This window comes from Streptomyces sp. NPDC002817 (assembly GCF_053592055.1).
Genome location: NZ_JBSFUY010000035.1, coordinates 1 through 56,555, shown reverse-complemented (window position 1 = coordinate 56,555; position 56,555 = coordinate 1). Strand labels below are relative to the sequence as shown.

50 protein-coding genes and 8 pseudogenes (1 of these 58 running past the window's edge) are annotated in these 56,555 nt (G+C 68.9%); 33 read left to right on the top strand and 25 right to left on the bottom strand.

All coding sequences use genetic code 11. The annotated features are described in order from the left end of the window. Positions 1-663: the 3' end of a sialidase family protein gene (locus ACWD3I_RS40770; protein WP_365400001.1), read on the top strand. Its footprint begins 699 nt before the window's first position; 663 of the gene's 1,362 nt are visible here — the last part of the coding sequence; its start codon lies off the left edge, out of view; the stop codon is at positions 661-663. A gap of 87 nt (positions 664-750) precedes the next feature. On the opposite strand, the gene ACWD3I_RS40765 is transcribed toward ACWD3I_RS40770, so the two are convergent. From ACWD3I_RS40765 to ACWD3I_RS40745, 5 genes and pseudogenes are all read right to left on the bottom strand, one after another. Next, on the bottom strand, positions 751-1,443 hold the full coding sequence (locus ACWD3I_RS40765) for a response regulator transcription factor (RefSeq protein WP_365400004.1): 693 nt from the start codon (positions 1,441-1,443) through the stop codon (positions 751-753). A gap of 22 nt (positions 1,444-1,465) precedes the next feature. Then, entirely contained in the window at positions 1,466-2,644 is a 1,179-nt protein-coding gene (locus tag ACWD3I_RS40760) for a sensor histidine kinase (RefSeq protein ID WP_365400007.1), read from the bottom strand. Positions 2,645-2,760: 116 nt separating this feature from the next. Continuing rightward, a complete protein-coding gene (locus tag ACWD3I_RS40755) occupies positions 2,761-4,971 on the bottom strand; it encodes an MMPL family transporter (RefSeq protein WP_365400111.1) in 2,211 nt (736 codons plus the stop codon). 543 nt (positions 4,972-5,514) lie between these two features. Further along, positions 5,515-6,537 (bottom strand): LLM class flavin-dependent oxidoreductase, encoded by a 1,023-nt coding sequence (locus ACWD3I_RS40750; RefSeq protein WP_365400010.1) that lies wholly within the window; start codon positions 6,535-6,537, stop codon positions 5,515-5,517. A 285-nt stretch (positions 6,538-6,822) separates the two neighbouring features. Then, positions 6,823-7,035, bottom strand: a pseudogene (locus ACWD3I_RS40745) (DUF7677 family protein); the annotation flags it as partial. A gap of 222 nt (positions 7,036-7,257) precedes the next feature. On the opposite strand from ACWD3I_RS40745, the pseudogene ACWD3I_RS40740 reads away from it, so the two are divergent. The 5 genes and pseudogenes from ACWD3I_RS40740 to ACWD3I_RS40720 form a co-directional block, all read left to right on the top strand. After that, a pseudogene (locus tag ACWD3I_RS40740) lies at positions 7,258-7,448 on the top strand (IS1380 family transposase); the annotation flags it as partial. A 355-nt stretch (positions 7,449-7,803) separates the two neighbouring features. Further along, complete coding sequence (locus ACWD3I_RS40735) at positions 7,804-9,510, top strand: PHP domain-containing protein (protein WP_365400013.1); 1,707 nt, start codon at positions 7,804-7,806, stop codon at positions 9,508-9,510. Then, a complete protein-coding gene (locus tag ACWD3I_RS40730) occupies positions 9,507-10,019 on the top strand; it encodes a hypothetical protein (RefSeq protein ID WP_365400016.1) in 513 nt (170 codons plus the stop codon). The genes ACWD3I_RS40735 and ACWD3I_RS40730 overlap by 4 nt, the downstream gene beginning before the upstream one ends. Positions 10,020-10,186: 167 nt before the next feature. Continuing rightward, positions 10,187-10,624 carry a glutaredoxin domain-containing protein gene (locus ACWD3I_RS40725; RefSeq protein WP_365400018.1) on the top strand — a complete coding sequence of 146 codons (438 nt, stop codon included), beginning with the start codon at positions 10,187-10,189 and terminating at the stop codon, positions 10,622-10,624. Between the two features lie 154 nt (positions 10,625-10,778). Beyond that, positions 10,779-11,339, top strand: coding sequence for an SUKH-4 family immunity protein (locus ACWD3I_RS40720; protein ID WP_365400021.1), 561 nt, complete (start codon positions 10,779-10,781; stop codon positions 11,337-11,339). Positions 11,340-11,418: 79 nt separating this feature from the next. On the opposite strand, the gene ACWD3I_RS40715 is transcribed toward ACWD3I_RS40720, so the two are convergent. Next, entirely contained in the window at positions 11,419-11,841 is a 423-nt protein-coding gene (locus ACWD3I_RS40715; RefSeq protein ID WP_365400024.1) for a VOC family protein, read from the bottom strand. A 537-nt stretch (positions 11,842-12,378) separates the two neighbouring features. On the opposite strand from ACWD3I_RS40715, the gene ACWD3I_RS40710 reads away from it, so the two are divergent. Further along, complete coding sequence (locus tag ACWD3I_RS40710) at positions 12,379-13,089, top strand: helix-turn-helix domain-containing protein (protein WP_365400027.1); 711 nt, start codon at positions 12,379-12,381, stop codon at positions 13,087-13,089. Here ACWD3I_RS40710 and ACWD3I_RS40705 read toward each other — a convergent pair. The 3 genes from ACWD3I_RS40705 to ACWD3I_RS40695 form a co-directional block, all read right to left on the bottom strand. After that, on the bottom strand, positions 13,071-13,646 hold the full coding sequence (locus ACWD3I_RS40705; RefSeq protein ID WP_365400030.1) for a dihydrofolate reductase family protein: 576 nt from the start codon (positions 13,644-13,646) through the stop codon (positions 13,071-13,073). The two genes, ACWD3I_RS40710 and ACWD3I_RS40705, sit on opposite strands and share 19 nt — an antisense overlap. Positions 13,647-14,513: 867 nt before the next feature. Further along, the gene (locus ACWD3I_RS40700; RefSeq protein ID WP_365400033.1) at positions 14,514-15,431 is read right to left on the bottom strand and encodes an NADP-dependent oxidoreductase; all 918 of its coding nucleotides are present in this window, start codon (positions 15,429-15,431) and stop codon (positions 14,514-14,516) included. Positions 15,432-15,878: 447 nt separating this feature from the next. Continuing rightward, positions 15,879-17,360, bottom strand: coding sequence for an aldehyde dehydrogenase (locus ACWD3I_RS40695; RefSeq protein ID WP_365400036.1), 1,482 nt, complete (start codon positions 17,358-17,360; stop codon positions 15,879-15,881). A gap of 105 nt (positions 17,361-17,465) precedes the next feature. Here ACWD3I_RS40695 and ACWD3I_RS40690 point away from each other — a divergent pair, with 105 nt between their 5' ends. Together ACWD3I_RS40690 and ACWD3I_RS40685 are read left to right on the top strand one after the other, a co-directional pair. Then, entirely contained in the window at positions 17,466-18,086 is a 621-nt protein-coding gene (locus ACWD3I_RS40690; protein ID WP_365400039.1) for a TetR/AcrR family transcriptional regulator, read from the top strand. A gap of 84 nt (positions 18,087-18,170) precedes the next feature. Further along, positions 18,171-18,332 (top strand): annotated as a pseudogene (locus ACWD3I_RS40685) (SDR family oxidoreductase); the annotation flags it as partial. A gap of 98 nt (positions 18,333-18,430) precedes the next feature. On the opposite strand, the gene ACWD3I_RS40680 reads toward ACWD3I_RS40685, so the two are convergent. Both ACWD3I_RS40680 and ACWD3I_RS40675 read right to left on the bottom strand, forming a co-directional pair. Next, the gene (locus tag ACWD3I_RS40680; protein ID WP_365400045.1) at positions 18,431-18,994 is read right to left on the bottom strand and encodes a hypothetical protein; all 564 of its coding nucleotides are present in this window, start codon (positions 18,992-18,994) and stop codon (positions 18,431-18,433) included. A 1,081-nt stretch (positions 18,995-20,075) separates the two neighbouring features. Beyond that, positions 20,076-20,426 carry a DoxX family protein gene (locus tag ACWD3I_RS40675; RefSeq protein WP_365400047.1) on the bottom strand — a complete coding sequence of 117 codons (351 nt, stop codon included), beginning with the start codon at positions 20,424-20,426 and terminating at the stop codon, positions 20,076-20,078. Between the two features lie 138 nt (positions 20,427-20,564). On the opposite strand from ACWD3I_RS40675, the gene ACWD3I_RS40670 reads away from it, so the two are divergent. The 8 genes and pseudogenes from ACWD3I_RS40670 to ACWD3I_RS40635 form a co-directional block, all read left to right on the top strand. Then, positions 20,565-21,098: a MarR family winged helix-turn-helix transcriptional regulator gene (locus ACWD3I_RS40670; protein ID WP_365400050.1), complete on the top strand. Its 534-nt coding sequence runs from the start codon at positions 20,565-20,567 to the stop codon at positions 21,096-21,098. Positions 21,099-22,097: 999 nt separating this feature from the next. Continuing rightward, positions 22,098-22,262 (top strand): 50S ribosomal protein L33, encoded by a 165-nt coding sequence (gene rpmG / locus ACWD3I_RS40665; protein ID WP_365400053.1) that lies wholly within the window; start codon positions 22,098-22,100, stop codon positions 22,260-22,262. Between the two features lie 47 nt (positions 22,263-22,309). Beyond that, positions 22,310-22,570: a type B 50S ribosomal protein L31 gene (locus ACWD3I_RS40660; RefSeq protein ID WP_365400056.1), complete on the top strand. Its 261-nt coding sequence runs from the start codon at positions 22,310-22,312 to the stop codon at positions 22,568-22,570. 37 nt (positions 22,571-22,607) lie between these two features. Beyond that, positions 22,608-22,730 carry a type B 50S ribosomal protein L36 gene (gene ykgO, locus ACWD3I_RS40655; protein WP_046258531.1) on the top strand — a complete coding sequence of 41 codons (123 nt, stop codon included), beginning with the start codon at positions 22,608-22,610 and terminating at the stop codon, positions 22,728-22,730. Between the two features lie 389 nt (positions 22,731-23,119). Further along, positions 23,120-24,334 (top strand): NAD(P)/FAD-dependent oxidoreductase, encoded by a 1,215-nt coding sequence (locus tag ACWD3I_RS40650; protein WP_365400059.1) that lies wholly within the window; start codon positions 23,120-23,122, stop codon positions 24,332-24,334. 10 nt (positions 24,335-24,344) lie between these two features. Further along, the gene (locus ACWD3I_RS40645) at positions 24,345-25,283 is read left to right on the top strand and encodes a sigma-70 family RNA polymerase sigma factor (RefSeq protein WP_365400062.1); all 939 of its coding nucleotides are present in this window, start codon (positions 24,345-24,347) and stop codon (positions 25,281-25,283) included. Between the two features lie 798 nt (positions 25,284-26,081). Then, positions 26,082-28,733 carry a SpoIIE family protein phosphatase gene (locus ACWD3I_RS40640; protein ID WP_365400065.1) on the top strand — a complete coding sequence of 884 codons (2,652 nt, stop codon included), beginning with the start codon at positions 26,082-26,084 and terminating at the stop codon, positions 28,731-28,733. Between the two features lie 100 nt (positions 28,734-28,833). Beyond that, positions 28,834-29,155 (top strand): annotated as a pseudogene (locus tag ACWD3I_RS40635) (NF041680 family putative transposase); the annotation flags it as partial. Here the strand turns inward: ACWD3I_RS40635 and ACWD3I_RS40630 are convergent. Further along, the gene (locus tag ACWD3I_RS40630) at positions 29,081-29,236 is read right to left on the bottom strand and encodes a hypothetical protein (protein ID WP_365400067.1); all 156 of its coding nucleotides are present in this window, start codon (positions 29,234-29,236) and stop codon (positions 29,081-29,083) included. The pseudogene ACWD3I_RS40635 and the gene ACWD3I_RS40630 overlap by 75 nt on opposite strands. Here ACWD3I_RS40630 and ACWD3I_RS40625 point away from each other — a divergent pair. Beyond that, on the top strand, positions 29,235-29,552 hold the full coding sequence (locus tag ACWD3I_RS40625; protein ID WP_365400070.1) for a hypothetical protein: 318 nt from the start codon (positions 29,235-29,237) through the stop codon (positions 29,550-29,552). The genes ACWD3I_RS40630 and ACWD3I_RS40625 overlap by 2 nt on opposite strands. 81 nt (positions 29,553-29,633) lie before the next feature. Next, positions 29,634-30,296 carry an HAD family hydrolase gene (locus tag ACWD3I_RS40620; RefSeq protein WP_365400072.1) on the top strand — a complete coding sequence of 221 codons (663 nt, stop codon included), beginning with the start codon at positions 29,634-29,636 and terminating at the stop codon, positions 30,294-30,296. Here the strand turns inward: ACWD3I_RS40620 and ACWD3I_RS40615 are convergent. Beyond that, positions 30,280-30,465 (bottom strand): annotated as a pseudogene (locus ACWD3I_RS40615) (IS5 family transposase); the annotation flags it as partial. The gene ACWD3I_RS40620 and the pseudogene ACWD3I_RS40615 sit on opposite strands and share 17 nt — an antisense overlap. Positions 30,466-31,343: 878 nt before the next feature. Here ACWD3I_RS40615 and ACWD3I_RS40610 point away from each other — a divergent pair. The 6 genes from ACWD3I_RS40610 to ACWD3I_RS40585 all read left to right on the top strand — a co-directional run bounded on the left by ACWD3I_RS40610 (position 31,344) and on the right by ACWD3I_RS40585 (position 38,258). Next, entirely contained in the window at positions 31,344-33,221 is a 1,878-nt protein-coding gene (locus ACWD3I_RS40610) for an alpha-galactosidase (RefSeq protein WP_365400078.1), read from the top strand. Continuing rightward, complete coding sequence (locus ACWD3I_RS40605) at positions 33,221-34,531, top strand: sulfotransferase (protein ID WP_365400081.1); 1,311 nt, start codon at positions 33,221-33,223, stop codon at positions 34,529-34,531. Before ACWD3I_RS40610 ends, ACWD3I_RS40605 begins: the two co-directional genes overlap by 1 nt. After that, on the top strand, positions 34,522-35,493 hold the full coding sequence (locus ACWD3I_RS40600) for a dimethylarginine dimethylaminohydrolase family protein (RefSeq protein ID WP_365400084.1): 972 nt from the start codon (positions 34,522-34,524) through the stop codon (positions 35,491-35,493). Before ACWD3I_RS40605 ends, ACWD3I_RS40600 begins: the two co-directional genes overlap by 10 nt. A 10-nt stretch (positions 35,494-35,503) precedes the next feature. After that, the gene (locus ACWD3I_RS40595) at positions 35,504-36,478 is read left to right on the top strand and encodes a glycosyltransferase family 2 protein (protein ID WP_365400087.1); all 975 of its coding nucleotides are present in this window, start codon (positions 35,504-35,506) and stop codon (positions 36,476-36,478) included. Then, complete coding sequence (locus tag ACWD3I_RS40590) at positions 36,462-37,742, top strand: MFS transporter (RefSeq protein WP_365400090.1); 1,281 nt, start codon at positions 36,462-36,464, stop codon at positions 37,740-37,742. The genes ACWD3I_RS40595 and ACWD3I_RS40590 overlap by 17 nt, the downstream gene beginning before the upstream one ends. Positions 37,743-37,826: 84 nt before the next feature. After that, on the top strand, positions 37,827-38,258 hold the full coding sequence (locus tag ACWD3I_RS40585) for a hypothetical protein (RefSeq protein ID WP_365400093.1): 432 nt from the start codon (positions 37,827-37,829) through the stop codon (positions 38,256-38,258). Positions 38,259-39,046: 788 nt separating this feature from the next. Here the strand turns inward: ACWD3I_RS40585 and ACWD3I_RS40580 are convergent. Continuing rightward, the gene (locus tag ACWD3I_RS40580; RefSeq protein ID WP_365400096.1) at positions 39,047-39,508 is read right to left on the bottom strand and encodes a hypothetical protein; all 462 of its coding nucleotides are present in this window, start codon (positions 39,506-39,508) and stop codon (positions 39,047-39,049) included. 843 nt (positions 39,509-40,351) lie between these two features. Between ACWD3I_RS40580 and ACWD3I_RS40575 the strand changes: the two genes are divergently transcribed. Both ACWD3I_RS40575 and ACWD3I_RS40570 read left to right on the top strand, forming a co-directional pair. Beyond that, positions 40,352-40,753, top strand: a complete 402-nt coding sequence (locus tag ACWD3I_RS40575; protein WP_365400099.1) for a hypothetical protein — start codon at positions 40,352-40,354, stop codon at positions 40,751-40,753. 694 nt (positions 40,754-41,447) lie between these two features. Beyond that, on the top strand, positions 41,448-42,104 hold the full coding sequence (locus tag ACWD3I_RS40570) for a restriction endonuclease (protein WP_365400102.1): 657 nt from the start codon (positions 41,448-41,450) through the stop codon (positions 42,102-42,104). 12 nt (positions 42,105-42,116) lie between these two features. Here the strand turns inward: ACWD3I_RS40570 and ACWD3I_RS40565 are convergent, their stop codons facing one another. The 3 genes from ACWD3I_RS40565 to ACWD3I_RS40555 all read right to left on the bottom strand — a co-directional run bounded on the left by ACWD3I_RS40565 (position 42,117) and on the right by ACWD3I_RS40555 (position 47,864). After that, a complete protein-coding gene (locus ACWD3I_RS40565; RefSeq protein ID WP_451084319.1) occupies positions 42,117-46,151 on the bottom strand; it encodes an nSTAND1 domain-containing NTPase in 4,035 nt (1,344 codons plus the stop codon). After that, positions 46,138-46,470: a CU044_2847 family protein gene (locus ACWD3I_RS40560; RefSeq protein ID WP_365412948.1), complete on the bottom strand. Its 333-nt coding sequence runs from the start codon at positions 46,468-46,470 to the stop codon at positions 46,138-46,140. The genes ACWD3I_RS40565 and ACWD3I_RS40560 overlap by 14 nt, the downstream gene beginning before the upstream one ends. Positions 46,471-47,213: 743 nt before the next feature. Further along, positions 47,214-47,864, bottom strand: coding sequence for a helix-turn-helix domain-containing protein (locus tag ACWD3I_RS40555; RefSeq protein ID WP_365412950.1), 651 nt, complete (start codon positions 47,862-47,864; stop codon positions 47,214-47,216). Positions 47,865-48,005: 141 nt separating this feature from the next. On the opposite strand from ACWD3I_RS40555, the gene ACWD3I_RS40550 reads away from it, so the two are divergent. From ACWD3I_RS40550 to ACWD3I_RS40540, 3 genes are all read left to right on the top strand, one after another. Beyond that, on the top strand, positions 48,006-48,995 hold the full coding sequence (locus tag ACWD3I_RS40550; RefSeq protein WP_365412952.1) for an alpha/beta fold hydrolase: 990 nt from the start codon (positions 48,006-48,008) through the stop codon (positions 48,993-48,995). 458 nt (positions 48,996-49,453) lie between these two features. Then, positions 49,454-49,996: a hypothetical protein gene (locus tag ACWD3I_RS40545; protein WP_365412954.1), complete on the top strand. Its 543-nt coding sequence runs from the start codon at positions 49,454-49,456 to the stop codon at positions 49,994-49,996. Positions 49,997-50,145: 149 nt separating this feature from the next. Beyond that, positions 50,146-51,030 (top strand): alpha/beta hydrolase, encoded by an 885-nt coding sequence (locus ACWD3I_RS40540; protein WP_365412956.1) that lies wholly within the window; start codon positions 50,146-50,148, stop codon positions 51,028-51,030. Here ACWD3I_RS40540 and ACWD3I_RS40535 read toward each other — a convergent pair. Further along, positions 51,012-51,152: pseudogene (locus tag ACWD3I_RS40535) on the bottom strand (IS110 family transposase); the annotation flags it as partial. The gene ACWD3I_RS40540 and the pseudogene ACWD3I_RS40535 overlap by 19 nt on opposite strands. A gap of 8 nt (positions 51,153-51,160) precedes the next feature. On the opposite strand from ACWD3I_RS40535, the pseudogene ACWD3I_RS40530 reads away from it, so the two are divergent. Beyond that, a pseudogene (locus ACWD3I_RS40530) lies at positions 51,161-51,271 on the top strand (IS21-like element helper ATPase IstB); the annotation flags it as partial. Between the two features lie 193 nt (positions 51,272-51,464). Continuing rightward, positions 51,465-52,697, top strand: coding sequence for an MFS transporter (locus ACWD3I_RS40525; RefSeq protein ID WP_451084318.1), 1,233 nt, complete (start codon positions 51,465-51,467; stop codon positions 52,695-52,697). Positions 52,698-52,848: 151 nt separating this feature from the next. On the opposite strand, the pseudogene ACWD3I_RS40520 reads toward ACWD3I_RS40525, so the two are convergent. From ACWD3I_RS40520 to ACWD3I_RS40500, 5 genes and pseudogenes are all read right to left on the bottom strand, one after another. After that, positions 52,849-53,041 (bottom strand): annotated as a pseudogene (locus ACWD3I_RS40520) (transposase); the annotation flags it as partial. A 79-nt stretch (positions 53,042-53,120) separates the two neighbouring features. Beyond that, on the bottom strand, positions 53,121-53,669 hold the full coding sequence (locus ACWD3I_RS40515; protein WP_365412960.1) for an MOSC domain-containing protein: 549 nt from the start codon (positions 53,667-53,669) through the stop codon (positions 53,121-53,123). Continuing rightward, entirely contained in the window at positions 53,666-54,211 is a 546-nt protein-coding gene (locus tag ACWD3I_RS40510; RefSeq protein WP_365412962.1) for a Clp protease N-terminal domain-containing protein, read from the bottom strand. Before ACWD3I_RS40510 ends, ACWD3I_RS40515 begins: the two co-directional genes overlap by 4 nt. Positions 54,212-54,213: 2 nt before the next feature. Beyond that, positions 54,214-54,456 carry a hypothetical protein gene (locus ACWD3I_RS40505; RefSeq protein ID WP_365412964.1) on the bottom strand — a complete coding sequence of 81 codons (243 nt, stop codon included), beginning with the start codon at positions 54,454-54,456 and terminating at the stop codon, positions 54,214-54,216. Between the two features lie 186 nt (positions 54,457-54,642). Then, entirely contained in the window at positions 54,643-54,843 is a 201-nt protein-coding gene (locus ACWD3I_RS40500; protein WP_365412966.1) for a DUF4259 domain-containing protein, read from the bottom strand. Between the two features lie 92 nt (positions 54,844-54,935). Here ACWD3I_RS40500 and ACWD3I_RS40495 point away from each other — a divergent pair, with 92 nt between their 5' ends. Beyond that, positions 54,936-55,430, top strand: a complete 495-nt coding sequence (locus ACWD3I_RS40495) for a hypothetical protein (protein ID WP_365412968.1) — start codon at positions 54,936-54,938, stop codon at positions 55,428-55,430. Positions 55,431-55,781: 351 nt separating this feature from the next. On the opposite strand, the gene ACWD3I_RS40490 is transcribed toward ACWD3I_RS40495, so the two are convergent. Further along, entirely contained in the window at positions 55,782-56,267 is a 486-nt protein-coding gene (locus ACWD3I_RS40490; protein WP_365412970.1) for a DNA ligase-like domain-containing protein, read from the bottom strand. An 82-nt stretch (positions 56,268-56,349) separates the two neighbouring features. Next, positions 56,350-56,555, bottom strand: a 206-nt coding sequence (locus tag ACWD3I_RS40485) for a hypothetical protein (RefSeq protein WP_451084317.1), incomplete at its 5' end; no start/stop codon positions are given.

Sequence of the window (56,555 nt, the reverse complement as noted above, 5' to 3'; positions counted from 1 at the left end):
TATCCGGGGCGTGCGATCGCTGTGTACGGCGGGATCCTCGCGTCCGCCTCCCAGGAAGCGGGCGAGCCGGTGAATTTCCACGTCAGCCACGACGACGGCAGGACGTGGACGAACACAACGGTGGACGACGGCCAGGGAACACCGGTTGCTGCGGGTACCGGGTCCCTGGTGCCGACTCCGGGCCTGGGCGCGGCCGCTGACCCTGTCCCCTGGGTGGCAGCCGACCCGTCTCACCGCGGCCGGTTCGCCGCCATGGTGCCCCGGGACTCCAACACCCTGGAGGTCTACATCACTCCGGACGCCGGCCGGACCTGGACCGGGCCTTCCGTGATCTCCACGCCGAACGCCCAGCGGCCGGCGATCGACTTCGGCGCCAATGGCGATCTGGGCGTCATGTGGCGTACCACCACCGGCGACGCGTTCTCGGTCGCCTCCTTCGACCACGGACGCTCGTTCAGCGTCCGGGTGCAGGTCAACCAGGTGACCGAGCCGGTCGGTGAGACGGGTCCTCCCGGTGACCGCTGGTCAGGGATCACCCTCGCCGACGGGTACGCGTACGTCACCTGGGCCGACGGGCGCAACAACTCCTCTCTCGACTCCGTCATCAGCCGGGTGCCGCTCACGCTGTACAAGAAGCGCTCCGCGGCCAAGGCGACGAACTGACAGCCGTCGGAATGTCGTGCCAGGCCGAAACCGGCCTGGCCTGCGGTGCCTGCGCGCTTCTAGTGGTGGCGTCGGGAGCTGTCGCTGTTATCGGTCGTCAGTGGCGCCGTTGGTCCGGGGCCGGGGGTGTACGAGGCCGCTCTGGTAGGCGATGACAACGAGTTGCGCGCGGTCGCGGGCGCCGAGTTTGTTCATCGCCCGCTGGATGTGGGTGCGGACGGTCAGGGGGCTGAGGACGAGGTCGTCGGCGATCTCCGCATTCGCCTTGCCTTCCGCGGCCAGGGCCATCACTTCGCGTTCCCGTGCGGTGAGTGCGGTCAGTTCCGGAGGCGGGTCCGACTGGGGGTCGGTGGTGGTGAGGAAGCGGGTGATCAGGGTCCGGGTGGCGGCGGGGGACAGGAGGGCCTCGCCGGAGGCGACCGTGCGGATGCCGTCGAGAAGGGTGTACGCGGAGACGTCCTTGCCGAGGAATCCGCTGGCCCCGGCACGCAGGGCTCGGGCGACATATTCGTCGGTCTCGAAGGTGGTGAGGATGAGCACGCGGGTGGCGGCGAGGTTGGGGTCCCGGCAGATGGCGGTGGTGGCGGCGAGGCCGTCGGTGCCGGGCATGCGGATGTCCATCAGGACGATGTCGGGACGGTGGGCACGGGTGAGGACGACGGCCTGCGCGCCGTCGGACGCTTCACCGACCACCTCCATGTCGGGATTCTCCTCGATGAGGATCCGGAACGTGGTGCGCAGGAGTTCTTGATCGTCGGCGAGCAAGATGCGGATGGTCATGGACGGGTGTCTTTTCCAGGAGTCAGTGGAGGATCGGCAGTTCGGTGGTCACGGTGAAGCCGCCGTCGGCCCGTCTTCCGGCGTCGAATCGGCCGCCGGCGGAGTGAGCGCGTTCCCGCATGCCGATCAGGCCGAACCCGTCGCCGGGACCGGCCGGACTCGGCTCGCGGACGGAGGGCTCGTTGGTGATGGTGACGGTCAGCCTGTCGCGGCCGTAGGACAGCCTGACCTGCGTGGTGCTTTTCGGCGCGTGCTTGGTGACATTGGTGAGGGCCTCCTGGACGATCCGGTACGCGGTCAGGTCCACGCCCGGTGACAGCTGCTGTGGTTCACCGTCGACGACGACCTCGACACCGAGACCGGCCGCGGTGAAGGAGTCGACGAGGCTTGCCAGTTGGCCCAGACCGGGGGTCGGTTCCGTGGGCGAGTCGGGGTCGTCCGGCCGGCGCAGGAGTCCGACGGTGGCCTTGAGCTCGCGCAGTGCCGAGGAGGTGGTGGAGGCGAGCTGGGCGACCATGGGGGCGACTTTGTGCGGGCTGGTCTGCGCGAGGAAGGTGGCGGTGCCGGCCTGCGCGTTGGCGAGCGCCAAGTGGTGGGCGACGACGTCGTGCAGCTCGCGGGCGATCCGTACGCGCTCTTCGGCGACGCGGTGACGGGCTTCCTCCTCACGGCTGTGTTCGGCGTACGCGGCCCGCGCCTTGACCGCTTCCAGATAGGCACGCCGAGTCTGCGCCGCCGTCCCCAGCGCCACCGGGAGCAGCAGACACAGGATCGGATTGATGATCGCCAAGGGCCAGGGATGTCCGTAGCGGTCGCCGAAGACCACCGGCAGCACGATCACTGCCGTCATGGCCAGACACCACCCGTAGGCGATTCTGCGTGGCATCTGCACGGCCAGCTCGTACAGAGCCGCGATGACCGGCGCCAGCAGCATCGGAGTGAGCAGATAGCCGACTGCGCCGGCCGCGCCGGCACACACCGCCGTCACCATGAGTACGGTCCGGGGACGCGTGCGGCGCCACAGCAGGGCGAAGGAGGCCACGACGGCCGGCGGCAGGGCGGACCACCAGCCCAGTCCGTCGGCATAGCTGTCACTGCTGTAGAGGGCCACCGGCCCGGACAGCAGGCACAGCACAGCGATGAGCAGCGTGTCGACGGCGTGCGGATGGTTCTGTGCGTAGTGCTGCCAGCGGGTGGTCATCAGGTGCTCCGGTCGGGGGGTGTCTCATCCATGATCGGTCACAGAGCGCGGCGACACCCGCAGGGCTTCCCAAGAAGACACGGGAAGCCCTGCGGACCACACACGGACATGCCGGTTCAGTTCAGCGCCGGTGCCCTGTCGGCGGCCGGCTTTGCGACGTCGGCCCTCCCGTCGGAGAGAGCCTCACCTTCGATGTCCACGTGTGGCAGGCGTCGGTCGAGCCAGTGCGGCAGCCACCAGGCCTTCTGCCCGAGCAGGGCCAACACTGCCGGAACGAAGACCATCCGGACGAGGAAGGCATCGAACAGCACGGCCACGGCCAGGCTGAAACCGATCATCTTGATCATGGCCAGTCCGGCCCCGACGAACCCGGAGAAGACAGCGATCATGATCAGTGCGGCGGCCACCACGACACGGGCGCTGTGCCTGAACCCGCTGACCACGGAATCGGCGGGCCGCTCCCCGTGGACATACGCCTCCCGCATCCGGGAGACCAGGAACACCTCGTAGTCCATGGCCAGACCGAAGACGATGCCCACCATCATGATCGGCATGGTGCTCATGATCGGCCCGGTCTGCCGCAGGCCGATCAGATCGGCCGCCCAGCCCCACTGGAAGACGGCGACGACCGCGCCGAGGGCGGCGAGCACGGACATCAGGAACCCGACGGCGGCCTTGAGCGGCACGAGCACCGAACGGAAGATCACGAGCAGCAGCAGGAAGGCCAGCCCCACCACGACCGCGAGATAGGGGACGAGCGCGTTCTGCATCTTCTGCGCGACGTCGATGTTGACCGCCGTGGTGCCCGAGACCAGGAACGTCGCACCGGTCGCCGAGCGCAGGCTGTCGCGCTCGCCGCGGATCGCCCTTACCAGGTCCTTGGTCTTCTCACTGGTGGGTGCAGTGGACGGAGTCGCAGTGAACAGGGCGGTATCACCGGCCGGGTTGAAGCTCGCGGCCGAGACGGACACGACCCCCGTGGTGTCGGCGATCTTCCCCCTGATCGTGGCGAGCGCCGTCTTCGGATCCTTCACACCCTTCGCGTCCACAACAACGCTCAGCGGACCGTTGAAGCCGGGACCGAACCCCTGAGCGAGCTCGTCGTAGGCCCGCCGTTCCGTGGTCGCAGTCGACTTCGACTCGTCCCCGGGCATCCCCAGCCGCAGGTCCGTCACCGGCAGCGCCAGGGCCCCCAGCACCGCGGCAGAGGCGAGCAGCACCGGCACCGGGCGGCGCAACACGAACTGAGCCCACCGGGTTCCGGCATTCTTCGCCGTGCCGCGGCTCTTCTCCTTGCCCTTGCGGATCCGGCGGGCAAGAACGGCGTTCGGGAACAAGCCCAGCAGCGCGGGTACGAGGGTCAGTGCGATCAGGACGGCGATCACAACGGCTCCGGCCGCCGCCAGACCCATCTTCGTCAGCGTCGGAACGCCGACGACCGCGAGCCCCGCCAGCGCGATCACCACCGTGAGCCCGGCGAACACAACCGCCGAGCCTGCCGTTCCCACGGCCACGCCGGCGGCCTCCTGCGGGGTACGGTCCTTGGCCCGTTCCTCGCGATACCGGGACACGACGAACAGCGCATAGTCGATACCGACCGCCAGGCCCAGCATCGACGCCAAGCTGCTGCTCGTCGTGGACAGCCCGAACGTGCTGCCGAGCGCCATGATCGACACCATGCTGATGCCGACCCCCAGAACGGCCGTCAGCAGCGGCAGTCCGGCAGCCGTCATGGAACCGAAGGTCACCAGCAGCACCAGCGCGGCGATGGCGATACCGATCGCCTCACTCGAACCGCCGGCCGCGGGCTGACTGGCAAGCACCGGGCCGCCGACATCCACCGTCAGGCCCGCCTTACGGGCCTCGTCCACGGCCGTCCGCAGGTGCTGCTTGGTGGAGTCGGTGATGTCCTTGGACTTCGCCTTGTAGGTGACGATCGCGTAGGCGGTGGAACCGCTCTTGCTGACCGCACCCGCCTGGAAGGGGCTGACCACGGCCTCGACCTGACTGCCCTCGCCGGCCTCATCGACCAGCTTCTCGATCGTGGCGCGGTTGTCGGAGGCAGTGACTTTCTGCCCCTGGGCAGCGACGAAGACAATCTTGGCCGATGCCGTGTCGGCATTGTCGGAGGTTCCGGGAAATCGCTCCTGCAGCAGGTCATAGGCACTCTGCGCTTCGATGCCGTTCATCGAAGCCGTGTCATCGGGAGGCGCGGGCGCCTTGGCCGAGGTAAACCCGACGGCGCCCAGCACGACCACCCACAGGGCAGTCACAAGCCAGCGTCGTCGAAAGGCCATGCGGCCCAGTCGGTAGAGAAGAGCAGCCACGGGACGGAGGTCTCCACATCTGATTCGGGTACCTCCCCAGGCTCTCCGCCGCAATCGCTCCCGTCTGCCTGCTCCCGCCGACACTTCGGCTACTGAAACGGCAGTACCGCCCTCCTGAACCGGCAGTACCAAACAACCGTGCGGGCGGAAGGCAGCCACAAGCGTCTTCGCCCACGTCACAGACGCCATCGACATCCGCCACCGCTGGAATCGGCGACGCCAGCGTCCACGTGAAAGACCGATCCCGTTCGTCGGAAGATGCGCTGAGCTCGCGGAGCGGCCCGCGCCGCCAGGACATGAAGGGCAGCGCGTCCCTGGCCGCTGGTGCCCGCTGGCCAGCGCGCTTCACGGAACGTGCCGAGGAGCCGGTTCCTGATGAGCGTTGACAGAAGCGGGCCTCTGGTCACCGAAGTGGCCGCCGTGCAGGTCTTCAGGGAGGGCAGGCGGCGAGGCCGGTGAACGAGCCGTACAGGCGTGTAGTGCATGAGCCCGTACGGTGCACCGGCCGGTCACGTCGTTGCGTGGCGCGCCCTGCCCTTGTGTTCAGCGCCAGCCCAGTGCGGGAGCGACATGGGTGAGGATGCTTTCGATCACGTGGGCGTTGTAGGCGACTCCGAGCTGGTTGGGCACGGTGAGGAGCAGCGTGTCGGCGGCGGCGACCGCTTCGTCCTCGGCGAGCTGCTTGATCAGCATGTCGGGCTCGGCGGCGTAGGAGCGGCCGAAGATTGCACGGGTGTTGGCGTCGATGTAGCCGATCTGATCCTTCGAGTTGGACTCGCGGCCGAAGTAGGCGCGGTCGCGGTCGTCGACCAGGGCGAAGATGCTGCGGCTGACCGACACCCGCGGCTGGCGGGTGTGACCCGTCTTGTGCCAGGCCTCGCGGTAGGCCTCGATCTGCTTGCGCTGCTGGACGTGCAGCGGTTCGCCGCTCTCGTCGTCCTTGAGGGTCGAGCTCTGCAGGTTCATCCCGAGCGTGGCCGCCCACGCCGCGGTGGCGTTCGAGCTCGAACCCCACCAGATCCGGTCCCTGAGGCCCTCGGAGTGCGGCTCGATGCGTAGCAGTCCCGGCGGGTTGGAGAACATCGGATTGGGGTTGGGCTGCGCGAACCCCTCGCCCTTGAGCGCGTCGAGGAGGCGCTCGGTGTGGGCGCGTGCCATGTCGGCGTCGGTCATGCCCTCGGAGGGCACATGCCCGAAGTGACGCCAGCCGTCGATGACCTGCTCCGGGGATCCCCGGCTGAGGCCGAGCTGGAGCCGGCCTCCGGAGATCAGGTCCGCGGCGCCCGCGTCCTCGGCCATGTACAGGGGGTTCTCGTAGCGCATGTCGATCACGCCGGTGCCGATCTCGATCTGGCTGGTCCGCGCGCCGATGGCCGCGAGCAGCGGGAACGGCGAGGCGTACTGTCGCGCGAAGTGATGGACCCGGAAGTACGCGCCATCGGCGCCCAGCTCTTCCGCGGCGACCGCGAGGTCGATCGCCTGGAGAAGGGAATCCGCCGCGGAGCGCGTCTGCGACTGTGGCGACGGCGTCCAGTGTCCGAAGGACAGGAACCCGATCTTTTTCATATCCCTTTCAACAATCAAGGTCGGCGTTGATTCCCTGCCACCCCTGCGGCGGCACCACGGACCAGGAACGCCGTCGGATGACGGACGTTCTGCCGGGAGCCCCCGTCTGGAGCGCCTGCCTGCGCAATTCCACCTGGCACCTACAGCACCCCTGCGGTGAGGCCGGAGCCCGAGCCGGGCCGGTCTGCGGTCAATGGAGCCGGCATTCCCACGGCTCGATGTCCGACTTTCCCGGGGCAGCTTCCCGGTGCAGTACCGGAAGAGCCAGGCTGCAGCCCGGCGCTCCGCGTACTTCTCGTTCACCGGTTCTCCCCGCTCATCCAGTTCGAGGACGTCGGCGAAGACGGCGAGGCAGATCTCCATCTGGGAGGGCGACTCACGCAACTCCTCCCAGTAATCGATCCCTTCCAGCATCGGGTGGCCCACCGTCCCCCGGGCGAGCCATCCAGCAAAGCGTCGGAGGGCTCCGGAAGCACCATGGCTGAGATGCGAAGGCATGCGAAGAATCCAGCCTCCCCAGGTTGATCGTCGGCCTCCCGCCGCAGGAGGCGACGGACTCTCATGAGGCGGTGCCGATGGTTTACGGGGCGCCGATTTGGCCTCGGGCTGTCACGAAGGGGCCTGTCCGAGGCTTGATCACACTCGCGAGAAGTGCTCCGGATCCGGAACGACAGGACGTGTCGAGGGTCCAACTCGCGCCGTGGAAGAAGTGCCTCTCAGGTGAAGAAGCGTTTCGGGTGGCACCCGCGTATCCGCGTTGAGGGCGGCGGTCGTGGAGTGGTCTCGCAGGCCCGGAGCGTGCTGCTGGGGGAGCAGGCCGAACGACGGGCCTGGACACGGAGATGTCCGTGGCCCAGGCACCGTGGCGCAAACCGCGGGGGGTGCACGATCCCGGCAAGAACCTGCTGGATGAGGATCGACCTGGTCGGCGATCGCGAGCTTGGCGGGTGTCTCTTTTGGCGATCGCGCCTCGATTGCCACGCGCACCAACCGCTCAAGATCGTCTTCTTTCGAGCCTCATGCGCGGATCTCTGCTGCCTGGGTACGGGCTCGCAGGTGTCGCGGCAGACTCGGCATACGGCGGTCAACCAGCCTTACGTACAAGGCCGTTGGGCGGGGGTCGAAGTGGCGATCTGCCGCGTGCGGGGCGCCCGTCGGTCATTCCCCGCTCGTCCACCGTTCATCTGTCGCCTTGATCCTCCACATACGCGGCGCGGTTGCGCGGCGGAAGGCAGCCGCAGAAGGCAGCGGCAACCAGGAGGCGTCATGGGGCACGGACATCACCACCACAGACACGATGACGATCACGGTCACGCGCACCAGGCGGCCTCCGCCCTGCCCGCGACCTTCGACCCCTCCGTGCCCGACGAGGCCCTCACACCCGAGGAGCAGTCCCGCCGCACCCTGCTGCGCCGGGCCGGCCTGCTCGGCGCGGGACTGGCCGCCGGCAACGTCCTCGCCGGTACCACGCCGGCCGCCGCCGCGCCCACCGCAGCCTCCGGCCGCCGGCGGTCCCACGGCATGCTGTGGCTGGCCGGCGACCACCACATCCACACCCAGTACAGCAGCGATGGCAAGTACCGCGTCGTCGACCAGGTCCGCCAGGGTGCCCGGCACGGCTTGGACTGGATGGTCATCACCGACCACGGCAGTACCACGCACGCCAAGATCGGCGTCGACAAGGTGAACCCGGACATCAAGGAGGCCCGCGCCGTCTACGAGGACACGCTGGTCTTCCAGGGCCTGGAGTGGAACATCCCGGCCGCCGAGCACGGCACCGTCTTCGTGCACCCCGGCAAGAACGAGGTCGCCGTCCTCAAGCAGTTCGAGACCGACTACGACGGCAGCGTGAAGGGCGCGAGCGACTCCACGCCCGCCAACGAGGCGCTGGCCGTCGCGGGCCTCAACTTCCTTGCCGAGCAGGTGCAGCGCCGCAAGGTGAAGGACGCGCTGATGCTCGCCAACCACCCGGCTCGGCGCGGTGTGGACTCCCCGCACGAGATCCGGGGCTGGCGGGACGCGACCGGCTCGGGCCGCCAGATAGCTGTCGGCTTCGAGGGTGCCCCCGGCCACCAGGCCGCCGGCCTGCCCGCGCCCCTCGGCATGGCTCGCGCCCGCGGCATCTACGACAACAGCCCCAGCGCCGGCTCCTTCGCCGGCTACCCGCTGGAGAGCTACCGCACCTGGGGTGGCTTCGACTGGATGACCGCCACGGTCGGCGGACTGTGGGACAGCCTCCTCGCCGAGGGCAAGCCGTGGTGGATCACCGCCAACAGCGACAGCCACCAGGTCTACGGTGACACCGCCGTGCGGGGGCCCGGTGGGGACTTCAACGCCAACGGGCGGTACGAGGACCCCGTCTACGGCGGCAAGATCGACATCACCCAGGGCGACTACTGGCCCGGCCAGTACAGCCGTACACATGTCGGCGCCGACGGCTTCTCCTACGCCGCGGTCATGGACGGCATCCGTGCCGGCCGGATCTGGGTCGACCACGGACAGCTCCTCAGCGGCCTGGACGCCCGGGTGTCGGGCGGCGGCCGCTGGGCCACGCTGGGCGGCGCCCTGCACGTGAAGAAGGGCGCGAACGTCACGCTCACGGTCGACGTGGCCCTCGCCGACGGCCCCAACTGGGCCGGATACGTGCCCAAGCTGGCGCGCGTGGACGTCATCCAGGGCGATGTCACGGGACCGGTCGCGGACAAGGACACGTTCACCGCCCCGACGGCGAAGGTGATCCGCTCGTACGAGGTGGACGAGTCCTCCGGCGTCGTCCGGCTCACCTACCAGCTCGGCCGCGTGGACCGCCCGCTGTACGTCCGTCTGCGCGGCAGCGACGGCAACCGGACCGCCGTCGGAGCGATGGGCGCGGCGGTCGACCCGGCGGGTCCCGCGATCGACGTCGTGGGCGACGCCGACCCGTGGCTCGACCTGTGGTTCTACTCCAACCCGATCTGGGTCCTGCCGTCGTGACGCAGTACGCCCTCACGGTGGACCCCGGGATCCGCGATCTGCGTGCGGCCGATCACCTGCTCCAGGAGCTGGCCGCCGAACTCACCCTTGCTGAAGGCGTGTTCGGCTGCACACACCTGGTACGGGGAGACCGCCCGCGCGTCGCCCTCTCTCTCGCCGTGCCGTCCGAGCCGCTCCTGCGCACCGTCCAGGAGCGGCTCACGGCCCGGGGCCACGAGGTGCAGGACGGTCTGCCCGACCCGGTGGGCCGTGCGGTGCTCTACCCGGGGGCCGCCGCCCTCACCAGCACGCTGACGGTCACGGAGCTGCTCGCGCGCTCCGCGATCGACCGCGTGACGGTACTGGGCGCCCACGGCACGCCCGCCCCCGGCACGTTGCTGGTGACGCGCGACCACGTGCGCCCGCAATGGCAGGACGGCGAGCTCGTACTGACGGCCATGCCGGCGGCTGGGGGAGCCCTCGTCCCGTTCGAGGTGCCGGAGCCGACCCCGTGCTGCGCGGACCACTGACACCCCGCGCCACGGCGGCCGTTTGCCCTCGGATGGCCTTCGTCGTGGTCACGTGTGTCCTTGGTCGGAGTACATGATCTGACGAAGGCCGCCTCAGCGTCCGGCGAACATCGAGGTGAGCGGCCTGGTTCGAGGAGCATTTCGGCTCATCGATAGCCTGCGTCACCATGATGCGCGCTTGGATCTTGCCGATGCTGCTTGTGCTCTGCGGCTCAGCCGTCGCGACTGAGCTGATCTCCGAGGGGAGCCTCGGCACAGCCGCAGCCGTCCTGTTGGCGTTTCTCGTGCTCGCCGCCGTCAACTCGCCCCTGATCTTCCCGAGGTCGATCGGTGCCCGGGAGGCACAACGCCGCAGCGCGGTCGACGGCCGGCCTGTCGTCTTCTGGCGGCCGGGTTGCACGTACTGCATGCGACTGCGCATCCGGCTGGGCCGCAGAGCCCGTCAGTTGCACTGGGTCAACATCTGGCGCGACCCGGCAGGAGCCGCAGCAGTGAGGGCAGCCAACAACGGCAACGAGACCGTGCCGACCGTCGTCGTGGCGGGCCAGCCACACACCAACCCCGATCCCGAATGGGTACGCGAACAGCTCTCACCTCCCGCGTGAACAGAATGAACCGTGCCCTACCGGAAAGACGCCCGCCGACCCAAGTGGACACAGGCTGTAGACAAGGCACGAGCTGCCCCGGAGTGCGGCCGTGTTCTGATCTGAGGCCGGCTCGATACGGTCAGGACCGCAGCCGACGGAAGAGGACCGTTCGATGGCGACGTACGACCAGCTCACCGGGTGGGCCGGTCCTGGCCATGTCACGCGAGCCAGACGGGACGTGGTGGCCAGCTGGCAGATCCCGGACTCCATGAAGGCACAGCTCGTCGAGGTGGGTATTCCAGTAGCTCCGCGGCTCATCGACCGAGTCGTGATGCAGATCGAGGCTGATCCGGTCCTGCTCACGTCCCGGGGCCCGCTCTACCGCCTCACCGAGCAGGCGGACCCCGATGAGCCAGCTGAGCAGTCATCGTTCGGCATTGAGCCGCAGACCGGGGCCGTCTACTTCGTCATGCCGGGCGGGGAGGCATGGTTCGCCAACTCCAGTGTCGACGCGTGGCTCGACGTCCTGCACCGTTACGGTCGCTGCGTCGGCGCCTCAGAGCTTCTCAGCGAGCCGGACGGCCCTGAGGAGTACCTCTCCGAAGAGGAAGAAGAGCAGGCTTGCGCCGAGCTGAGCCGGCTGACCGAAGAGCTGAAGGACATCGACGCCGCGGCCTTCAATGGCTACGAGGGGTTTCTCTGGCCAGGGCTCCTGGATCGATGGCTCTACTGACCTCGGCCCGGCAGAGCCACGGCCCGTATGTCTGGAGCGAGCAGGGATGCCGGGCGTGTTTTGAACGTCGAGGTAGCCGCTAGCCGGTGGTTGGTGACGTCCGTGCGGCGCGTGGACGATGAGCTCGAACGTCCACAGGGCGTCCATCGGGATCGCGAGCTGTCATCGTCCACTGCGTGGGCAGTGTCTCGATCTGTCCGACCGGCCACCCGGCGCCCAGGATTTGTTCGCGAACCTCACACAGTTGCGCGTGTGTTCCCACGCGCAGCCCCCATCCAGCCTTGCCGAGGGGATCAGGATCAGTGGTGGGGGCGGTAGCGGTTTCGACGATCATCAAGTGGTCGTCGCCGCCGACATCGATGACAGCGATCCGAGGATCAGAAGGGGTTGCAGCGCGCTCGAATGCAAGCGACGCTCCGAGCAACTCCGTGTAGTACGTCACGAGCTGGTCGATGTCGTTCGTGGACAGAGTCAGATGGTTGATTCCGAAGAGATCGGGCATGGTGAATCAACTCTAGTGCAGCCACTGAATGGCACTTGGGTCGCGATGGAGATGTGGTCACAACGCCTGGCGTATCAAGGCGAGTTGGATGGTGGCCTCATAGGGGACGGCGAGCTTCTCGTAGTTGCATAGTCGACGGTTCACTGCAGAGGTGGGGCGGGCGATGCGGCGGTCCGCGAGGGCATCGCTTGTGCGGCCGGGCGCTGTGCATGGGGGTGGTTGGGAGGGTGCGCACTGTGCGGGTGGGGTTGCGCAGCCGCGACTCAGGTCGCGGGCCAGAACTGGGCGAGAGTGAGCGGATCCTGTACGTGGCGGGCGAGCGGTGCGCCTGCGGCGCGAGGGCGGGGATGGATGCCCTCGCCAGGGCCGGGCCGCGCTCGTACGCTGGCGGTCCTGGAGCTGCGTCGGCGCAGGCGAGCGGTGCCCCGCACGGTGGGGGCGGCTGCCGTCTGACCGCGAGTTCGCAAGGGGAAAGGGCCTGCCAGCAAGCATGTCGCCGACCGGTGCCCACAGCACCGCGCGGCGTATTCTGCGCTCGTGGAGCTGCGCTTCGAGATACGTCGGTCCAACTCGCCGTGGGTCGACAGCGTATGGACCTGCACCAGCGAGCAGGTCACGGCGATGACGTCCGTTGCGGGGGTGCGTTGGGGTCTGGTGTTCTGGGAGCAGGCCGGCCGGTGCTACACGGCCGTCACCGGCCCCGAGACCCGGACGAGTACGGCACCGGTCCCGGAGGGCGCCGCCTTCACCGGCATCGACTTCGCCGTGGGCACTTCGCTGCGGGCCCTGCCCACGCCGGAGCTGGTCGACGGCGGTGTCGAGCTCCCCGACACCACACGCCGGACGTTCCGGCTGGACGGTGCGCGCTGGGAGACCCCGGGCGCCGATGACGCCGAGGCCTTGGTGGAGCGACTGATCAAGGCCGGGATCGTGGTGCGTGACCCGCTCGTCGCCGAGGTCCTGAGAGGCCACGACCCGGCCGTGTCGGGACGGACCGTCGAACGCCGTTTCCGAGCGGCCACCGGCCTGACGCGTGGCGCTGTCCGGCAGATCGAGCGGGCCCGTACGGCGGCGGAGCTGCTGGCGGCCGGCGACACGGCCGTCGACGTCGTCGCCAAGCTCGAGTACTTCGACGAGCCGCACCTCGCCCGGGCGCTGCGTACCTATGTGGGACGCACCGTCGGACAACTGCGGGACGGCATCGGCGGCGCGATCGCGCTCGACCTGGATCAGCGCTTGACGTCGTAGATCAGCTTCAGGATCCCGTTGGAGTAGCTCTCCGACTCCCGCAGCGACAGCATCTGCTTTTCACGGTCGGCCCGGTGGAACAGGCTCTTGCCGGCACCGAGCAGGACAGGGAAGACGAGCAGGTTGAACTGGTCGATCAGGCCCGCCTCCGACAGCCGCCGCGCCAGCTCCGCGCTTCCGTGGATGTAGATGGGGCCGCCCTCGCTCTCCTTGAGCTTCGCGATGTCCTCCGTCGTGCGCAGGATCGTCGTCGCCCCCCACCCATCGACGAGGGCGTCGTCCGACAGTGTGCTCGACACCACGTACTTGGGCAGCTCCTTGTAGGAGGCGTGGTCCTCCGAGGCGGGCCAGACCGACGCGAAGGCCTCGTAACTGCGGCGGCCGAACATCAGCGCCGTCGTGTCGGAAAGCTCCTCGCCCTTCAGCGCCCAGGCCTCCGGAACGAACTCCAGGTCGTTCACCACCCAGCCACCGCTGCGGTGCCCTTCCTCGGTCCCGCCGGGCGAGTCCAGAACGCCGTCGAGCGACATGAATCCGGTGTAGACCAAGGTACGCATCTGCTGTCTCCTCATCATGGGCCGAGCTCCTTGGATGAGGCTAGATCGCGGCCGGGACGGGCGTCTTGGACGGAAACGACATCGAGTGAGAGACGGGTCCGGGACGCCGTGTGCGACCTGTGGCGGTGCAGCGGCTTTGGTAATACGCGATGGCCGCCCGGCCGGCGGGCGGTAAAACTGCCCGGATCGTGAGTGAGGGACGCGCGCAGCATGCGGCATGCGCTCAGGTCCGTGAGCCTGCGGACGGCGTTTCACACAGCGAGCGTTGACCAGGTGGCCGCTGATCGGGTGACGGTCCGGTGTCCCGAACGCACAACACTCGGTGCCGTTGGTGGAGGAGGCCGCCGGGAGCAGGGGCGGAGCCTGCTTTCGGAGATGGTGGCTCAGCACGACTGGGCGTTCGGCTCGTCTCAACCGGACGCCCTCGTGGACCGCCGGCTCTACGAAGATCACCTGGGGCCTCGTACCGGAATGCGTAACGCTTGATCCCCTACGCCACGACGTGGGACACGACCCGTCAGGCTGATCGGGCCGACCGCGAGAGGTGCAGCCGGTGTGGACGCATCGCTCTGAGCTATCGCCTTTGCGACGACCGGTCGAGCTGTCGGAGCTGCTTCCGGGCGCCGGACCGCCGGGTGCTCGAGCTCCGGCAACGTGAAGCCCTGGCTGTTCCTCTACCGGTCGGCCACGCTGCGAGAGCTGTTCAGGACCCGCCCTTCTCGTACCCGTCTGAGCGACGGGATTTCTCGTGGCACTGGTAGTCCGCCGCCGTCGGGGGTCCGCCGTCGGGTGACTCCGCGACGTCCCCCGCCTGGCATGACGAGTCTGTGGACGCCGCGGACCCCTCCGGGCCGGTTGTACCGCGTCTTACCGCACTTTCAGGACGATCTTGCCCAGCGAGTGGCCGGCCTCGACCGCGGCGAGAGCCGTCGCTGCCTTGGCGAGGGGTACGACCTGTGTGACGTGGGGGTCGAGGGCGCCGGATGCGACCAGTTCGGCGAGAGGGGAGAGCGCTTGCCCGTTCTGCTCCACCTGGAAGTAGCCACCGCCGAGTTCGGACGCTGCTGTCGGATCCACAGCGGTGATGATCCTGGACTTGTCCGCGGCGAGATGCGCGACGGCGTACAGGGCATCGCCGCCGACCAGGTCGAGGATGGCGTCCACGCCGTTCGGGGCGATTGCGGCAACCCGGTCGGCCACGCCTTCGCCGTAGGTGACGTGGGTGGCTCCGAGGGAGGAGACGAGCTCCGCCTTGCCCGCACTGGCGGTGCCGATCACGGTGGCGCCCAGGTTATGGGCGATCTGCACGGAGGCAACGCCGACACCACCGCCGGCCCCGTTCACCAGGACGGTGGCATCGGGCTTGAGGTTCAGCAGGCCTATGCCCTGGTGGGCGGTGGCCGCTGAGACCGACAGGGTCGCGGCGTCGGTGAAGGACACGGCGGCCGGTTTGTGCGCCGCGGTCTGGACCGGCAGTAGCGCGTACTCGGCGTAGCCGCCGGCCCACGGCAGGGCTCCGTAGACCTCGTCTCCGATGCCGAACCCCTCGACCCCGTCGCCGATCTCTTCGACGACACCGGAGACCTCCGTGCCAAGGGTTGCCGGCAGCGTCAGAGGAAGGACCTCCCGCACGTAGCCGGCGCGCAACTTCCAGTCGACCGGGTTCACTCCGGCCGCGTGCACCGCGACCAGAAGCTGACCCGGCCCCGGAACGGGCCTGGGCAGGTCGGCGAAGGCCTGTGTCTCGGGGCCGCCGTACTCGGTGAAGATGTATGCCTTGGGCATGATGGCTCCTCGTTCTGATGATGTCGGGGGGAATCTTCGGGTGACTGCAGGGGCAGGGGCCCGGCAGTGATGCGCGACGCGGTATCGCTGGGTGGGGCGAGGTGCGCGGCCCTTCGGGCGGACTCCGGGTTGCCCGGCCGGTCCAGCTGGTCCAGGCAGCGACCGCCAAGTGGTCTGCGTAGACGTGACTGTTGGCCGGCTCGTATTACGACGGGGCCGGTCCGACCCACGGCGGCGTCACGACGATGATCAGCGGTGCGCGTTCGTGGTCGCGATGATCATCGTGGTCTGTCTCGATCTGGTCCGGCTGCTGCCGGTAGGGCCGCGGCGGAGTAACTCCCGCCCGCTGAGCCGCCGTTGGGCACTCGTCTCGGGTTTCTCAATCACTCGCCGGGCGCACCGGACGCCCTCCGGATCGAACAGCCTCCGGTGCGCAGCCGCAGCACGCTAGAGCGTTCGGATCGGTTCGCCGTCGAGGAAGATCGTGTGCGTGTTGTAGAACGCGTCGAGACCTTCGGGGCCGAGTTCGCGCCCATAACCGGACTGCTTGACGCCGCCGAACGGAACCGCGAGATCGAGGGTGATGCCGTTGTTGATCGAGACCGTGCCGCTGCGGATCTTGCGGGCGACCTCGAGCGCATGCTGCTCGTCACGGCCGTAGACGGCGGCGTTGAGCCCGAACTCGGTGTGGTTGGCGAGCCGGATCGCTTCGGCCTCGTCGCGGTAGGTGAGCACCGTGGTCACCGGGCCGAAGATCTCCTCCTGTGCGACACGGGAGTCGGGTGACACGTCGGTGATGATGGTCGGGGAGACGTAGTAGCCCTTGTCGAACCCGGGCGCGCGGCCACCGCCGACGGCGATTGTCCCGCCTTCCTGTCGGGCCGTCTCGAAGAAACCGAGGACCTTGTCGTAGTGCGCCTTGTTGATCATCGGGCCGACCATCGTGTCCGGGTCGTGCGGATCGCCGACCGTGACCCCTGCGAACGCCTCGGCCAGCGCCCCGACGATCTCGTCCTTGCGGCTCTCCGGAACGATCAGCCGGCTCGGGACCGCGCAGGCCGCGCCGTTGTTGTTGCAGACATTGATCGGCAGCGTGGCGACGAGCCGCTCGAGGTCCGCGTCCGGCAGGATCAACGCCGGTGACTTGCCGCCGAGTTCGAGCGTGACCTGCTTGAGCGTGGGCGCCGCGGCCGCGGCGATCTTGCGCCCGACACCCGTCGATCCGGTGAACGTCACCTTGTCCACGCCCGGGTGGCTGACGAGTTCCTGGCTCTGCTGAGGACCGGCGGTGAGGACATTGATCACGCCGGCCGGCAGACCGACCTGGAGTGCGGCGTCCGCGATGTAGCCGGCGCTCAGGGGTGAGAAGTCGGACGGCTTCATGATGATCGTGCAGCCGGCCAGGAGGGCCGCGGGAATCTTGAAGGCGGCAAGACCGAGCGGCGCGTTCCACGGCACGATCGCGGCCACGACACCGACGGGCCGCTTCTCTATGCGCGCGGTGACGCCGGACAGGCCGGTGCGGACCTCGTCGAGCTCGGTGGAGTCGGCAAAGCTCGCGTAGTAGCGCAGCAAGCCGGCGAAGGCCAGCGGGTTTCCGCGGGCGGCACCGACGGCCAGCCCGGTCTCGGCCATCACCAGCTCGGCGATGGCGTCCGTGTGCTGCTCGAGCTCGTCGGCGAGCGCGAGCATGTAGTCGGCTCGTTCCTTCAAGGAGAGCTGGGGCCAGGGCCCTTCGTCGAACGCCGTCCGCGCGGCCCGCACGGCGGCATCCACGTCGGCACTGGTCGCCAGTGCGACCCTGCCGAACGGCTCTTCCGTCGCCGGGTTGGTCAGCGACTCCGAGCGACCGTCCGCGCTCGGGTGCCATTCGTTGTCGATGAACAGGTCCCGCTCGACCACGGGGGCCGGATGACTCTGCTGTGCCATGGAGAACTCCTGTAGATAGCAGCAGTTTGGACTTGTGCATCCAATGTTTTGTACGTCTGCATCCAAAATAACAGATGATCCCGTCCAGAACGGTAGGCTGGGTGCATGAGCACTCCAGAAGGCCTCACGCGCAAGGGACTGGCCACCCGCGCTCGCATCGTGGAAGCCGCCGCGGAGCTCGTCCTGGAACGGGGTGTCAACGCGACGACGCTTGAGGACATCCGAGCCGCGACAAGGACGAGCAGGAGTCAGCTCTTCCACTACTTCCCCGAAGGGAAGCCCGACCTCGTCAGCGCGCTGTCGCAGTGGCAGGGCGCTCGGGTGTTCGACGCGCAACGGCCCTACCTGGACGAACTCGACTCGTGGGAGTCCTGGCAGAAGTGGAGCGAGGCGATCGCGGACTTCTACAGGGAGCAGCCCTGCTGGGGTTGCCCCATCGGCTCGATGGTCAATGAGCTCGTCGGCAGCCACGACCAGGTCGCCGCGTCGGTCCAGAACGTGTGGGACGAATGGCAGCGCCTGTTCCAGGCCGGGGCCGAGCGCATGATCACCGCGGGCCTGCTCCGGGCCGGCACCGACGGCCAGCGGCTCGGCCGCTCGATCCTCGCGATCCTGCAAGGCGGGCTGCTGATGACGAAGACGACCCGCACCGAAGAGCCGCTCCTCGACGCGCTCGACGCGATCTTCCTCACTCTGCGAGCACACGCCGTCGATCCCGCGCGCTGAGGAAGGCGAACCCGGACGGCGATCGGATTCCGGCGGGCCGCCCCGGCCTGCCGAGCACGTTCTCGTCGTGTGTCGTGTGTGTTCTCGGCGTTCAATCGCGTCGGCGAGCCGAAGGATGTCGCGGACGTGGTGGCCTTCCTCGCGACCGACGAAGCGCGCTGGATCACGGGTGCGTTCATCGACGTCAGCGGTGGCAGCCTCCTTGGCTGGACGAGCATGACCGATGTTGCGCAATGGCGTCCGTGACCCGGCGACAGGCGCTGTGGTGGCGCCCGGTTCACACGCGCGACGCTGCGCCCCCGTCGGCTGTGCGAGCCTGCCGTGCGGGTCGGAGTGCGGATGCCTCATAGGTGTCCTGCGGCGAGCCATGCCAGCAGGGGTACGACCACGGCAGGCAGCGCTGCGAGCCAAAGGCTGCCCCCGGTCGACGCTCCTGCCGCGGTCGCGGTCAGCGCGATCGGCAGTACGGTCACCCGCGGCCAGGTCTTCGTGGTGGTCGTGACCACCGCGAGCGCCATCGGCACGTACCAGCCCGCGGATACGGCGGGCACCGCCAAGTAGTCACCGAACAGGGACGCCTCGCGTGCCTCCTGCCCCACGGCGAGGACACCGAGCCCGGCCGTGCCGGACAACAACAACGCGATGGCAAGGCGCAGATAGGCCTGCTGGTCCCGTCGGGCCAGCCAGAGCAGAATCAGCACCGCCAGGGGCAGCGGGGCCAGGACGAGGATCCAGGTCAGCGCCTGCGCCACATCGTGGACGAACTCCGCTCCGGCGTCCGCCGCGGCGATCCCGTAAGGGTGGAGATGTTCGGCGGCGGCCGAAGCCCAGCTGACCTGGACGAGGGGTTCCTCCTCACGCACGGACACGGCGAGGAGGGCGGAATACAGGAGCAGCGTCGCCGCCACGCACACCACCATGTGCCGCTGGTTTCGCCGGGTGTGTGCTTCCGGTGCGGTTCGGCTGGGAGTCGGTGCTCGCAGGGAGTCGCGGCTGCGCAGGCCGCGGGCGGCGATGCAGCTCACCGGGTCCCTCCGGCATCGTGCGCGATGTTGCCCAGGCGCCCAGTCCTGGCTGCTTCCCGCAGCGGCATGACGCGTTCGGTCTTCTTGCTCGACGCGCTCTGCCGCGGGGGTGAGCCGTCCCGAAGCGCTACGGACTGGGTCACAGCAGCCTCCTGATCAGTGAGGGGCGCGTCGAGCAGGGGCGCGCCTACCGGCCCTGGCTGAGATGGCGGCAGGACCGGGCGTCGGCCTTCTCTGCGTGGACGTCGCGCCACCGGTGGCCGGGAGGTGGTCGCTCGCAAGGCCGATCGCCGCAAAGCTGGGTCATTGTGTCGGGCCTTCCCGGCGCCGCCCATTTGGTGCTCCGGCCGCTTCGCCCTGCAGGCGCCCATCCGGTACCCAACTTCAGTCCCGGCTCCCGCAGGGGCGATTCTGCTGTGCGTGCCTGCCGACGGACCGAATGGTGGGTCGGGGTGGCCGTGTCTCTAGCGGTCGCCGCGTCCCGGAGGGCTTCGCAGGTGTTTGCCGCGACGCCATCGAACGATTTTCCCCGCGATGCCCTTCCTTCTGGCCGAGAGCCGCCCGCCCGCCGCCCCGCCCGCGGTCGCGGCGGAGTACGGGAAACCGTTCACCGACGTGAGCTGGCAGAACAGGGCTGTCGGCGATGCTGATCCCGAAGAGCGAAACAGTCCAGGTCTTGAGGCGACCGGGAGTGCAACCCGGAGGAGGCCGGCTGGAGAGCGTCAGGGCTGGCCAGCTGTTCGGCCGGACCGCCGACACTTGTGTCGATCAGTTCCCGGAAGCTGATGATCGGCCAACTGATCGGCGCTGTCGGCGCCCCAACCCGGACTGCGCGCTGTCCCCGCCCGCACTTCCGAGGCCGCCCCGTAGCGGCTCGCCTCCAGCCCGGGCGCTGGAGGCAGGTGTCTGGCAGTGGCTGCGCCGTGTGATCGTGAGCTGGCCTGATCGCGATCGCGGGGCACGATCAGATCGTCGCGAGGCCCAGCACCAGCGGCACGACGGAAACGAGCATGATGACGGCCGGGGTGCCGCTTCCCTTCTTGTCGCCTGCGCGGACGTGCGTGATTACGCCGCCCAGGAAGTACAGGACGACGCCGATCGCCGCCGCGATGCCCAGCGGTCGGTAGGCGATGCCGGCGAGCAGCCCCAGAGCGCCCGCGATCTTGACCAGACCGAGCGGCACGTACCAGCTGTCGGGCACCCCAAGTGCCTCGAGGGTCTCCGTGACCTTCGGGTCGCGGGTGATGTCGCCACGAGCGGAGTAGAGCAGCAGCAGGGACAGCGCGACAGCGAGGACGACATAGGCGATGAACACGGAGAACTCCGGAGAGTGAAGGGGACCGTCGATCGGTCCAGGAACACAGGGCGGCAAGTGATGGGCCGCGGCAGATAATGTAAGTGGGTCAATGATTAATTGCAACCGACTATTTCTATCCTTGCTACGGTCGGACCCATGACCAGCGAACGATCCGGCGGCACCGGCCCCGCCACCAGCGCTCCCGTCGGTCCCGCCATCTGGGACGACACCATCGAATCCGCCTGTCCCGATTCCCGCCTCGCCCTGCTCCTGGCGCGGCACGGTGGCGTGACCGACGCCTGGATCCGTGAGGCACTCGCCGCCTCCGGGGTCACGCCCCGCCAGGCCGTCGTGCTGATGCTCCTCGACGGCGGTCAGCTCGGCCAGCGCGACCTAGGTGCCCGGCTGAGCGTGGACCCCAGCGTCCTGGTCACTCTCCTCAACGCGCTGGAGGACCGCGATCTGGTGAGACGGCGGCGTGATCCCGCCGATCGCCGCCGTCACATCGTCGAGATCACCGAAGCGGGCACGGCCGCCGCTACCAAGCTCGACGCCGCCGTCGGCCGTGTCGAGGACGAGCTCTTCGCCGACCTCACCCCGCAGGAGCGAGAGACCCTGAGCTCGCTCCTGGCCCGTGTCCGCACCACCCGAGACGGCACCTGCGACGCTTCGCCGATCACGGACTGCTGAATTCGTGAACGTGCCCGGGGTACGGAGCACTTCACGCTCGGCGCCGCGTTCTTGCAGGCGATGTGGCGGAGCGCTGAGGTAATGGGCCCGGCCCCTTGTGCAGGGGTGGGGAACGGCGAGTCCCTCACGGACGGACCGAACCGTCGTCGAGGCGTTTCCCTTCCCCGTCGCACCGGCAGATACCGTGGTCGGCCTCGCGAAGGATCCGGGGACCATGGATTGCCGCGTTGAACCGTGCCGTGGTGACCGAGGGGATGGTGTCGACAACGGGGAGCATCCCGGACTGTCAGCTTCTCAGCGTTGTGAAACCGGACGTCCCTCGACGAGACGTCGGCGTACACCTGGACGTGGCCCCCGGGAAGATTTTCCTAGCCGGAGATCATCAAGGCGACGAAGGGCGCGCACTGCCTCGTGCGGGGCATCCTCCTGTTGTGTGCTGTCGAACATTTTTGCTGCTGCCGCAGTTGACGAGCGTGAGCGTCTTGCTCGACGCCGAGGGCCCTGTCGTGATCGTCCAGGCCGTACGCGTGACACAGGTCCTCGGCACGCCGGACGCCACCGCGCATGCCGTCGTGTGGCTGGCCGGGCGATGAAGCGGCCTTCGCGCACGGCGCCGTGGCGGACGGCTGCCGGGGTAGGACAGGGCCACTGTCATCGGTGCGTGACCGTCATCCCCGCGTCGGGAATGCCTACCGGGGCGGGCGTGTTGAACGCGGCGTGGGAGTGAAGGGGACAGTGTCCCCGGGCCTCATCTCTAGCCTGCGGGGACGATCGTCCGGCTGAAGCCCCGCAGAGCGTTTCGCCGCGTAGGCGACCGCCCTTCACCCCGTTCTTCGCCGTGGCACGGGCGGGCTCACACCCGCCCGGACCGCGGCCGCACCGCTCCAGCCCGTACCGAGAGCGGTGACCGTCGGGAATGAGGCACCAGCAGACGTTGTTACAGAAGTCGCATGACATGTCCGAGTCAATTAGCTCGGGCGGTGGCGGAAGGAGCACCTCATGGCACTCAGCACCACACGGCCCGTCGTCAAGCTGAAGTCGACGGCCGGTACCGGAGTCACCTACGTGACCCGCAAGAACCGTCTCAACGATCCCGACCGAATGGTCCTGCGCAAGTACGACCCGCAGGTCGGCGCGCACGTCCTCTTCCGAGAAGAACGCTGACACCCGTCTTCGCGGCTCCTCGTCGGCAGCATCAGAAAGGCCACCCCATGAGGCACGGCATCCACCCCGTCTCCCGCCCGGTCGTCTTCCGCGACCGCGCGTCAGGCTTCCAACTGCTCACCCCCTCCACCATCCACATGGAGCGCACGGTCCAGGGCGAGGACGGCACCACGTACCCAGTCGTCGACGTCGAGATCTCGTCTGCGAGCCACCCGTTCTACACCGGCACCTCACGAGTCGTGGACACCGCGGGCCGCGTGGAGCGCTTCCACAGGCGCTACGGCGCCACTGCTTCCGCGCGTGCCTGACAGCGGACCTCGTTCGATCCCCCGGAAGGAGACGGCTATGAAAGTGCGAAAGTCCCTACGCTCGTTGAAGGCCAAGCCCGGCGCCCAGGTAGTACGCCGACGGGGTGTCACCTTCGTGCTCAACAAGAAGGATCCGCGCTTCAAGGCCCGCCAGGGCTGACGGCCTGAGCAGGCTGACGGCAGGAAGCCCCCTCTTATTGCCCTGCTACATCCTGAGTTCAAGCTCAGCACTGAGGTTTTCGGTTCGGGGTGACGACCTTGGGGACCGGGATCAGTCCTCGGAGATTCGTAGTCGTAGCTCTCCGGCAGCACAGTGCTCTCCAGCTGATCGGACAAGCCGATTCCCGTACCGTCCACCGGGAGTTGGAGCCTGGCTGGTCAGGCTCTGTCGGTCTGGTTGCCGACGGTCGCTGGGGTCGAAACGGCGGTTGGCTCGGATGGTGTGCTTCGACCCGCACCGGTCCCGTGACCCACCTCACACCGGGTCCTGTCAGGAATCACTGAGCTGTCCCGCTCAAGGGACAAGCGATTCCTGACAGGAGCCAAACCATGAAGCACCGCATCCTTGTCCTCGGCGCCGGTTACGCCGGGGCCTTCGCCGCTGGGAGCCTGGCCCGCCGCCTCTCGCCCGCCGATACCGAGATCACCGTCGTCAACGCCGAGCCGGTCTTCGTCGAGCGGATGCGCATGCACCAGCTCGCGGCGGGCCGGGAACTCGTGACCCGGAGGCTGGCCGATATGTTCGCGGGCACCGGGGTACTGCTGCGCGTGGCGCGCGTCACCGCGGTGGACCCAGAGCGCAGGACCGTCGCCGTGACCGGCGAGGACGGTGACGGCGAGCTCGGGTACGACACGCTGCTGTACACGCTCGGCAGCCGTGCCGCCGACCACGGTGTCCCTGGTGTGGCCGAGCACGCCTTCGACGTCGCGGGACGGCCGTCGGCGCTCCGGCTGCGCGCACGCCTGGACAGTCTGGACCCAGGCGGTACCGTGCTGGTCGTGGGCGAGGGCCTGACCGGCATCGAGACCGCCGCCGAACTCGCCGAGTCGCGTCCCGGTCTTTCCGTGGCGCTCGCCGCCCGTGGTGAGCTGGGGGCCCAGCTCTCCCCGGGGGCCCGGCTCCACCTGCGGGAGGCCTTCGACCGGCTGGGGATCACCGTCCACGAGCACACCGGCATCGAAGCCGTCGGGGCGACGCACGCGGTCGGTGCGGACGGCACCTCCTTCCCGGCCGACGCGACCGTGTGGACGGCCGGGTTCGCCGTCGATTCCCTCGCGTCCGCCGCCGGCCTTGAGGTCACCGAGGACAGCCGGATCGTCGTCGACGACACCATGCGCTCGGTCTCGCACCCGGACGTCTATGCCGCGGGCGACAGCGCGTACGCGATCGGCGCGAACGGCCGGCCGCTGCCGATGTCCTGCGCCTCGGCAGGACATACCAACATGCAGGCGACGGGCGCGATCGTGGCACGGCTGACCGGACGCCGGGTTCCGGTCGTCAAGAAGACCTACATCGGCAACCACATCAGCCTGGGGCGGTACGACGCGATCTTTCAGATGGTCGATGTCGACGTACGGGCGAAGTCCTGGTTCCTGGGCGGCCGGAAGGCCGCGCGGTTGAAGGCGGGCATCCTCAGGAGCAGCCTGTGGGCCGTCTCGCACCCGACCTTCGGCGTGCCGAAGCGCACGCGGCGCCTGCCCGCCACCACGACGGCTGCCGACACCGAGGTCGTGGCCACCGTGCCCGAGAACGCTGCCGCATAAGGTCGGGTGCATGGAAGGCACCGTCGCTGATCGCTTCGAGGCCGGCCGGGCACGGCTGGCCTCGCTCGCGTACCGTCTGCTCGGCTCGGCAGCCGACGCCGAGGACATCGTGCAGGACGCGTACCTGCGCTGGCACGCCGCCGACCGGGAGCGGATCGAGGTGCCTCAGGCGTGGCTGACCAAAGTCGTCACCAACCTGTGCCTGGACCGGCTCCGCTCGGCACCGGTGCGCCGCGAACGCGCGGCCGGCGCCTGGATGCCTGAGCCGCTTCTCGACGGTGACCCGATGCTCGACCCGGCCGACACCTTCGAGCAGCGCGAATCGGTGTCGCTAGCGCTCCTGACCCTGATGGAGCGGCTCTCACCGGTCGAACGGGCCGTCTACGTCCTGCGCGAGGCGTTTTCCTATTCCCACTCCGAGATCGCCGGCATCCTCGACATCTCGGAGTCCGCGAGCCAGCAGCACGTCCACCGGGCCCGGTGCCGCATCGCGGCCGCTCGCCGCGGCGGCGGTGAGGTCGACCCGGCGTCCGCGCGCAAGGTCCTCGAGGAGTTCCTCGCCGCCGCGTCCTCGGGTCGTACCGAACGTCTGGTGGCGCTCCTCACCGACGACGCGACCGCCATCTCCGACGGCGCGGGCCTCTCCAGGAGGCTGTGGCGCTACGACAGTCCCGAGCGCGTCGCCACCATGATGCGGGCCGCCTTCAAACCCACGCCCGCGAAGCGGCGCCTGGCCGGCGGCTCGCCCACGATCCACATCGGGCAGGTCAACGGCTGGCCCGCCGTGCTCATCGTGCTCGAGGACCGGATCGTGGGCGCCGCGGCGTTCGAGATCAGCGACGGCAAGGTGGCGGCGCTGCACGGCTTCGCCGCCGCGGAACGGCTCGACCGCCTCACCGAGATGTGGCGGCAACACGAACCGGACGCGCCGGCCATCGGCCATTGGTGACCGGCGTCCCATGGGGCCGTCCCGCCGTGGTCGGTTCCGGCGGGGCAACTGCCGATCACCTGTGGACCAACCTGGTCGCCGACGCTCTGAGCTATCGAGACGTTCCCGTAGGGGCGAGAACGGCTCCACGGTCCGCACCGGCAGTCTGCCCCGCGTGATGACCTCCCTGTGCAACCTCGATCAGGCAATGACGCTGAAAGCGGGCTCAGGTTCACGCCGTGTACGTTTCCGCGCACTTACGCGATCACTGCTGCGCTTCTATTCACCGCCTCCCGTCCTGTTTTTGGCAACTCGGTTGCCGTTTGCGAGCAGTTGAGTGAGTCCGCGACCTGTCCGCCATAGCCGGGTCTACGTTGGTTTGCTGCACCTGCATGGCAAAAGCCGGGGCAGTAGGACTTGAAGCGGGCCCCTGTGCTGGAGCGGGGCGGCAAGGCCGGATGACGGTCCGTGGTGGCCCCACCTCGTGGCCGTATCTGCAGGCGAGCGGCAGGGGGCCGCTCGGGGACGCCACGCGCCGCTTGCCGTCCAGGCGGGGCCCGGTGGCCAATACCGAGGGGCCGCTGACAGACATCACAGCCAGATGGGCAGGTATTCCGGATAGTGCTTGACGCGACGGAGCATCGGGGCATTCGGCCACAGAGGCAGCCAGGCGTACAGCGGCAATCGGTACGAGACCCGCGGGCATCACGACCGCGCGGGAGGGCAGCCGCGAGTGGTGAGCGGCTCGCCCGCGTCGCGGCCGCCTCCTGCGCCCTGCTCGCGGGCGGGGGTCTCATCGGATGGATCTTCGGCATCGAGGTGCTGAAGAACGTGGCGGCGGGGCAGACGGCGATGAAGCCGAACTCCGCCATCGCGTTGCTGGCCCTGTCCGTGCCACTGCTGCTGACGCTGCGCAGCCCGGGCAGGCCGGGGCCGGCCCGTCTGAGCCTGTTCGGCGCCTCAGCGGCGGTCGGCATCGGTCTGCTGACCCTGTCCGAGTACCTCCTGGGCGCCGGTGTGGGTATCGATGAGCTTCTGTTCCGTGATGACACGGTCCTGGACGACGCGCCGCCGGGGCGTATGTCACCGAACACCGCCCTGGCCCTGGTGCTGGCCGGCACGGCCCAGCTGGCACTGGGCCGGCCGCGTACCCGGGGCATCCGGCTGGGGCAGGTGTGCGCGCTGGCCGCGCTGATGCTCGGACTGTTGCCGGTGTACGGGTTCGCCTACCGGGTGCCGCAGCTGGGCCAGATCGACGACTACACCCGGATGGCCCTGCACACCGCACTCGCCTTGGTGATGCTGGGGGCGGCGACGTTCCTGGCCCGTCCGGACGTCGGCCTGGCGGCGTTGCTGATGAACCCGGGCACGACGGGGCTGTTGGGCCGGTGGATGGCCGCCGCGGCGTTGGTGGTGCCCCCCGTTCTGGGCTGGCTGCGCCTGTTGGGGCAGGACGCCGGCTGGTACGAGACTCGCATGGGCTCGGTCCTGGTGGCCTGCGCCCATGTGGTGGTCCTCACCGTGGTCAGCTTCACCGCGCTGGCCGTGGCGTCCCATGCGGAGATCGCGCATGCCCGCGTCCAGCACCGCATCGGTGAATACGCCTGGCTGCAACGGTTCATGGACCACACCCCGGCAGCCATCTTCATCAAGGATTGCGCCGGCCGGTACCTGGCCGTCAACGCCGGCTTCGAACGGCTGGCCGGAACTGGGCGCACCGACATCCTCGGACGCCCCATCGAGGAGGTCCTGCCCCAAGCGGGCGCGGGAGCGCTGCGTGTGGCCGAGGTCGAGGTGCAGTCCACCGGCCGCAGTCTCCAGCGCGAGGACACTCTCCACCTGACCGACGGCCCGCATCACTTCCTCACCACCCTTTTCCCGCTGACCGATGCCTCCGGTGCACCGGACGCGGTGTGCGGGATCGCCACCGATGCCACCGACCGCATCCACGCCCAGCAGGACAGCGAACGGGCTCGGCAGCTCTTTCGGGCCCTGCTGGAGTGCGCCCCGGACGCCACGCTGATCACCGACGGGCAAGGCACCATCGTGATGGCCAACGCCCAGGCCGAATCCCTCTTCGGCCATCCGCGCAGCCACCTGGTCGGCGTCGGCGTGCACCACCTGGCCCCCGCTCGCGTGCGCCGCCGACAGCGTGCGCTGCTGCGCGCCTACCTGGCCCGGCCGCAGGCCCGGGCGATGAGCGCGGACCTGGACCTGACCGCCTGCGACAGCCAGGGGCGTGAGTTTCCCGTCGAGGTCAGCGTCGGCCCGCTGGAGACGGAGGACGGGCCGCTGGTGTCCCTCGCCGTCCGCGACATCAGCGACCGCAGACGGGCCGAAGCCGAACGCACGGCCCGCTACGAGCAGCAGCACCACATCGCCTACACCCTCCAGCGCAGCCTCATGGGCAGCCCGCCCGTGCTGGAGGAGTTGCCCAGCGCGCGCCGCTATCTGGCCTCCGCCCAGGACGCCGGCGTGGGCGGCGACTGGTTCGACTTCATCCCCCTCGACCCCGGTCGCACCGGCATCGTCATCGGAGACGTCATGGGCCGGGGCCTGGAAGCCGCCGCCGTGATGGGCCAACTGCGCGCCGCAGCCCACGCCCTGGCCCAGGCCGGCCTGGCCCCGGACCGGCTGATCAGCGCGCTGGACGCCTTCGTCTGCGATCTGCCCGACCAGATGGTCACCTGCTGCTACCTGATCATCGACCACAACACGGCGGAGATGACCGCCTGTTCGGCCGGCCACCCGCCCCTCCTGCTCGCCGCACCGGGCCGGCCGACGCAATTGCTCGACCTGCCGGTCGGCGTTCCCCTGGGCATCGGCGGCTTCCCGCACCACCACAGCAGCCGGACCCTGCCCGGCGGCGCGACCCTGGCCCTGTACACCGACGGACTCATCGAACGACCCCACACCGACATCGAAGAACAGATCGACCACCTGGCCGACACCCTCGACACCGCGCTGCGCGGCCACGGCACATCCCCCGCCGCGCTGGAGCCGGTCGCCGACCACCTCCTCGCCACGCTGCTGCCGGGCGACGACAGCCACGACGACGATGTGACCCTGGTGCTCATCCACATGCCGGCCGCAGACCACGCGCGCACCGAACTCCAGCCCGATCCGCAGGCTGTCTCTCTCGGCCGCCGCTTCCTCACCACCACCCTTACGGACTGGCGCCTGCCCAACGACCTGGTCGACACGGCACGGCTGCTCACCTCCGAACTGCTGACCAACGCGCTCGTCCACGCCCCCGGCCCCCTCACCCTCGGCGTGCACCGCTCGGCGACCGAGCTCACCGTCGAGGTGAGCGACCACAGCTCCGCCCCGCCCCGACTCCGGCAGGCCGACACCACGGACGAGTCCGGCCGCGGCCTCGCCCTGATCAGCGCCCTCGCCACCCGGTGGGGCACCCGCCCGCACCCGCGCGGCAAGGCCGTCTGGTACACCCTGTCCCTCACATCGGTTTGACCAGCGCGGGAGCGATCAGCAGGCCACCCCAACTGAAACCAGCAGGCCTGGCCCGAGGCGGGCAAGCCCGCGGGTATCGCAGATCCACGGCCTGCGCGGGGTGGACCCTTGCTGGCAGTGCTTACTTCACCGCTTCGACATCGAGCACACGCGGGGTGGGTGTCGGACGCCGCATTGCGCCCGACGACTGGCCACCGACCTCCGCAGGCCCTGGGAGAAGCCGACCGAGCCGAACAGGCCCGCATCCGCAGAGTGTTCAGGAACTGCACGCGAAGACAGGCTCTCCGGCTGGTGCATCGAAACCGTCCTGTCCCGGCCCAGGCAGGCCGCCAGGCTCGAAGAACCGGTTACCGGCCACCCGTCACGATGTCGGGCGGGTCCTCGCCATCGGCGAGGCGTTCAGCCGTCCCGCCCACGACTGAGTCGGTGCCAAGTCCCGCCGCGGCGCCTGGAGCTTCGCCCGCCTGGACCGTCAGGAAGCCGACGAGGTTGAATGGCCTCATGGTGAGAGGAAAGCGGGAGAAGGAGAGGCGATCTCCCTTCGGCATGCCGAAGGGCATCGTCCTGCTCGCGACGCCGGAAGGCTGGCGCCACAGTGTCCTGACCGTGGAAGGCGGGATGGTCTGCGGGCGCCTCGCCGACGTGCCGGTCGACGCCGGCCCAGCCGAGGCACGGGCCGCCGCGGCGGCCATGGTGGTAGGACTCGCACACGACTTCCACGAAGAACGCGTCGCCGTAACCTGGGATCCGCCCCGGGAACCCGGGTCCTGGACCGCCCAGGTCACCGTTGCCGCGGCCCCGTCGAACACCCGTGGTTGAACGACAAGGTTAGGGCGTGTTTCGGTCGTACGCGGGGCGCCGCGGATCTGGCGCCTCGGACGGCGGTGACATCCTTGGTCGGTGTTCTCATCCGATCATGTGGGCGCTGTGTTCTTCGATGTCGACGGCACCCTCGTCCCAGGTACGAGTTCGTCGGTCTTTCTGGCTGGTTTCCTTGGTCATCGGGACGAGTTGGCGAAGGCCGAGGACGCCTACGCCTCTGGTGACCTGGACAATCGACAAGTCTCCGAGCTGGATGCCAAGGGCTGGGCGGGTGTGTCCGAAGAACAGGTCTCTGGCTGGCTCGATGGGCTTCCTTTGGTCACGGGTATCACGGAGACCGTGGGGTGGTGCCGGCGGAACGGGTTGGTTCCCGTGCTGGCAACGCTCGCCTGGTGGCCGGTCGGTAGTTACCTGACCGACCGTTTCGGCTTCCACGCGTTCAGCGGACCTCGGCTGGAGATCATCGACGGCCGGTTCACAGGCCGCGTCGCCTGCCACTTCGATGAGTACGACAAACGTGATTTCGCCCTCGCGCAAGCCCGAGAGCTGGGGTTGGCTCCCCGCTCGTGCGGGGCCATCGGAGACAGCCGCTCCGACCTGCCGTTGTTCGCTTCCGTCGGACTGAGCGTGGCGTTCAACGCCTCGGCTGGAGCACGGGCGGCGGCGACCGTCACGATGCATGGCGGCGACCTACGATGCGTGCTCCCCGTTTTGAGCCGCTTGGTCACCGCCACTCGTTGATGGCCGTGACGAGGACGGTTGCCTCATAGCGGACCGCGAGCTTGTCGTACCTCGTGGCCACGGCGCCGCGTTTCCTTCGGCTGCGGGCCTGGTCGGCCTTGTTCTGGACGGTGCAGCGCATGCCACGTCTGTGCAGGTAGGTGCGGTTCTTTCGGGAGGCGTACGGCCTAGTGGGCGTTGAGGGCTGGGAGTTGGATCAGCTCTAGGCAGGGGGTGAGCGAGATGTCTTGCTGTGTGCCGCGCTTTGAGTGCTTCGACAAGAGCGACGCGTGCGCGACCCCTGCCGCCCGGGACTCGACCGCCGTAGCGTGCTGTGGTTCGAGCCGTTCCCGGGGCCACCTCTTGATCAGCCGGAGTCGTGGAGCTCTTCACGAAGGCGAGGACCCTGTGAACAGTTGGGGCCACGAACGGCTGATGGATGACGAACTCCTGGATGCACCACAGGCGCAGGGCCTCAACTGCTGGAATCTGCCGCAGCCATGACGGGGCATGAGGATCGTGTACTGCGGTCAGCAGGCGTACTCCGACCTCGCCGGTCTGCTCCATGTACTGCCGGCGCCGGCGCTCACCACGTGGCAGCCGGTAGTCCTCGATGCGCCGCTGGTGGCGCTCGAACCAGTCGGCCGACACCATCCTCGCAGCCAGGTGCCGGCCGCGAGGGGGCGGCGCGTTCTTGGCACTTCGAAGGTGTTCCGCGGTGTTCGCCGGCCGGTTCAGCCGCCGCATCGCGGTCAGGACGTGTGTGGAGTCGGTGCGCTGGCCGCCGGGCCGCAGTCGTCACGACAGCCACTTCGCCGACGTCTGCGCGCCGTTGGCTTACCTGCTTGAGTACGCGTCGTCTCCGGAGCCCGCGGTGCCGACCGGGCCATTTTGCGTCGCCTTTAGTTCAACTCTGTTGATTCACCCCCGAGTTTGAACCGATTCATTGACAGCTTCTGTTTGATTATGGTTGCCTCACCGATTGTGAACGGAGCGTAACGCCGTCAGGCCCGCCCCGGTGCGGGCCGTCTGCAGCCAGAAGGGCAATCGATGAACGCGGTTCCTTGCATGCGCCTGATCGTTCGTCTTGAGTCGGGAGCTGAACGGGAGTTCGGCCCCTTCGTGCTCGGGGAGGTGGCTGCCGCTCGCCACGAGGACATCGATGTCTACGTGAGCGGCACGGCTCCCTTCCAGGTCACTGTGCGTCCGCCGAGCGGTGAGCGCGTCGTCTCCGTCGAGTACCTGCTGCGTGCCCCGATGGGGAACTTCGATGAGGTCGTGCCACCGGACAGCGGGCGATGGTTCATGAACCTGATGCACGTCACCAGCTTCTGGAAGTTCGGCCGGCTCGCCCAGTCGAAGATCAACGACGTCAAGGTCCCGCTCTACATGTTCACCGGGCGCGACGGCAATGTGGAACTGGCCCTGGGTGTCATCGGCTCCCTCACCGAGACGGACATGCGCCTTCTGGAGCCCGTGTCCAACCGCGCGTTGAACGTGCACACGGGCGGCGTCGAGGTGAGCTTTCGCCGGGGCACGCAGGAGTACCCCCTGTCCCGGTCCACTGCTGCGGCCGACGGATCGTTGACCGAGCACGTGTATGTCGTCTCCGGACCGCAGGGCAGCGAGCGCGGGCCGTGGCTGGAGGTGCTGCGGGACTTCTCCGAGCGGACCCGAGCCGTCTTCGGGCTGGAGGACCGCATCGTTGCCGAGTCCTTCGAGCCTTTCTGGTGCAGCTGGACCGACTGGGCCAGCGACGACATCAGCACGGAGATGGTCCTGGAGAACGTCAAGATCGGACTCGATGTCGGCGTCCGGAACTTCATCATCGACGACGGCTGGTTCGGCCCCGGCCTGGACACCGCGTACGAGACGCCGCTCAACATCGGCGACTGGAAGCCCGACCCGGACAAGTTCCCCGACATGCACGCACTGGTGCGCCGTGTGGAGGCAATGGGTGCGCGAGCCCTCATCTGGTGCGCGCCCCATGCTGTTGGCCCCGCCGCCGACTGCTTCGCCGACCGCAGCCACCTGCTCATCGCCCCGGCCTCCGGTGAACCAGTGCTGGGCGAGACCCAGTTCTACTCGCTGTGCTTCATGAACGCCGAGGCGCGCCGGACTATGGCGGACGTCTGCGTACGCCTCGTCAAGGAGTACGGATTCCACGGCGCCAAGTACGACCTGTTCAACTGGATACCCGACCTGCGGTGCGAGAGCCCGCACCACGAGCACGACCTGGATTCCATGCTCACGGGCCTGCAGCTGATGCTGGAGGACGCCGACCGGCGCACCCGTGAGGTGGCGCCGGACTACATCGTCGAGCTCAAGCAGAACTACGGCACGGCGTTCCTCACCCCGTACGGCACCTGCATGCGGGCCGGCGACGCACCATTCGACCCCCGGACGAACTTCCTGCGAACCCTGCACGTACAGGCGTACACCGCGGCCGCGATCAACGACTACCAGACGTTCGGCCCCCATGACACGACGCAGGACATCGCCGTGGCGGTCATCTCCATGCTGGCCGCCGGAATCCCCTCCTACGGCTCGGACTTCGCCCGCCTGCCCGAGGAGGGCAAGGAGGTGCTGCGCCGGCACCACCAGCTGTACGCCGACAACATGAGCGGCTTCCTGAAGCACCGTAGGACCGACAACGCCTCACACAGCGTCCTGCGCGCCACGGCCGACGCACGCGATGTCGTCTTCGTCCTCCAGCCCACCACCTCGTGCCGAGTGCAACGGCCGGCCATCGTGCTCAACGGCGGCTACGCGTCCCGGCTGACCGTCGACGCAGAGACCGAAGGGCTCTCCTTCACCGTCCACTCGCCGACAGGACAACCACTCACCGCTGAACGCCCCCACCCCGGAGGGCCACTCACCATCGACGTACCGCCCGGCGGCAGCATCGCCTTCGAAGCCGCCTCCGGGAGCGAGGTCCTGGTCTGATGGCATCAGGCGTCGAAGTTTCCGTGCGGGACCGGTCGATCGCCGCAGCCCGCCGCACACTGGCCACCGTGCCGGCCTCCACGGACATGGACCTGTCGCACGTCACACGCGTCGTGGCGATCGTGGCCTCGTCCAGGGGCGGCAGCAGCCTCCTCCACCAGATCCTGTCGGACCAGCCCGACGTACTGTCCATCGTCGGCGAGCACACCGCGCTGTACAAGCTGAACGGGCTCGACCGCGGCAGGGACGGCTCCGACGTACTGGAGCCGGACGCCGTGTTCAACTGGGCCGAGTTTTCGGCAGACTTCATGTCTCTGCTCGGTTCAGGGGCGAACCGGCCGCCGGTGGATGCCGCCGGGCGCACGCAGTACGCGGCCGTCGTGACACGCCGCTTGGCCCTGCAGTGGCCCCTGGAGGAGATCCAGTACACGACGGTCCAGGACGCCGTTGACCAGGCGGTGCGCAGCTGTGCACGCCGCGACGACCCGGACGCCCTGTTCGCCCAGGTGCTGCACCACCTTCGCGGCTCCCACCCTCGCGTCGACCCCTCCTTCTACGATCTGCCGTCCGCTCTGCGGAGCGAGGGGAACACCGGCGAACTGCGCACTCCCCACGACGGCTTCTGCATCGAGGAACCGCCGTTCCTCGTTCCTCGCGTCCGCACCGCCGCTGACCGGGACTGTCTGCAGGGCCGTCCCGTCGTGATCAAGTCGTCCGTCGACGCCTACCGACTGCCTTTGCTGCGCCGCCTCTTCCCTCACGCCCGGCTACGGGTGATCCACCTCACCCGCAACCCCGCAGCAAGCATCAACGGGCTCTACGACGGCTGGCGCGACCGGGGATTCTTCTCCTACGACGTCTCCGACCGGCACACCCTGGCCATCGACGGCTACTCGGAACTCGGCGCAGCGGCCACACGCTGGTGGAACTTCGACATTCCGCCGGGCTGGGACAAGCTCGTCGACCAGCCACTGGAATGGGTGTGTGCCCAGCAGTGGGCGGGAGCGCACCGCGCAGCTCTCCAAGGGCTGGCGCCCGGCATCGCCGACGAGGTTCTGCGCGTGCCCTTCGAGCAGATTCTTCACCCTGGTACCCGGGAGGCCACCCTGCGGTCCGTTTTCGACTTCGCCGGGATCCAACCGCCTCCTCGTCCCGTCCGGTTCCCCGTCGTCATGGCGACCGCGCAGCCTCGCCCGGCGCGCTGGCGGGAGCGAGCCCACCTCGTGCTCCCGGCCGTGGAGCACCCCGCCCTCCGGGACATCGCAAGCGAACTCGGCTACCGCAAAGGGGAGGAGGACCAGTGGCTGTGACCGCCGCCGCCTACCACGGGCCGGGCTGGCGGTCCCGCCTGGGACGGCACGAGGACGACATCGCGCACGGCGGCACCTGGGCGCCGCTGCGGGTGGAGCGGGACCACGACCGGCTCACCGATGTCGCCCTGCACTGCCCGCCTGCCTCGTTGTTGACCGCTGGGGACCCCGACGCGCTCCAACATCTGGAACGGCTCGACCACTCCGCGCTGCGCCGGGACATGGACGTACTGGCCGAGGCATACCGGGCCCTCGCAATCACCGTGCACGAGCTGCCCGCGCCCCAGGCGCCCGGCGGGAATCCCTACAGCGGCGCCAACGCGATGTTCGCGCGCGATCTGCTGTGGATGACCAGGGCAGGCGCCGTCATTCCCCGGATGGCCAGCAGCGTCCGCGCCGGCGAAGAACTGCAGACCCTGCGGCTCTGCGCACAGCTCGGCATCCCCGTGGCCAGAACCATCGGCGCCGACGGCCTCTTCGAGGGCGCCGACGCTCAGTGGCTGCGCACCGACCTGGTCGCGATCGGACTCGGCACACGTACCAACTATGCCGGCGCCCGGCAGGTCTCACAGGAGGCGCGACAACAGGGCGCACGGGCGCTGCGGCTGTCCGTACCCAACGGAGTCCAGCATCTGCTGGGAGTCCTCCAGGTGCTCGACGCCGACCTGCTCGCCGCCCGCACTTCGATCATGGACCCCGCCGACGTGCGCCGACTGCGTGATCTGGGGTTCACCGTCGTCGACATCCCGGAGTCCGACGAGGTCCGCACCCAGCAGGCGTTCAATTTCGTCACCGTGGCGCCCCGCTCGATCCTCATGCCGACCGGATCCCGGGACACCGCGGCCCTGCTCGCCCGGCATGGCATCGAGTGCGTCGCCTGCGTGCCGATACCCGAACTCGCCAAAGGCGCAGGGGGAATCGCCTGTGCCACAGGAATCCTCGCCCGCACACCCCAGAACTGAGGTAGCCCGGATGCCGACACTCAGCGTCGTCGTACCCTTCTACAACGTCGCCCCCTACTTCCCCGAGCTCCTGGAGTCCCTGGCCACCCAGGAACTCACCGACCTCGAAGTGGTCCTGGTCGACGACGGCTCGACCGACAACAGCCCCCAGATCGCCTCCGCATGGGTGGCCAAGGACGAGCGATTCTCCCTGATCACCCAGCCCAACCGCGGACTGAGTGCCGCCCGCAACGCCGGCGCCGCGAAGGCCACCGGCACCTACCTGGCCTTCGCCGACTCCGACGACGCCGTCCCGCCGACGGCCTACCAAGCCCTGGTCCGGTCCCTGGAGTCCACGGGCTCCGACTTCGCCTCCGGGGACGTACGGCGCCTCAACTCCGCTGGCACCCACCGCCATCCGCGCTACGCCGACGTCTTCGCCGCCCCGCGCCGCAGCACTCACATCACCCGCGACCGCGACCTGATCCTCGACCGCATGATCTGGAACAAAGTGTTCCGCCGATCGTTCTGGGATCACCACCAATTCACCTTCACCCTGCGCCAGTACGAGGACGCGCCCGTGACCGTAAGGGCCCACATCGAGGCCCAGGCCATGGACGTGGTCGGACAGGTCGTCTACCACTGGCGCATCCGCGAGGCCGGCGAGCGCTCCATCACCCAACGCCTTTATGAGCCCGACAACATCGCGGCCCGCATGCGCATGATGGTGGTCACCGGGGATCTCGTGCGCGAACGCGCTCCCGAACTGCTGCCCGTGTACGAACGGGACATGTGCCTGGGCGACCTGCGCATCGCGACGCTGGCGATGCTGGAGAACACCGACGAAGCGATGGCGGAGGCCCTCGAACTCGGGCGTGGCTTCCTCGCCCGAGTGGACGACCACGTGCTCGACCAGCTGCCCGAGCCGAACCGGCACCGGCTCTCCCTCCTTCTCACCGGCCGCTCCGACGAGCTTCGCGAGGCGCTGAGTGCTGACGGGCAGTAACACGCCAGGCACCACAGCACACACGACCCCGGCACCGAGAACGGCAGTCCAACTGCTGCGCCAGGAGGCGGACTTCCGCCGCGTCTACCTGTCCCAGCTGGTCAGCCTGGGCGGCGACTGGTTCGCGATGATCCCGCTCCTCGCCCTGCTCCAGGAGCTGACCAGCACCCCGCTGTGGGGGGCGCTGGTCCTCGCGGCCGACACCCTGGTCATTGCCGCGCTGTCCCCGTACGCCGGAGTGATCGTCGACCGCGTGGACCGCCGACGACTGATGATCGTGTGCGACCTGCTCTCCGCCGCCTTCATCGCCACCCTGTTCCTGGTGCGGGACGAGTCGACGGCCTGGATCGCCTTGATCGCACTGGGCGGTGTCGCGGGCGTGAAGGCGTTCTACGGGCCGGCCGCCAACGCCGCACTGCCCAACCTGGTGCCGAAACAGGACTTGTTGACGGCCAACGCGCTCAGCGGTGGCGCCTGGGGGGTCATGCTCGCCGTGGGCGCCTCACTGGGCGCCCTGCTCGCATCCGCCGTCGGCACCTACTGGTGCTTCGCGCTGGACGTGGTCACCTTCTGCCTCTCCGCGGCCCTGGTCCAGCGTGTGCGAAAGCCCTGCGGCGACCACCGGCGCGCGGGGACGCGAAACAGGGTCCGGGACGATCTGCGCGAAACCGCGGCGTTCGCCCGCACGGACCGTCGCATCATCGCCCTGGTCCTGGCCAAGCCGGGAACCGCCCTGGGCAACGGAGTCCTGGCACTCTTCCCCGCCCTGGGCGCGGCGGTGTTCCACGTCGGCGCTGTCGGTGTGGGTCTGCTCTACGCCGCCCGAGGCGTGGGCGCGCTGATCGGTCCGGTGCTCGGCCGGCGCCTGCTGTCCGGGGGAGAGGACCGGATCCGTCTGCTGGTCCTGGCCTCAACCCTGACGTTCGGCTTGGCCTATGCCGGATTCTCCGCCGTCACATGGTTCCCGCTGGCAGTTCTGCTGGTCGTCACTGCCCACATCGGCGGCAGCATGAACTCCACCCTGTCGTCCTTCGCCCTGCAGTCGGCCACCCCGGACCGGATCCGCGGACGCGTCCTCAGCGCCGACTTCATGTTCTCCACCCTCTCCCTCGGCGCCAGCCAACTGGTGGCGGGCGGCCTCACCATCACGATGAACGCCCAACACGCCGCCCTGTGCATCGCGGCCATCGTGATCACCTACGGCGTGCTCTGGTGGACCCTCTCCGACAGTCTGCGCCTGACCAACTCCTCTCCCGCGAAGTGAGGCAGCCCGAGCATGCCCATGTACGCCAAACCCTGCGCGTGCGGAGTGACGGTGTGGCTCACCGGCTCCCCAGGTCACGGAGCGATGCCCCTCGCCCATGCGCTCGCCGATCTGCTGCGCAACGCCGGGCACCAGGTGGCCGTACTTGAGGCGAAGGAGCCACGGCGTGCCGGGCTGACCGCCGAAGTCCTCGCGCGAAACGGCATGCTGGTTTTTGTCGCCGGCACCCCGGACCATCCGCAGGACTGTGACGCCACGCGGAACCGTCACGCCAAGAGCGGCACGCAGTTCCTCGACATACGTGTGGCGCCTCCGGCATCGGACACACCGAAGGCCGACCTGCCCCCTCACGCCCCCGACTTCGTCGTGTCGGCAGCCACGCCGGCGACCGAGCGACCGGCTCTCCTTCTGGAACTGCTCACCGAACGACGCTTTCTCGTACGGCGTCCCTCGGAGAACCACTCTCAGCGCAGCGTTCCTCGGGAAGCCAGACGTACACCACGTTCGTGGACGTGACCGATTTCGGTTGCGTCCGTGGATGTGGAGTACGCGTGCTCATTGCCCGAGTCGCCTCTGGTGATGACTGAGTGGTTCGGCCGTCCAGTGATGCCGGTCTCGCCGACCACGGCAATGTGGCCACCGACTGTGGCTGTGTTCCAGTGATCGAAGATGAGGGGGAGGGGAGGGCGGACGCGGGCCATGGTCCGGGTGTCGCAGGGGTGGAGGCCTTGCCTTCCTTGGCCGGGTCCCACAGCTGGAGGCCCTTGCCGGTCTCGCTTAGCACGGCAACCACTTCACGCCCGTCGACGGGTCGGAGGCCTGTCAGGGCCGACACCTCGTGGCCCGGAGGACGGGCATGCTGACCTGCTGACAGGTCACTTCACCGGAAGGAGCCGTCTTGGCCGCCGCCACGCACGATGTGTTCGTCACCGAGGGCATGTTCGGTCCTCTGGACGCAGGTGCCGTCCCTGCTCAATGAGCTGCCTGGTCCAATGGCTGCGTCGCCCCCATGACCGAGGCGCTCTCATCGCCATCGGTATCAACACGGGATTCGTGCCCGTGACGAGCCAGCGACCGAAGAGCGCCTGCGGTCATTGCGGTTCACCTGGCGGAGTTGATCGACCTTCTTGACCCGGCGGCCGTACCGTTGCCGCAGTTTCACCGGCGGGTCCATGGCGACCGGTGATCTGAAGGCAGGAGTCTGGAGGCGGTCCGGCGTCAGGGAAAGTACCCATCCTCTCGGGCTGTGCCATGTGGACCGTCGGGTCTGTCCCGCCGCACGCAGGCTCGGTCGCGGTGTCGGTTCAGCAGGCGATGACGTACCAGACCGGGGTCCAGAACACGTCATTCCTGTCGGGAGCGTCGATGGAGAACATCCAGGCACCGTTGACGTCGTAGAAGTGGGCCCTGGTGCCCGGTGTCTGGTTGTTGTGGAGGGAGCCCCAGCCGACGAGGTCGGGCAGGGTGTAGGTCGTGCTGCAGGTGGTGTAGTCGAATCTGTTGCCGTTCGCGCCCTTGCCGCATACGTAGTAGTAAGCGCAGTTGAGCGAGGCGGTGGCCGAGCCGGACTTGGCCGTCCGGGGTACGACGGCGTTCTTCATCTGGGCCGGCGTCAGTGACGGCTGCCGGGCTTCCTTGGAGGTGAGGACGCCGGTGGCGGCGTCGACGCCGACGGTGTGGGCGGCGGCCGTACCGTTGAGCCCGACTGTCGATGCCGCGATTGCCGCTGCTGCGAACAGTGTCGCGGCCAGTTTGCGCAGTGCCATGAGAAGTCTCCTCCCTGTGCCTTTCAACTCGCGTTCCCAGTGGAGCGGTTGGCGGTTCTTCACCTTCGAAGGCTGGGGTCGAACAAGCGGCCTCAAAGGCGTGGCGTGGTCTTCGGACGTGAACTCGTGAAAGAGCGTGCGACGGTGTCGGCATGTTCGGTGATCCGCAGCGCACGGCCGGCAGGCGCATGCCCGACTCCGGTGGTGGGGGTGCTGGCGGGTCCTCGGTCAGGACTTCGTTGCGGGTGTTGCAGCCGTCGTGGTCGGCCAGTGCGTCGCGGACCGGGAGAGGCGGCGTTGCCGGGACTGGCGGCAATCGTGAGGTGAGCCTTCTTGATCTCGCGAATGCTTACGGTGGGGCATGTCGGACGGGGCTTGTGGGCGCGGCGGTTCGATGTCCGAGTTCAGCGTTCTCATGTGCGGAAGGCTTCAACGTAGGGCGCCGCCGGAGTGGAGTGCCAACTTTTCGAAGACCGTCGAAACGTCTCGCCTTCCCGACGGTGCGGGTCCCCGTCAACCGGGCCGCGCTCGCCGACCCGCTCGCCCGCGCGCTGGGCGAAGGGCATCGCGGAGACCAGGTCCGGGTTGGGTTTCGCCTCCTACGCCGGGGACACGATGAGCGCGATTGAGGTGTCAGGCACGGCATCTGACGCTGCGTCGACTGAAGTCTGGTTCATCAGTTGTGCCGTGAGTGCTGATGTGCGGCTTCATGCGCTGAAGGGCCATGCTTCATGATTGCCTGCACGGCGCTCGCTCGGTGAACGAGTCTGTGGTTGCTGCTTTCAACGGTTCAGCTCTGCCCGCGGCTACGGGCCTGCCGAGCCACACCTTTAAGCTTCTCACGTGCGCTATCTGGCAGAACCCTTCGCCCTGGGGGCCTTGAGACGCGGCCGGTCGATCGAGCAGTTCCTCGGTCCTGCCGGCGCGCCGGAGCGTTCCGGCGTTTGGTATGTCGAGGTCGTGCCGGCCAGGACGGGCTACGAGGTATTCCTGTACACCCTCGAAGACGTTGGCCATGAGACCTTCGCCGATCTGGTCGAGTTCCCTCCTTTGGACCCGGACAACGAGGAAGAGGAGTTCGGTCGTCTTGTCGCCACGTGCGACGAGGCACGCGCTGCCCTCGAAGCCGCTGAGGACGTGACCGGAGCGGTTCGGGGGAAGTGGGTCAACGCCGGACTGGCGCAGGCCGAGTACTACGACTACGTGTCGGCCGGACGGCCGGCGAACATCGCCGGTGACGGTTGACCGCCCGGGGCCCTGACGGTGGCGGGTCGCTGAGCGGGACATGACCGTACCGGTGGTCACCGGCTGGGTTCGATGCCGACTGCGAGTGCGTAGTACTGACCTGTGCCCTACTGCTGGCCCCGGTCGGCCCGCCTGAGCCAGCTAAGAGGAGCGGCAGCAGAGCGCCCCCCGGGGCCGGTGACCACGGCGAGGGTGCGCGGGCTGACACGGCGATGATGCCCGCGTACGCGGGTGCTGTCGCCGGAGTCGGAGTGGTAGTGGTGGACTGGGTGGGGGTGTTCCGGCGGGGCCGCGGCGCGCTGCGGCGGGGCGGCGTAGGGGGCTGTGCGGCGCGGGGCCGGTTGCGGCGTCTGTAGCCCGGGCACTCGGGTGCCGTCGCGGCGTTGGTGGGGGCTTAGGCGTCGCCGGGCGGGGCCGGGTGTTCCTCGGCGCGGCGTTCGACGGTGGCGACCGGCACTGACTGTCCAGGGCGGTCAACTCAGCGACGGTGTGCAGCTGTTGGGTATCTGGCAGCGATTTCCGGTCAGGTGCTTGCGACGGTCGGCCCGCTGCCAGTGCCGGGTGCTGTCATGAAAGCGGCGGGGAACTGCGGACGAGGGGGGACTGTGCGCGGGGACAGGGGATTCCACGACGTCGATCATGTCGGCCGGTGCCCGGGCGGGGCGTGGTGCGGCACGTCGGTTGAGGGCTTGCGGTGAGTGCCCGCCGACGGCGGTGCAAAGGTGACGATGAGCTGCTGATTGCGCTGGGCGGGTTCGTGGTCGTCGGGTTGGTGCTGGTCAGGGTGGGGCAGTGGGTGTGGGCACACTGGTGGGTCTTGCTCGTGATCGGCCTCCTATCGCTTCTTGCCCTGGCTGCTTGGGCCCATCAGCGGGTTGACCGGGTGAGGTCCGCGCGGCTGCGGGTGGAGGGTCTGACCTACTCACTTGGGCAGCTGGACGCCATGCACCACAGTGCCTTCGAGCTCGCAGTACGGGACTTGCTGGCCCGGGACGGCTGCCGGGATGCGCTGCGCTGTGGCGGCCGCGGAGATCTCGGGGCCGACGTCAAGGGCCACGATCCGCTGGGGCGGCTGTGGGTGATCCAGTGCAAGCACCGCAGGAGGGGTATGGATGGCTCGGCTGTAGGGACGCCGGAGTTGCAGACGCTCAACGGCACGGGCCGGCCGGTACACGGCGGTGATGTTGTCGTGATGGTGACCAACGCGAGGATCTCTGGTCCGGCCCGCGACTTCGCCCGGCAGCAGCGCCTGCACCTGGTCGACCGGCGGGTGCTGGAGCAATGGGCCCGGGGCAGGCGGCCGCTGTGGGAGATCCTCCCGCGTGTTCCACCGCCCCGGAGTCGATCTTGATGGCAAGGGTCTTCAGCAGGTCGATGGCTGGGTCTCGCCGTGTGCGAAGTTGTCCCAGACCTGTGTGTCTGGTGCGCCGACTTCGGTGCACAGCGCCTTGTACGGGTCGGTGAGTGGTTCGGTCGGGACGCGGCGCACCACGGCGTCGTAGGTTGCGATCATGAGCTCGCTTCCTGCGCGAGTGAAGGTCAGCGCTGCCGGCGCGGCGCTGACCGGGATGGCGAGTCCGACCGGCAGGTGGGTGGCGGTGTCGCGGAACTGGATGTGATTCTTGGTTGCGAGGGCCAGGGTGGTGCCTGTGGGATTGAACGTGAGTGCACCGGCGACTGTGCCGTCGCCGGTGACCGTGACGGGGCTGCCGACCGGGCGCCCCGTGGCGGAGTCCCACACGCGCAGCATGCCGTCGCCGGTTGCGGTGGCCAGCTGTGTCCCGTCCGCGTTGAAGGCCACCGCCCAGACGAGGCGGCTGGCGCCGATCGAGTTCCCCACGACCGTGAGTGGCTCTCGCAGGTGGCGTCCGGTGGCGGGATCCAGCAGCTGGACGGCGCCGTCGCTGGTGCCGACGGCGAGGACTTTCCCGTCGGGGCTGAAGGCGAGGGAGAATACCGGGATCCCTCGGTCCGCCTTGTACGGTGCGCCGACAGGCTTTCCCGAGGAGGGGTCCCAGAGCCGGACGGCCCCGTCGTAGGTGCCGACCGCGAGCGCCTTGCCGTTCGGGCTGAACGCCACCGCCTTGACCGGAATCTGCGCGATGCGAGGATCCGGAGCTGCGACGATGGGTGCGTGCAGCGGATGTCCGGTGGCCGCCTCCCACAGCTGCAGCTGTCCTGCGGCGGTCCCGGTGGCCACGGTCGCACCGTCGGGGCTCACTGCGAGAGCGTCGGCGCGGAGATCGATGGCGGCGGACACCCGCGGGGGTCGGCCGGTGGTGGGGTTCCACAGCCGGGCCGTCCCGTCGTCCGTGCCGGTGGCCAGCGTCTTGCCGTCAGGGCTGAAGGCGACCGCGTTGACGGAGCTGCCGACCGGGATCGGTTTGCGCAGCGGTCGGCCGGTGGTGGGGTTCCACAGCCGGGCCGTCCCGTCGTCCGTGCCGGTGGCCAGCGTCTTGCCGTCAGGGCTGAAGGCCACTGCGTTGACGGAGCTGCCGACCGGGATCGGTTTGCGCAGCGGTCGGCCGGTGGTGGGGTTCCACAGCCGCAGCGTCCCGTCGTGTCCGCCGCTGGCAAGGACGCTCCCATCGTCGCTGAATGTCACCGCGGAGACGTCAACGGAAGAATCGCTGGCCGGCGAGCTGGCGACGACCGCATAGCGTCTGTCGCCGCTTTCGACGTCCCAGACCTCCAGTTGTCCGTCGCCGGAGGCGGTGGCCACGGTCTTGCCGTCCGGGCTGAGCGCCACCGCCCGAACGATCCCTCCCACGAGCGTGGTTCCTCTGACCGGATCGCCGCTGGGAATGCGCCATACGTCGAGCGTTCCGCCACCTGTCCCGACTGCCATGACCTTGCCGTTGGCACTGATGGCGACTGAGGTGACTTCGACGGGGCCGAATGCCACCGGCTCGGCCGCAGGTCGTCCCGTCCGCGGGTTCCAGCCACGCAGCCGGCCATCGCCCGTCCCGGTGACAAGGACCTTGCCGTCGGGATCAAAGGCCACCGCGTTGACCCTCGTGCTCCGTCCGTCCGCCTGGCTGGCGGTGACCGGCTTTCCCACCGGCCCGCCTGTGCGCGCATCCCAACGCCGCAGCGTCCCGTCGTCCGCGCCGGTGGCCAGATACCTGCCGTCGTGGGTGAAGGCCAGGGATCGCACCGCACTGGTGGAGACGACCATGACGCTGTTCTGCCGGGCCTCACGCAGCAGTCCCGCAACGGCGGCGCCGGCCTCGTCGGTTTGCGCCACTGCCCACGCGGAGACAGCGAGCTGACGGGCCACAGCGGGCGATGCCCCGGAACTGTGGGCGGCGAGCTGGCGAGACAGCCCGAGGGCGTGCTGGTGAGCACTGGCGCTATTACTCTGCTGGACCACGATGCCGACCGCTGTGGCGATGAACGCGACCAGAGCAGCCAGCCAGCCCCTGAGGATATTTCGTCGGCGACGCGACAACTCGATGAAGTCCCGCTCGTGGGGCCGTACGTCGTCGCCGCGCTGCCGAAGCCATCGCGAAGCCAGGCGCAGTTCCGTGGCGCGCAGCAGGGCGTGGCGGCGGTCGCGGCCGGGTTCGGCCGCCCGCCACCGGTGCAGGGCATCGCGCAGACTCTCCTGCCAGACCCGGAAGTCGCGCGAGGCCGCGATCCATTTGCGCAGCTGCGGCCACGCGTCGATGAGAACCTGGTGGGCGAGTTCGGCGGTCCCCGGGCCAGAAGGGCCGACGCCGCTGGTGGTGACGACAAGGCGTGCGGTGGCCAATTCCTGCGCCACTTGCCACTGTTCGTCGCTCAGGTCCTCGCGCAGGGCCACCCGGCGCACGTCCTGCGGCGGCTGTCCCTGAGCCCGCTCGCCTGTCGTGTCGTCGGGCCGTACGAGCTGGGTCAGCAGGCTCTCCGGGGCATGCTCCAGCGACCGCAGCCGGTCCACCACGTCGTCGGCCCGCTGCTGCAGGGCCCCCGTCACGCCGCCTATGTCCTGGTACGCGGTGCCGGTGAGCCGGCCCGACTGCTGCCGCTGGTACAGCGCCGAGAGGGTCTCCTCTACCAGGGGCAGGGCCGACGTACTCGAGCGGGTGTCCTCGACGATCTGCTCGACGAGTGCGGAGGCTATCGTGCAGCGCACTGTGCGCAGCGGTTTGGTGATCATCTCTCGTAGCTCGGCGGAGGTCGGCGGGTTGACGGCCCGTCCGCGCGCGTCCCACGCCGTGTAGATGGTCGGCGTGTGCTCGCCGGCCAGATGCCGAAAAGTGTCGCGAGCAGTCACCAACACCCGGACCGGTGTCGGGACGCCGTCCGATGTGCGGGTCAGCCTGCCGACGTAGGCGTCGATGGCGGTGGCGGCGGCGGGATCGGCCGCGAGTACCTCGTCGAGCTGGTCCAGTACCACCACCAGACGGTCGGCTCCGGCGGACTCCAGCCATGCGGACAGGGCAGCCGGGGCGGGCGGGCCGAGCAGCCGTGCGAGCTCCTCGCACACTGCGGCCGGGGCTGGTTCTCCACCGATGCGCAGTGCCGCGGCAAGTTCGGCGGCGAGCGCGATCTGCGGATGCAGGCGTACGGCGGCTGTCGCGGCTCCGGACGCTGCGAGCCGGGGCAGTACACCGGCTCGGACCAGGGACGTCTTGCCCACGCCGGACGGGCCGTGCACGACGGTCACCGGGTGCTTGCCGACGAGGTCCGCCAGTTCCCCCGCCATGGCGTCACGGCCCGCGAACACCAGCGCGTCATCCTGCTCGAACGGCTCAAGGCCGCGGTACGGGGACGGCGGCAAGGCCATCTCCCGCAGCGGCGGGTGTGCGGCGAAGAGACTGCGCACGGGCACGGCGTAGGCCCGCCCGGAGCCGTGCCGGGCCACCACCATTCCGACGACGCCACTGAGAGGGTTCGCCCACACCGGGGCTCCGCTGAATCCCGGCTCGATCTCGTCGGTGACGGCCTCCAGCCAGCTGCCGCCGACTATTCCGCGCAGTCGGCCCCGGGCCGAGACACCGTCCTCGAAGTCGGCCGGGTAGCCGAACGTGCGGAACCCCCGCCCCTGGAGATCGTCCAAGGGGTGCAGGACCAGGCGGCCGAGCAGCTGCGGTTCCTCGTCGAGGAGTTCCAAGACGCAGATGTCGCCGTGCAGCCCGTCCGCCGGTGCCACCATGACGGCCCGCGCGGTGAGGCGCTGTGCGCCGTGCCGCCGCGCCGTGTCGTGCTGAGGGAAGTCGACCTCGACCTCCCAGCCCTCCTGGGGGACGACAGGGTGGCGCTGCGCGCGCCGGGAGCGGCCACTACGGGCGTGGGCCAGCACGTGCGCGCAGGTCAGCAACGTGCGCGGGCCCACGAGGAAGGCCGACCCGACCGGCTCTGAACCGGCGCCCCAGACCCGGGCGACGGCCTGGGAGAAGTCAGGCCCCGGCATCGCCGCCAGCCTGTCCCTTCTCCCACTCCATCTCGATGACGAAGTGGGCCTCACCGCCGGTACGGGTCAGGATCACGTTCGCGTCCGCCGTCAGTTTCACCCCGAATTCCACCCGGATGTGGTTCGGTGTGCGCGGCAGGGCCGACAGCCGGTCGAAGACATGACCGGCGATCTCCTGGACGCGTTCCAGGCTGCGCTGCAGGCTCTCGCCGGCCGTGTCGATGTGGTCCTGGCCGCGGCCGACCCGGTCCGTACGGCGGTCGACTTCCAGCAGAATCGGCTCCCCGCCCTCGATGGGCATCCGCACGATCTCGGGCATGGCGTTTCCTCATCATCAGGGCGGATCTGTGACCAGTCAGACGTTACTAGACGCAGTCATGTTTTGACGCCCTGTCACCAGTCAACTGTTGAACGCCTAGGCGGAGTTGCCCTGCGCGAGCCCCCTCGGCGGTCCAGATGTCCGTGCCGCACAGACCACCACGCCCCGGGCCCACCTTCTTCCGCCTCGTCCTGGCCCTGGACGTCCACGGACCGGTGCAGAAGCGGGCCCGGCCGAGCCAGGCCCAGTCGCCTCGTTCCGCGATGAAGGCCAGCGGGCCGTGTGGCGCCCGCCCCCGTCGGCTTCGTGGCTGCGCCGCATCTCTGCGTGTCGTTCGTGCCGTATGCCGAGGGCCTGGCCGTACTGCGCAGTGAGCTCACCGGCACTGGGCCGGCGGACCGAGTCCACGGTGTCGGCGGGCCAGTCCATCGAGCCCGAACTCGCGTGGGCGGTCGGATGCGGTCGGGGACACCGCCTGACGGGCGGCGAACATTGCCGCCGCCGGGAGCAGGGCCACAAGGACGCCAAGGTCTACCTCACCGCGCTCCAAGCGCCGATGCCGCAGACTGCATCCTGGCCACCTGCCTCCGGGAGCCCTCTCTGACTGGTCGCCGGCATCGCGGGTTTTCTGCGCGGGCCGCTGGGTCGCTAGCGTGCGTGTTCCGGGAATCTGGGCGGTCCTTGGCCGCGGACCTGGGTGCGGGGTCGTGACGTCGCCGTCTTGTCGGTGCGGGTCGCGGCTCCTACGGCTGTTCTTGGCAGCAGGCCTGAGCGCGATTGGGCTGGGGGGTCTCGCTGCCGGCGCCCGTCGCTGTGCGCAAGCGTAGGCGCTCGCCCTGGGGGCCGAACATGATCAGGTGCTCGACCGGCTGGCCGATGCCGGCGTTCGCCACCCCGTGCGGGGTGCGGGTGTCGAACTCGATGGCGTCCCCGGCAGTCAGGATGAGGTCGTGGTCGCCGAGTGCGAGCCACAGCCGCCCGTACAGCACGCACAGCCACTCGTGGCCCTCGTGGGAGACCTGACGGGGCCGCGCGGGCGGGTCCTCGATGGCGGGCAGGATGTGTTTGTGGGCGTGCAGGCCGCCGACGTACCGGGTCAGCGGCAGCACGGCCTTGTCGTCGCCGAAGCTCAGAGGTGCCGTGGTGCGCGGCTCGGTCGCGGGGGCGGGTGCGGTGCCGGCCAGTTCGTCCAGGGAGAGGTCGTACTCCTTCGACAGCTGCAGCAGCATCTCCAGGGTGGGTTTGCGTCGGCCGGTCTCGATCCGGGACAGGGTGCTGGCTGAGATGCCGGTCGCGCAGCTGACACCGGCGAGTGTCGCGCCGTGGTGCTCGCGCGCGGCCCGCAACCGAGGCCCCATCGCGGCCAGCGTGTCGTCCACGTCGTCGACTGCCACCTTGCCCGCTCCTTCGTACCGTGCCGTGCGACCACCGTGTCCTGCGAGTTTGCCAGAGTGGCAAGGCTGATCGCGTCGGTCGGGTGCCGCACCGCATGATCGATGGGTAGCCGCGTCCGTCCGCGAGCCGAGGAGAAGCCCATGCAGCCGGAGCCGACCGCCGAGCTTTGCCACCGCACCGTCGCAGCCCCGGCCGGGCGCCTGCACCTGGTCGAGCAGGGCACCGGCCCGCTGGTCCTGCTCGTGCACGGCTTCCCCGAGTCCTGGTACTCCTGGCGCCGCCAGCTCCCGGCCCTTGCCGCGGCCGGCTATCGGGCGGTGGCGATCGACGTGCGCGGCTACGGCCGCTCCTCCAAGCCGGCGGCGACCGACGCCTACCGGATGCTCGACCTGGTACAGGACAACGCCGCCGTCGTGCGCGCTCTCGGCGAACAGAACGCGGTGGTCATCGGCCACGACTGGGGCGCCAGCATCGCCGCCGCCTGCGCCCTGCTGCACCCTGACGTCTTCAGCGCCGTCGGCCTGCTGAGCGTCCCCTACGCGCCGCCCGGCGGCCCCCGCCCCACCGACGTCTTCGGCCGGATCGGCGGCCGCGAGCAGGAGTTCTACGTCTCCTACTTCCAAAAGCCCGGCCGCGCCGAGGCGGAGATCGAGCCCGATGTCCGGGGCTGGCTCGCGGGCTTCTACGCGGCCCTGTCCGCCGACACCATGCCCGGGCAGGGTGAGCTTGACCCTCACTTCGTCGCCCGCGGCGGCGGCCGGCTGCGCGACCGCTTCCCCACGGGGGTCCTGCCGGCCTGGCTGAGCGAGGACGACCTCGACGTCTACGCCGGGGAGTTCGAGCGCACGGGGATCACCGGCGCACTCAACCGCTACCGCAACATGGACCGCGACTGGGAAGACCTCGCCCCGCACCGCGGAGCCCCGATCAAGCAGCCGTCCCTGTTCCTCGGTGGCGCCCTGGACGCCTCCACCACCTGGATGTCCGACGCCATCGACGCCTACCCCACCACCCTCCCCGGCCTGTCGGCCTCCCACCTCCTGGACGGCTGCGGCCACTGGATCCAGCAGGAGCGCCCCGACGAGGTCAACCGTCTGCTGACCGATTGGCTCGCCACCCTCCAGGGCTGATCCAGGCGGCTTGCCCAGGCGGCTTGGCGGTTCGTTCGGGGTGGGCGGCGGTGATGCCGCGCATGGCGGTCTGCCCGGTGATGGCGAACAGCCGCAGCGGTCGGCGCTTTCTGCTGCGTCGTTGCGGATGCGGTCCTGTCTCAGGCCGCTCAGTGGCAGTCCGCGGGGGAGAGGCTCCGCTCAGGGTGCTTCTGCTGACGGCCGGGTGATCGGGCTCGACCGCGCTCTTCTGGCAGACCAGCAGGTGGGGGTCGGACGAGGCCGGCCAGCGGTGGTGGTGGTAGGCGTCGGCGTACGAGCTTGTCTGGCTCTGGCCGCGGTTGTGTGATGGCTGCGTCGGATGCTCTTCACCTCACTGCGACATCCGGCCGGCACAAACGGAAGTGCGGTTACAACACTCCAGTTGGCCACTCTGAGCGTGCCACTTGACGGGACACCGTGACGGGAACGCTCTGAGGGTGACTGCCTTTCTGAACCAGCTGCCCGCACTCATAGGTGTCATCGTCGGCGTTCTCGGGACGCTGCTCACGGCACGCCTCAACGACAGAGCGCAATGGGAACGTGCCTTCTCGGTGCGGTGGGATGAGCGTCGATTGGACGCCTACTCCGAGTTCGGTCGCGCACTCAAGGAGGTCCACTTGCTCGCGCATCGCATCACGGCGTCGTCACGACCCTCGTCGCGGGCGCATCCGATTGATCGGAACACAGGCCTTGAGCTGATCGCCCAAGCGGACGCCCAGCGGACCAAAGCGTGGGAGGGGGTGCTTCTGCTGGGTGACGCTGACACGGTGGCCGCCGCACGCGAGTGGCGCTGGGCGGTGCTGCAGCTGGAACGGGCGGCACGTGGCATCGCGGGCGATGACTTCGACTGGGTGGCTGCCGTGCGGCGCGCTGACGAAGGCCGGGACCGCTTCTACATCGCCGCCAGAGCCAGCCTGGCCGTTGGCAACGGCGACGTAGCTCAGGCGCGATGGCTCATCGATCGACAGCTGAACCCATGATTCCGACGCAGTGGTACGGGCCGCGCTGGAACCGAACGCCAAGGTGACCGGCTGGCGCGCTCACTGGCTTCCCAGTGGAGCAGTCAAGTCGTCAGGGGTGGGTCCTAAACCCCTTTGGGAGGGTTCGTGATCTCTCCTATGGTGGCCCGGTGACTATCGAGGTGCCCTATCAGCCCATTCCGGTGGACCAGTCGGACGTTCGCTACGCCCACGGCCCTGACTCGGCTCTTCGGCCGGGCGTGCCGGTCGGGGAGACGGTCGCGTTCGACTGGAACGACAGCGCGATCTACCCGGGCACGTCACGGAAGTTCTGGGTCCATGTGCCCGCGCGGTACGACCCCGCCGAGCCGGCGTCGCTGATGGTGTTCCAGGACGGCTGGTGGTATCTGGACCCCGGAGGGGAGGTCCGCGGCGCGGTCGTCCTGGACAACCTCGTCCACCACGGGGACATCCCGGTCACCATCGGCGTATTCGTCGACCCGGGCGTCTTCCCCGACGCTGAGAATCCGAAGAACCGCAACACCGAGTACGACGCCTACGACGATTCGTATGTCCACTTCCTCCTGAACGAGATCATCCCCGAGGTCAGGAAGCACTACGCGATCACCGACGACCCCGATCGGTGGGGCATCTGCGGGGGCAGCAGCGGCGGCAACTGCGCCTTCACCGCGGCGTGGCTGCGCCCGGACAGGTTCCGCCGCGTCATCGGGTACCTGTCCAGTTTCGCGCAGATGCCGAACGGCAACCCCTACCCCGACGTCGTCGGCCGCGTTCCCCGCAAGCCGCTGCGGATCTTCCTGCAGGCGGGCCATCGTGACCTGCGCTGGAACGAGCCCGAGGCGAACTGGCTCGCCGACAACTTGCGTGTCGCGGCGGCACTCGCGGAAGCCGGCTACGACTTCCGCCTCGTCCTGGGTGATGGCGGCCACAGCCCCAACCACGGTGGTGTCCTGCTCCCCGATGCCTTGCGCTGGTTGTGGCGATCCGATGATCGCCCGAACCAGCCGGTGGGATCTGGGGGAGCGGCTTCGTAGACGCGGCGGGCCCGGAGAAGGGCCCACAGGACGTTGACTCTGCGGCAGCCAAGGGCGATCACGGCCTGCGTATGGCGTCTGCCCTCGGCGCGCTTACGGTCGTAAAACACCTGGGAGTTGGGGATGAGGGCTCTGCGCGGCCGTCGTCGAGCGTCTCACCTTCGGCGGGAACATCATCGAGACCGGCATCGACTCCTTCGGCTGTGCCCAGACCCGGGCCAGGGCCGAAAGGCCGCAGGCTGACGATCACGACGGGCTCGTCCTCTGTTCGTTTCTGCGCGTTGTTCCTCTACGCTCAAGGAGGTCATCAACCACCGCATGACATCTGCCCGGTGAGGGAGTCGGCGTGGGGTGCGCGTCCCCGCTCCATGCCGCCAACTGGACGGCTTCAGGCGCAGCCACGGGTCGGCACATCCGGACGCCGACGACCCCGTGTGGCGCGTCCCGCCGGGCGGCGAAAGGGATGCGCCGTGCCTTCGGCTTCGGCGAACTACCTGACTCTGCTGCGCACTTCGGGTGCTGCGGCCTTCTTCTTTCCCGCTGCTGTCGGGCGTCTGGGTATCGCCATGACAGGGATCGGCATCGTCTGGCTGGTGCACGCACGCACCGACTCGTATGCCGCCGCGGGTCTCGTCACCGGCGCCTTCGCTGTCGCCGATGCCGTCGCCGGGCCCCAGATCGGTCGTCTCGTCGACCGGTTCGGGCAGGCGCGGGTGCTTCCCTGCGCGCTGGGTGCGCATGCCGGGGCCGTGGCGCTGCTCCTCGCCGGCGCTGTTCCGGACCCCGTCGCCGGGGTCCTCGTCGGGGCAACGTTGCCCCAGCTCGGTGCCCTGTCCGCCGCTCGCTGGTCCGCGCTGCTGTGCGGTGAACGGGCTGCCGCTCTACCCACCGCCTTCGCCCTGGAGGCTCTCGCCAACGGCGTGTCCTACCTGGCCGGCCCCGCCCTGGTGAGCGTCCTCGGCGCGGCAGGCCGCCCGGGCACCGGCGTGCTGCTCGCCGCCGCGCTCGTCGTCGGCGGCGGGCTCGCCCTCGCCGCCCAGCGCCGCACCACGCCGCCCCTCACGGGCCGCGCCGAAGCCCGGCACGCCCAACGCGCCCTGCTTGGCTCCGCGTTCCTGCGGCAGGTCGCGCTCGGGCTCGCGCTCGGGGTGTTCTTCGGTGCGATGCAGGTGTCCGTCACCGCATACGCCGTCGGACGCGGTACACCGGACGTGGCAGCGCTTCTCTACTTCGCCTCCAACTGCACCAATCTGGTGGGTGGGTGGGCCTACGGAGCATGGCGTTACGGCGGCTCACCCCGGCGCCACCAGGCCGCAGCCGCAGCCGGCCTCGCCCTCATGAGCCTCCCGCTGACCATCCTCGACGGGCCCCTCGCGATCGGCGCCACCCTCGCCCTGACCGGACTCGCTGTCCCCGTCCTGCTGATCCTCACTTCCGTCCTCACCCAGTCGTCCGTCCCGCGCGCCGTCCTCACCCAGGCGTTCACCTGGGGCAACTCCGCAAGCGCCGCAGGATCAGCAGCCGCCGCGGCCATCGCGGGACAGGTGGTCGACACGGGCGGTGCACACGGCGGCTTCGGCGTGGCGGCGGGGGCCGCGGTGGCGATGACGGTCCTGGCGCTCTGCGGTCTGCGGGATGCATCGGCAGCCGAGGAAGAACGACCGTGACACGGGCCGCGGTCGGCACCATCAGGACGCCGGGGAAGGAGCCGGGCACCCCCACGCGGTGTCAGAACTCACCGGCATTCGCCGCGTCATGGGAACAGGAACGGCTGCCAGGACGCATCGAGATGCGGTGTTCTGTCTCATCAACCAAGCCACGGATCAGGGCGGTTCGGTCGGGGGAAGATGCCGACCACGTCGGTGCGACGCCTGATCTCCCTGCTCAGCCGCTCCTGCGGGTTGGTGGGCCAGATCTGCCGCCAGGTCTCGCGTGGGAACGCGGTGAACGCCGGCAGCTGGTGCTGGGCGGTGTCCAAGTGGGCTGCGGCTTTGGGGACCTTGGCTTCGAGGTGCGAAGGATGTGCCGCAGCTGGGCCGTCACGGCGTCGGTGGCGGTCTGTTCGACCTGGCAGCACGGTCATGGAGTCCCTAGACGCGTTCCAGTGGGCGGTGCGGGCGAGCCGGAAGTTCGATTTCGATGGGATCGTTGGGGTGGACGGTTCCGCTTCGGTGGACGACGGCCATGACACCGCATTTGAAGGTGAACTCGGCGGAGTGCGGGTCCAGGGCGAACATCTCGCCCAGCAGACCGGTCCGGAAGTCGTTGATCTTCGAGCAGGGGTTGCGCAGTCCGGTCACCTCGATCACCGCGTCGTCTCCCAGGTGCAGCAGTGTGCTGGTGGGCAGGGCAAGGAGGTCCACTCCACGGGTGGTGATGTTCTCGCCGAGCTGTCCCGCGGAGACCTCGTAGTCCTTGAGCGCGAGTTCCTCGAAGAGTTCCTCGTGCATCAGGTGGACCTGACGCAGGTTGGGCAGGTCCGGTTCGTAGGTCATGCGGAACTGATGGCGGATTGTTGCACCGGCGTGGACGTCCCCTTCCACTCCGAGGCCGGCGATCAGCCTGACGGACGGGTGGTTGGGCTTGCTGAACGCGTACGTGGCGTTGCGGCTCACTGCCGCGACGCGCCCCGTGCTCACAGTCCCTCCGCGGTGGCCTGGGCGAGGATCGACCGGCGCAGGGTCGTGGGGTCGACCCGGAAGGAGGCCAGAACCTTCAGGGCGTGGCCTTCGGGCACGGTCAGAAGGCCGAGCAGAATGTGCTCGGTACCGAACGTGTCGCGGCCCAAGGCTCGGGCCTCGCCGAGGGTGTTCGTCAGTGCCATGCGGGCCTCGGGGGTGTAGGCGGGCCTGGGGAACTGGAAGGCGCCGGGGCCGAATGAGGCGTCGGCCTGACGTTGGATCTCCGTTACGTCGATACCGAGCGACGTCAGGGCGTCGCGAGCGGGCTGCCCTCCAAGGGCTGAGATCCCGGCCGCTTCCAGGACACGTACGGTCTCTTGCCGGGCCCGCTCCAGGTCGACGTTCTGCCCGTGCAGCGCCCTGGCGGCCGTCCCGGATTCGGTGGCGAGGAGGCCGAGCAGGAGGTGCTCGGTGCCGATGAAGTCGTGCCCCAGAGCGATCGCCTCGTCCTGAGAGGCCGCCACGGCCTGCTTCCCGCGATCGGTGAAGAACTCGAACACCTCTACTCCTCCATGCCCATGGCCTTGCGCCTACCTGAATGCTTCTCGTGCACCGACTGCCTGGTGACGTTCAGGGACGTGGCGATGCTCTGCCATGACCAGCCCTGACCGCGGGCGTTGTCGACGTGCAGCCGCTCCAGCTCCTCCAGGAGACGACGCAACGCGACAACTGCCTCCAAGCCGACGGCGGGGTCCTTGTCGGTGACCAGGCCTGCCAATGAGGCCGGGGTGTCCTCAGCTTCCACCGGCGTCAGGCTGCCCTGACACGTGGTCAATGTCAAGGAAACCTGACAGGGGCCGGGATCCCGGATCCGGGCCGTGGATCGTGCCGACACCCGCGGAACAGTCACGAGAGGTTGCACCGCCGACCCCGGCACGGACAATGACGCGGGGTATTCGCCCCCAAAAGCGGGCACGGGTTCTTCAGGGCCCTACGGTGTATCGATCGGCTCGCCGCCTGGGCATTGCGCCGCAATCAGTGCGGCAGCGGCAACCGCTTCATTTGCTTCGGTGAGCCAGCCGGTGGCGTCGACGGTGCGCGTGAGGACACCACGGATCAGTACCTCGCGTTCCTCGGGTTTGGCGTCGTCGAGATCGCCGGGGAAGTCCGCGGCCGCGTCGCTGACACCCACGCGCAGGCCACGCTGGGCGGTGCCGTGATCGTTCTTGGTGGTCTCATGACCATGCCAAAGGTCGGTCGGATGCAGCTCACAGAAGGAACTTTGTGATCAAGAGCCGCTCCATGAAGCGGATAGGCACCCTCGCGGGCATCCTCTCCGCCGCCATCCTCCTCACCGTCACCCAGGCATCCGCCGTCACCGCTGAAACCGAGCGAGCCACGGATGCCAATGGACCGGTCGGCGTTGATAGTTGGGATTGCGCCAGCAGCGGAGAGTCCGCCAGCTGCGGAGAGTCCGCCAGCGTCGGCTGGAACGCCGCCGTCTGCTACTCGGGCGTGGGCGACTGGTTCCATCTTTACGACGGGAAGTCGGACGGCTCCTCCGCCGTCGTGGACTGGGTGATCCGCGACGCCCAGGACCGCACTGTGCGCTATGGCGCCGTTTTCGACGCGGACGGCGCCGGTGCCGTCCGCTACAAGAACAAGGACTTCCCTGACGGCTCGAACGACACGATCCGTTTCCGCGCCTGCCTCGGTCGCTGGTCGACCAAGCTGATCACTGCAGGCACATGTTCCGCCTGGGTGACCCGGCAGAACTGACCCGCACCTGACGGCTTCGATACCGAGGCGCGGGCCCTCGTCCAGGTTGTTGTCCGGTCGAGAGCTCCCGTCACGGAGGCGCTGCTCCAGCAGGGTCACCGGGTACGGGCTGCCGGAGCCACCGTCTCTCGTGGGCTGTTCGCCCACCACTGTGTAGCCAGCCCGCGCCCAGCAGGACACGGTGTGGAACTGCGCCCAGCTCAACAATCAGCTGCGGCTCGCACCTCAAGCAGTACTACCCGGCCGCCCTCGTGGCGTTCGCCGTCCGCGGCGTGGGCCTGGACGCCCGGGAAGCACGCGCGGTCCTCGCCGCAGCACCCGAGTACACCGCCGCCTCCTGATCCGTGCCAACTACGGGCCGCCCTGCGCAGATCCGGACGGCAGTGGAACGTCGAGGTCTGGGTGGAACGGCTGCGCACCACTTTCACCAGCGACTACCTGCACCAGCCGCCGCTCGTCGAGCAGGTCATGGGGCTCCAAACCCGCTCGCTGGTCGCCCAGTTGGATGCCGCCTGCCGGGCGGCCGACAACTTCGCCGGGGCTGCGGCCGAGGCGTTCGCCGGGGACCCGGACGCCGAAATCCTGAGGCATGAACACCAGGCTTGCGATGCCGACGGCGGTGTCGTCAGCCAGCCATACCCTCGCCTGCTTCGGGTCGTTCAGGGCGCCGCCAGGCCTTGCTTGAGGAACAACGTCTGCAGCGCGGCGTATCGTTCGCTGAAGGGGCGGCCGGTGAGGTCCCGTGTTCAGGCGCAGGAGGTCGAACGCGACCAGGTGGGCAGGGAACGCGAGGGCATGGCGGGCATCGGTTCCGGCAGTGTCCGCGTCACAGCCCATGCCTTTCACCCAGCCCGCCAGTCGGCAAGCCGAGTGCGCGTGCACACCCGGTCTGCCGGCCTGGCCACGGCCCACTGCACACCTAGGCACTGTCTCTCAGATCCGGCTGTGAGATCGTCGTGCTCATGATCGAGGCTTGGGTGATCGATGACGACAGCAGTGTCCCTGCGTCGTCCGAGAGCGTGCCGGAGGCCCTTCGGACAAGGATCGACAGCGGGCAGCTTGAGACGTGGCTGACCAGTTCGTCCGGACGATCATTGGCCTTCGTGACGAATACCGAGCGCGCGA

What these genes read in the sequence shown, in the direction of transcription:
- ACWD3I_RS40765 (WP_365400004.1), bottom strand. Translation starts at nt 1,443, where the DNA reads ATGACCATCCGCATCTTGCTCGCCGACGATCAAGAACTCCTGCGCACC.
- ACWD3I_RS40760 (WP_365400007.1), bottom strand. Translation starts at nt 2,644, where the DNA reads ATGACCACCCGCTGGCAGCACTACGCACAGAACCATCCGCACGCCGTC.
- ACWD3I_RS40750 (WP_365400010.1), bottom strand. Translation starts at nt 6,537, where the DNA reads ATGAAAAAGATCGGGTTCCTGTCCTTCGGACACTGGACGCCGTCGCCA.
- ACWD3I_RS40735 (WP_365400013.1), top strand. Translation starts at nt 7,804, where the DNA reads ATGGGGCACGGACATCACCACCACAGACACGATGACGATCACGGTCAC.
- ACWD3I_RS40725 (WP_365400018.1), top strand. Translation starts at nt 10,187, where the DNA reads ATGATGCGCGCTTGGATCTTGCCGATGCTGCTTGTGCTCTGCGGCTCA.
- ACWD3I_RS40720 (WP_365400021.1), top strand. Translation starts at nt 10,779, where the DNA reads ATGGCGACGTACGACCAGCTCACCGGGTGGGCCGGTCCTGGCCATGTC.
- ACWD3I_RS40715 (WP_365400024.1), bottom strand. Translation starts at nt 11,841, where the DNA reads ATGCCCGATCTCTTCGGAATCAACCATCTGACTCTGTCCACGAACGAC.
- ACWD3I_RS40705 (WP_365400030.1), bottom strand. Translation starts at nt 13,646, where the DNA reads ATGCGTACCTTGGTCTACACCGGATTCATGTCGCTCGACGGCGTTCTG.
- ACWD3I_RS40700 (WP_365400033.1), bottom strand. Translation starts at nt 15,431, where the DNA reads ATGCCCAAGGCATACATCTTCACCGAGTACGGCGGCCCCGAGACACAG.
- ACWD3I_RS40695 (WP_365400036.1), bottom strand. Translation starts at nt 17,360, where the DNA reads ATGGCACAGCAGAGTCATCCGGCCCCCGTGGTCGAGCGGGACCTGTTC.
- ACWD3I_RS40690 (WP_365400039.1), top strand. Translation starts at nt 17,466, where the DNA reads ATGAGCACTCCAGAAGGCCTCACGCGCAAGGGACTGGCCACCCGCGCT.
- ACWD3I_RS40670 (WP_365400050.1), top strand. Translation starts at nt 20,565, where the DNA reads ATGACCAGCGAACGATCCGGCGGCACCGGCCCCGCCACCAGCGCTCCC.
- rpmG (WP_365400053.1), top strand. Translation starts at nt 22,098, where the DNA reads ATGGCACTCAGCACCACACGGCCCGTCGTCAAGCTGAAGTCGACGGCC.
- ACWD3I_RS40660 (WP_365400056.1), top strand. Translation starts at nt 22,310, where the DNA reads ATGAGGCACGGCATCCACCCCGTCTCCCGCCCGGTCGTCTTCCGCGAC.
- ykgO (WP_046258531.1), top strand. Translation starts at nt 22,608, where the DNA reads ATGAAAGTGCGAAAGTCCCTACGCTCGTTGAAGGCCAAGCCCGGCGCC.
- ACWD3I_RS40650 (WP_365400059.1), top strand. Translation starts at nt 23,120, where the DNA reads ATGAAGCACCGCATCCTTGTCCTCGGCGCCGGTTACGCCGGGGCCTTC.
- ACWD3I_RS40645 (WP_365400062.1), top strand. Translation starts at nt 24,345, where the DNA reads ATGGAAGGCACCGTCGCTGATCGCTTCGAGGCCGGCCGGGCACGGCTG.
- ACWD3I_RS40625 (WP_365400070.1), top strand. Translation starts at nt 29,235, where the DNA reads ATGGTGAGAGGAAAGCGGGAGAAGGAGAGGCGATCTCCCTTCGGCATG.
- ACWD3I_RS40630 (WP_365400067.1), bottom strand. Translation starts at nt 29,236, where the DNA reads ATGAGGCCATTCAACCTCGTCGGCTTCCTGACGGTCCAGGCGGGCGAA.
- ACWD3I_RS40610 (WP_365400078.1), top strand. Translation starts at nt 31,344, where the DNA reads ATGCGCCTGATCGTTCGTCTTGAGTCGGGAGCTGAACGGGAGTTCGGC.
- ACWD3I_RS40605 (WP_365400081.1), top strand. Translation starts at nt 33,221, where the DNA reads ATGGCATCAGGCGTCGAAGTTTCCGTGCGGGACCGGTCGATCGCCGCA.
- ACWD3I_RS40595 (WP_365400087.1), top strand. Translation starts at nt 35,504, where the DNA reads ATGCCGACACTCAGCGTCGTCGTACCCTTCTACAACGTCGCCCCCTAC.
- ACWD3I_RS40585 (WP_365400093.1), top strand. Translation starts at nt 37,827, where the DNA reads ATGCCCCTCGCCCATGCGCTCGCCGATCTGCTGCGCAACGCCGGGCAC.
- ACWD3I_RS40580 (WP_365400096.1), bottom strand. Translation starts at nt 39,508, where the DNA reads ATGGCACTGCGCAAACTGGCCGCGACACTGTTCGCAGCAGCGGCAATC.
- ACWD3I_RS40565 (WP_451084319.1), bottom strand. Translation starts at nt 46,151, where the DNA reads ATGCCGGGGCCTGACTTCTCCCAGGCCGTCGCCCGGGTCTGGGGCGCC.
- ACWD3I_RS40560 (WP_365412948.1), bottom strand. Translation starts at nt 46,470, where the DNA reads ATGCCCGAGATCGTGCGGATGCCCATCGAGGGCGGGGAGCCGATTCTG.
- ACWD3I_RS40550 (WP_365412952.1), top strand. Translation starts at nt 48,006, where the DNA reads ATGCAGCCGGAGCCGACCGCCGAGCTTTGCCACCGCACCGTCGCAGCC.
- ACWD3I_RS40490 (WP_365412970.1), bottom strand. Translation starts at nt 56,267, where the DNA reads ATGGGCTGTGACGCGGACACTGCCGGAACCGATGCCCGCCATGCCCTC.